54 protein-coding genes (1 of these 54 running past the window's edge) are annotated in these 57,671 nt (G+C 43.5%); 50 read left to right on the top strand and 4 right to left on the bottom strand.

Annotation, left to right across the window (positions count from 1 at the left end):
• The 13 genes from G596_RS0115040 to G596_RS0114980 form a co-directional block, all read left to right on the top strand.
• Positions 1–38, top strand: partial view of a DUF6465 family protein gene (locus G596_RS0115040; protein WP_022762652.1) — the end only. 217 nt of this gene lie to the left of the window's left edge; 38 of the gene's 255 nt are visible here — the last part of the coding sequence; its start codon lies beyond the left edge, outside the window; the stop codon is at positions 36–38.
• A 15-nt stretch (positions 39–53) separates the two neighbouring features.
• Complete coding sequence (locus G596_RS0115035) at positions 54–821, top strand: ParA family protein (RefSeq protein ID WP_022762651.1); 768 nt, start codon at positions 54–56, stop codon at positions 819–821.
• Between the two features lie 135 nt (positions 822–956).
• On the top strand, positions 957–2,459 hold the full coding sequence (locus G596_RS0115030) for a GH39 family glycosyl hydrolase (protein WP_022762650.1): 1,503 nt from the start codon (positions 957–959) through the stop codon (positions 2,457–2,459).
• Between the two features lie 125 nt (positions 2,460–2,584).
• Positions 2,585–2,800: a hypothetical protein gene (locus G596_RS0115025; protein WP_022762649.1), complete on the top strand. Its 216-nt coding sequence runs from the start codon at positions 2,585–2,587 to the stop codon at positions 2,798–2,800.
• On the top strand, positions 2,797–3,693 hold the full coding sequence (locus G596_RS0115020; protein ID WP_022762648.1) for a hypothetical protein: 897 nt from the start codon (positions 2,797–2,799) through the stop codon (positions 3,691–3,693). The genes G596_RS0115025 and G596_RS0115020 overlap by 4 nt, the downstream gene beginning before the upstream one ends.
• 49 nt (positions 3,694–3,742) lie before the next feature.
• Positions 3,743–3,895 carry a hypothetical protein gene (locus G596_RS25295; RefSeq protein WP_196805237.1) on the top strand — a complete coding sequence of 51 codons (153 nt, stop codon included), beginning with the start codon at positions 3,743–3,745 and terminating at the stop codon, positions 3,893–3,895.
• Positions 3,896–3,914: 19 nt separating this feature from the next.
• On the top strand, positions 3,915–4,307 hold the full coding sequence (locus G596_RS0115010) for a hypothetical protein (protein ID WP_022762646.1): 393 nt from the start codon (positions 3,915–3,917) through the stop codon (positions 4,305–4,307).
• Positions 4,308–4,375: 68 nt separating this feature from the next.
• On the top strand, positions 4,376–5,044 hold the full coding sequence (gene sdaAB / locus G596_RS0115005) for an L-serine ammonia-lyase, iron-sulfur-dependent subunit beta (protein ID WP_022762645.1): 669 nt from the start codon (positions 4,376–4,378) through the stop codon (positions 5,042–5,044).
• Between the two features lie 96 nt (positions 5,045–5,140).
• Positions 5,141–6,025, top strand: coding sequence for an L-serine ammonia-lyase, iron-sulfur-dependent, subunit alpha (gene sdaAA / locus G596_RS0115000; RefSeq protein WP_022762644.1), 885 nt, complete (start codon positions 5,141–5,143; stop codon positions 6,023–6,025).
• Positions 6,026–6,089: 64 nt separating this feature from the next.
• Positions 6,090–7,280, top strand: coding sequence for a nickel pincer cofactor biosynthesis protein LarC (gene larC, locus G596_RS0114995; RefSeq protein ID WP_022762643.1), 1,191 nt, complete (start codon positions 6,090–6,092; stop codon positions 7,278–7,280).
• A gap of 86 nt (positions 7,281–7,366) precedes the next feature.
• Entirely contained in the window at positions 7,367–8,797 is a 1,431-nt protein-coding gene (locus G596_RS0114990) for a TldD/PmbA family protein (protein ID WP_022762642.1), read from the top strand.
• 38 nt (positions 8,798–8,835) lie between these two features.
• Positions 8,836–10,143 carry a metallopeptidase TldD-related protein gene (locus G596_RS0114985; protein ID WP_022762641.1) on the top strand — a complete coding sequence of 436 codons (1,308 nt, stop codon included), beginning with the start codon at positions 8,836–8,838 and terminating at the stop codon, positions 10,141–10,143.
• A 99-nt stretch (positions 10,144–10,242) separates the two neighbouring features.
• A complete protein-coding gene (locus G596_RS0114980; protein ID WP_022762640.1) occupies positions 10,243–11,550 on the top strand; it encodes a GGDEF domain-containing protein in 1,308 nt (435 codons plus the stop codon).
• Positions 11,551–11,635: 85 nt separating this feature from the next.
• Here the strand turns inward: G596_RS0114980 and G596_RS0114975 are convergent, their stop codons facing one another.
• Entirely contained in the window at positions 11,636–13,429 is a 1,794-nt protein-coding gene (locus G596_RS0114975) for a methyl-accepting chemotaxis protein (RefSeq protein WP_022762639.1), read from the bottom strand.
• 286 nt (positions 13,430–13,715) lie between these two features.
• Between G596_RS0114975 and G596_RS0114970 the strand changes: the two genes are divergently transcribed.
• From G596_RS0114970 to G596_RS0114875, 20 genes are all read left to right on the top strand, one after another.
• On the top strand, positions 13,716–13,988 hold the full coding sequence (locus G596_RS0114970; protein WP_022762638.1) for a hypothetical protein: 273 nt from the start codon (positions 13,716–13,718) through the stop codon (positions 13,986–13,988).
• A gap of 29 nt (positions 13,989–14,017) precedes the next feature.
• Positions 14,018–15,286 (top strand): histidine--tRNA ligase, encoded by a 1,269-nt coding sequence (hisS, locus tag G596_RS0114965; protein WP_022762637.1) that lies wholly within the window; start codon positions 14,018–14,020, stop codon positions 15,284–15,286.
• A 2-nt stretch (positions 15,287–15,288) separates the two neighbouring features.
• Positions 15,289–16,680 carry an MATE family efflux transporter gene (locus G596_RS0114960; RefSeq protein WP_044928799.1) on the top strand — a complete coding sequence of 464 codons (1,392 nt, stop codon included), beginning with the start codon at positions 15,289–15,291 and terminating at the stop codon, positions 16,678–16,680.
• Between the two features lie 24 nt (positions 16,681–16,704).
• On the top strand, positions 16,705–18,015 hold the full coding sequence (locus tag G596_RS0114955) for an HlyC/CorC family transporter (RefSeq protein ID WP_022762635.1): 1,311 nt from the start codon (positions 16,705–16,707) through the stop codon (positions 18,013–18,015).
• 99 nt (positions 18,016–18,114) lie between these two features.
• Positions 18,115–18,264, top strand: coding sequence for a six-cysteine ranthipeptide SCIFF (gene scfA / locus G596_RS22410; protein ID WP_022762634.1), 150 nt, complete (start codon positions 18,115–18,117; stop codon positions 18,262–18,264).
• Positions 18,265–18,389: 125 nt separating this feature from the next.
• Complete coding sequence (gene scfB, locus G596_RS0114945) at positions 18,390–19,817, top strand: thioether cross-link-forming SCIFF peptide maturase (RefSeq protein ID WP_022762633.1); 1,428 nt, start codon at positions 18,390–18,392, stop codon at positions 19,815–19,817.
• Positions 19,818–19,837: 20 nt separating this feature from the next.
• Complete coding sequence (locus tag G596_RS0114940) at positions 19,838–22,117, top strand: protein translocase subunit SecDF (protein WP_022762632.1); 2,280 nt, start codon at positions 19,838–19,840, stop codon at positions 22,115–22,117.
• A 398-nt stretch (positions 22,118–22,515) separates the two neighbouring features.
• Complete coding sequence (gene recJ / locus G596_RS0114935) at positions 22,516–24,300, top strand: single-stranded-DNA-specific exonuclease RecJ (RefSeq protein WP_022762631.1); 1,785 nt, start codon at positions 22,516–22,518, stop codon at positions 24,298–24,300.
• A gap of 175 nt (positions 24,301–24,475) precedes the next feature.
• The gene (locus tag G596_RS0114930) at positions 24,476–25,972 is read left to right on the top strand and encodes a UDP-N-acetylmuramoyl-L-alanyl-D-glutamate--2,6-diaminopimelate ligase (RefSeq protein WP_022762630.1); all 1,497 of its coding nucleotides are present in this window, start codon (positions 24,476–24,478) and stop codon (positions 25,970–25,972) included.
• Complete coding sequence (gene priA, locus G596_RS0114925) at positions 25,972–28,236, top strand: replication restart helicase PriA (RefSeq protein WP_022762629.1); 2,265 nt, start codon at positions 25,972–25,974, stop codon at positions 28,234–28,236. The genes G596_RS0114930 and priA overlap by 1 nt, the downstream gene beginning before the upstream one ends.
• A gap of 151 nt (positions 28,237–28,387) precedes the next feature.
• Positions 28,388–28,876 carry a peptide deformylase gene (gene def / locus G596_RS0114920; protein WP_022762628.1) on the top strand — a complete coding sequence of 163 codons (489 nt, stop codon included), beginning with the start codon at positions 28,388–28,390 and terminating at the stop codon, positions 28,874–28,876.
• Positions 28,877–29,058: 182 nt separating this feature from the next.
• On the top strand, positions 29,059–31,113 hold the full coding sequence (locus G596_RS0114915) for a methyl-accepting chemotaxis protein (RefSeq protein ID WP_022762627.1): 2,055 nt from the start codon (positions 29,059–29,061) through the stop codon (positions 31,111–31,113).
• 110 nt (positions 31,114–31,223) lie between these two features.
• Positions 31,224–32,372, top strand: a complete 1,149-nt coding sequence (locus G596_RS0114910) for a GGDEF domain-containing protein (RefSeq protein ID WP_026671371.1) — start codon at positions 31,224–31,226, stop codon at positions 32,370–32,372.
• Positions 32,369–33,571 carry a pyridoxal-dependent decarboxylase gene (locus G596_RS22405; protein WP_022762625.1) on the top strand — a complete coding sequence of 401 codons (1,203 nt, stop codon included), beginning with the start codon at positions 32,369–32,371 and terminating at the stop codon, positions 33,569–33,571. Before G596_RS0114910 ends, G596_RS22405 begins: the two co-directional genes overlap by 4 nt.
• A gap of 11 nt (positions 33,572–33,582) precedes the next feature.
• On the top strand, positions 33,583–36,663 hold the full coding sequence (locus G596_RS22395) for a response regulator (RefSeq protein WP_022762624.1): 3,081 nt from the start codon (positions 33,583–33,585) through the stop codon (positions 36,661–36,663).
• A gap of 625 nt (positions 36,664–37,288) precedes the next feature.
• Positions 37,289–38,218 carry a methionyl-tRNA formyltransferase gene (gene fmt / locus G596_RS0114895; RefSeq protein ID WP_022762623.1) on the top strand — a complete coding sequence of 310 codons (930 nt, stop codon included), beginning with the start codon at positions 37,289–37,291 and terminating at the stop codon, positions 38,216–38,218.
• A gap of 77 nt (positions 38,219–38,295) precedes the next feature.
• A complete protein-coding gene (locus G596_RS0114890; protein WP_022762622.1) occupies positions 38,296–39,018 on the top strand; it encodes a zinc metallopeptidase in 723 nt (240 codons plus the stop codon).
• A gap of 1 nt (position 39,019) precedes the next feature.
• Positions 39,020–40,405 carry a 16S rRNA (cytosine(967)-C(5))-methyltransferase RsmB gene (gene rsmB / locus G596_RS0114885; protein WP_022762621.1) on the top strand — a complete coding sequence of 462 codons (1,386 nt, stop codon included), beginning with the start codon at positions 39,020–39,022 and terminating at the stop codon, positions 40,403–40,405.
• Between the two features lie 24 nt (positions 40,406–40,429).
• On the top strand, positions 40,430–41,476 hold the full coding sequence (gene rlmN, locus G596_RS0114880; RefSeq protein WP_022762620.1) for a 23S rRNA (adenine(2503)-C(2))-methyltransferase RlmN: 1,047 nt from the start codon (positions 40,430–40,432) through the stop codon (positions 41,474–41,476).
• Entirely contained in the window at positions 41,476–42,957 is a 1,482-nt protein-coding gene (locus G596_RS0114875) for a DUF1846 domain-containing protein (protein ID WP_334291021.1), read from the top strand. Before rlmN ends, G596_RS0114875 begins: the two co-directional genes overlap by 1 nt.
• Positions 42,958–43,314: 357 nt before the next feature.
• On the opposite strand, the gene G596_RS0114870 is transcribed toward G596_RS0114875, so the two are convergent.
• Entirely contained in the window at positions 43,315–43,872 is a 558-nt protein-coding gene (locus G596_RS0114870; protein WP_155829304.1) for a helix-turn-helix domain-containing protein, read from the bottom strand.
• 131 nt (positions 43,873–44,003) lie between these two features.
• Here G596_RS0114870 and G596_RS0114865 point away from each other — a divergent pair, with 131 nt between their 5' ends.
• The 5 genes from G596_RS0114865 (at position 44,004) to G596_RS0114845 (ending at position 46,603) form a co-directional block, all read left to right on the top strand.
• Positions 44,004–44,201 carry a helix-turn-helix transcriptional regulator gene (locus G596_RS0114865; protein WP_022762617.1) on the top strand — a complete coding sequence of 66 codons (198 nt, stop codon included), beginning with the start codon at positions 44,004–44,006 and terminating at the stop codon, positions 44,199–44,201.
• Complete coding sequence (locus G596_RS0114860) at positions 44,194–44,547, top strand: hypothetical protein (RefSeq protein ID WP_022762616.1); 354 nt, start codon at positions 44,194–44,196, stop codon at positions 44,545–44,547. The genes G596_RS0114865 and G596_RS0114860 overlap by 8 nt, the downstream gene beginning before the upstream one ends.
• A gap of 76 nt (positions 44,548–44,623) precedes the next feature.
• Complete coding sequence (locus tag G596_RS0114855) at positions 44,624–45,052, top strand: hypothetical protein (protein ID WP_022762615.1); 429 nt, start codon at positions 44,624–44,626, stop codon at positions 45,050–45,052.
• Positions 45,053–45,339: 287 nt separating this feature from the next.
• On the top strand, positions 45,340–45,933 hold the full coding sequence (locus tag G596_RS22390) for a hypothetical protein (RefSeq protein WP_022762614.1): 594 nt from the start codon (positions 45,340–45,342) through the stop codon (positions 45,931–45,933).
• Entirely contained in the window at positions 45,926–46,603 is a 678-nt protein-coding gene (locus G596_RS0114845; protein WP_022762613.1) for a hypothetical protein, read from the top strand. Before G596_RS22390 ends, G596_RS0114845 begins: the two co-directional genes overlap by 8 nt.
• A gap of 185 nt (positions 46,604–46,788) precedes the next feature.
• Here G596_RS0114845 and G596_RS0114840 read toward each other — a convergent pair whose 3' ends face one another.
• On the bottom strand, positions 46,789–46,986 hold the full coding sequence (locus G596_RS0114840) for a hypothetical protein (RefSeq protein ID WP_022762612.1): 198 nt from the start codon (positions 46,984–46,986) through the stop codon (positions 46,789–46,791).
• A gap of 94 nt (positions 46,987–47,080) precedes the next feature.
• Positions 47,081–47,260: a hypothetical protein gene (locus tag G596_RS0114835; protein WP_022762611.1), complete on the bottom strand. Its 180-nt coding sequence runs from the start codon at positions 47,258–47,260 to the stop codon at positions 47,081–47,083.
• A gap of 136 nt (positions 47,261–47,396) precedes the next feature.
• Between G596_RS0114835 and G596_RS0114830 the strand changes: the two genes are divergently transcribed.
• The 12 genes from G596_RS0114830 to G596_RS0114775 all read left to right on the top strand — a co-directional run bounded on the left by G596_RS0114830 (position 47,397) and on the right by G596_RS0114775 (position 57,203).
• A complete protein-coding gene (locus tag G596_RS0114830) occupies positions 47,397–47,603 on the top strand; it encodes a hypothetical protein (RefSeq protein ID WP_022762610.1) in 207 nt (68 codons plus the stop codon).
• Between the two features lie 117 nt (positions 47,604–47,720).
• A complete protein-coding gene (locus G596_RS23985; RefSeq protein WP_022762609.1) occupies positions 47,721–48,818 on the top strand; it encodes a tyrosine-type recombinase/integrase in 1,098 nt (365 codons plus the stop codon).
• Positions 48,819–49,002: 184 nt separating this feature from the next.
• The gene (locus tag G596_RS0114820) at positions 49,003–49,458 is read left to right on the top strand and encodes a hypothetical protein (protein WP_022762608.1); all 456 of its coding nucleotides are present in this window, start codon (positions 49,003–49,005) and stop codon (positions 49,456–49,458) included.
• A gap of 337 nt (positions 49,459–49,795) precedes the next feature.
• Positions 49,796–50,308, top strand: coding sequence for a CarD family transcriptional regulator (locus tag G596_RS0114815; RefSeq protein WP_022762607.1), 513 nt, complete (start codon positions 49,796–49,798; stop codon positions 50,306–50,308).
• An 83-nt stretch (positions 50,309–50,391) separates the two neighbouring features.
• Complete coding sequence (locus G596_RS0114810; RefSeq protein WP_022762606.1) at positions 50,392–51,654, top strand: serine-tRNA(Ala) deacylase AlaX; 1,263 nt, start codon at positions 50,392–50,394, stop codon at positions 51,652–51,654.
• 17 nt (positions 51,655–51,671) lie between these two features.
• Entirely contained in the window at positions 51,672–52,388 is a 717-nt protein-coding gene (locus G596_RS0114805; protein WP_022762605.1) for an AzlC family ABC transporter permease, read from the top strand.
• Positions 52,381–52,686 (top strand): AzlD domain-containing protein, encoded by a 306-nt coding sequence (locus G596_RS0114800; RefSeq protein WP_022762604.1) that lies wholly within the window; start codon positions 52,381–52,383, stop codon positions 52,684–52,686. The genes G596_RS0114805 and G596_RS0114800 overlap by 8 nt, the downstream gene beginning before the upstream one ends.
• Before the next feature lie 33 nt (positions 52,687–52,719).
• Positions 52,720–53,265: a 2-C-methyl-D-erythritol 2,4-cyclodiphosphate synthase gene (ispF, locus tag G596_RS0114795; protein WP_022762603.1), complete on the top strand. Its 546-nt coding sequence runs from the start codon at positions 52,720–52,722 to the stop codon at positions 53,263–53,265.
• On the top strand, positions 53,255–53,689 hold the full coding sequence (locus G596_RS0114790) for a Mini-ribonuclease 3 (protein WP_022762602.1): 435 nt from the start codon (positions 53,255–53,257) through the stop codon (positions 53,687–53,689). Before ispF ends, G596_RS0114790 begins: the two co-directional genes overlap by 11 nt.
• A gap of 544 nt (positions 53,690–54,233) precedes the next feature.
• Positions 54,234–55,049, top strand: a complete 816-nt coding sequence (gene rlmB / locus G596_RS0114785; RefSeq protein WP_022762601.1) for a 23S rRNA (guanosine(2251)-2'-O)-methyltransferase RlmB — start codon at positions 54,234–54,236, stop codon at positions 55,047–55,049.
• A gap of 58 nt (positions 55,050–55,107) precedes the next feature.
• A complete protein-coding gene (gene sigH / locus G596_RS0114780; protein WP_022762600.1) occupies positions 55,108–55,731 on the top strand; it encodes an RNA polymerase sporulation sigma factor SigH in 624 nt (207 codons plus the stop codon).
• A gap of 164 nt (positions 55,732–55,895) precedes the next feature.
• Entirely contained in the window at positions 55,896–57,203 is a 1,308-nt protein-coding gene (locus tag G596_RS0114775; RefSeq protein ID WP_022762599.1) for a leucine-rich repeat protein, read from the top strand.
• Positions 57,204–57,671 lie beyond the last annotated feature (468 nt).

Below are 57,671 nucleotides of genomic sequence, written 5' to 3'. Positions count from 1 at the left end.
TTGTTAACGGTAATGTAAACGGCTGCGTTGATTTCTGAGGGAGGGGATGAAAAATGTCTACTATATTCGTGGTTGCCAATCAGAAGGGCGGCATCGGTAAAAGTACTACTGCAACCAATCTTGCGGGAATTCTTGGAAGAAAAGCAAAGACACTTTTGATAGACGCTGATCCTCAGTGCAACAGTACAAGCACCTATGATGCCAAGATTGAGGACGTCGCTACGCTTTATGATGTAATAATCGATTCTGATAAATTGCCGATTGCGGAAGCTATCCAGCATACAGAGAACGGTGATATCGTTGCATCTGACCCTCTCCTTGTAAAAGCGGAGAAGATGCTTGACGGCGATCTTGAAGGCTTCTATCGCCTTAAGGATGCACTGGACGAACTCGAGGGATATGAGTACATCGTTATAGACACTGCGCCATCACTTAATATCATCCTTTACAACTGCCTTATTGCAGCTGATAAAGTGATAATTCCGGTAACTGCAGACTCCTATGCGATGCAGGGAATCAGTCAGTTATACGACACGATCATGTCTGTGAAAAAGAGACAGAACAGAAATCTTTCCATCGCCGGACTTCTTCTTGTCAGATATTCGGGGAGATCCAACCTTGAGAAGGAAACCCGTGACAATATAGAAAAGACAGCGAAGAAGATGGATACGAAGCTCTTTAAAACTGTTATTCGTGAATGTATAAAGACAAAGGAAGCTCAGGAAGCAAAGAAGCTTTTGATAGACTATGCTCCGAAGTGCAACACCTGCCTTGACTACATCGACTTTACCGCGGAGCTTCTGAAAAAATCACGGAAATAATCGCAATAATTGGCATGATAAAAACAATATTGTTTTAGAGTGCGGGAGCCTTATGTGCTACATTAAAAATGCAGCATATAAGGCTTTTTATCTTATAGAAAATTTTATTTTATAGGGAACAGGGAGAATCAGGGTATGAGCAGAGAAAAAATAATCGTAAAAAAAGATAACAGGATGGAATTCAATAATAACGTGGATTACTGCGTCGGCACGGGAAGGCTCGGACTGGCACTGACAGAGGAGTATTTGAAAGAGCTCGAATTTGTACAGAACATGATCGGCTTTTCCTACATAAGAGGGCACGGTCTTTTCTCTGATGATGTGGCTATCTACAACGAGTACGAAGAGGACGGCGAGACAAAAGTAGAGTACAACTATATTTATATAGACAGGATTTTTGACAGCTTTTTGCGACTTGGCATCAGGCCTTATCTTGAGCTTGGATTCATGCCCGGCCAGCTTGCCAGCGGAACCCAGACGATCTTTTACTGGAAGGGGAATACCACTCCACCCAAGGATTACAAAAAGTGGACAGATATGGTTATTGCTCTTCTGTCACACCTCAAAAAGCGCTACGGAGAAGAAACTGTGACATGGCCTATTGAGGTGTGGAATGAGCCCAATCTGCCGGGCTTTTGGTACAAGGCTGACATGCAGGAATATTTCAAATTATTCAAGGAGACGTTTCTTGCAATTAAGAACTATGACTCAAGATATAAGGTCGGAGGGCCTGCCATCTGCGGCGTAAGGGATGCGGAGTGGATAGAGGCTTTCCTTGAGTTTTGCAAAAAGGAGTGCATAAAACCCGACAGGATTACCAGACATCATTACACTGTGGAATTCCCGGAGCGCATCGGACATTATGATTATTCCAAACTGGAGGATCCAAAGATGCGTTTTGAGAATCTTCAGTCCACCAGGGATATTGTGGATTCTTATGATGAATTCAGAGGACTCCCCATACATCTGTCGGAATTTAGCACCTCGTATACTCCAAGGGGCGTAATCCATGATACAAATTTGAATGCCGCATATCTTGCCGGGCAGCTGGCGGGACTTGGGGATGTGAATGAAGCATATTCCTACTGGACCTTCGGAGATGTGTTCGAGGAGCAGGGAGTTCAGCATTCCCTATTCCATGGAGGCTTTGGAATGGTTGCGGATGGGAATATTCCCAAGCCGACCTTCTGGACTTTCTATTTTTATAAGCAGTTAAAAATGTTTGGCACAGATTGCGTATACCGTGAGGACAAGGCGGTGATTGTTAAAAATGATTCCGGCTATGCGGGAGTATTGTGGAATATAGGTGAGGAGGAGATTAGCGCTGATTTGGACTTTGAGCTTCCGGAAGCCGGTGAATATACACTTATCAAAAAGACTGTCGATGAGACCTGCTGTAATCCCTTGAAATTGTGGCACGACTTGGGAGAGCCGGCATACCCGTCGAAGGCGGAGAAGGAAATGATTAAGAGCGCCGCATGGCCTCTTACGACGAGCTCCATTGAAGTATCAAAGAACGGAACGGCGGATGTTTCATTTACATTGAAAAAGCATGGAGTATTATATTTTACTCTCACTAAGAGAGATTTCACTCCTGACCGAGGCTATGACTACGACAAGGTGATTTCGTTTCATTAACACAAAATGGAATATAATTCGCAGCGGATGCTTTTCGTATTTTTAATTTCAACTTTATCGGAGGTTTAGATTTCTGGAATATAATATAGAGAGGCTTTATAATTATTGAATGAAGGAAGTTCTGAATGGAAAGATATATAGCATCTAAACGAATCTGTGATAAAAATATTGATATACTCAAACTGGATGAAGAAACTTTGGCATATATGAGAGATAAAGATATCGAGACTATCAGAGATTTTATCGGTGTTCAGAATAAGTTAAAACCCAAATATGCAGACGTGGTAAAAAAGAAAATCAAGTATCTGATCCAGGCAATGGAGAGACGAGGGATAAAATGACAGCTTATTATCATCTCCCCGGTTTATTCGAATTTTATGACTTATACAAAATCTTCCTGCCGCTCTTTAGAGAGCGCAGGGAGTATTTTTATGATTGGTGTGAAATAGGCTCAATTTATGGCGCTCCCGGCGATTGCACATGGGGTGGCGGAAGAGTGGGTTTCGGAGATGCAGACCCGGAAGAGGTGGCCTTGCTGATGAAGCAGTACGGAATCTCTGCGCGGCTTACGTTCAGTAATTCTCTGCTTGAGGAGAAGCACCTTTCCGATAAGAAGTGCAATTACTTGTGTGCTTTGTTTGAGAAAAGCGGTGCAGAGGGGAGTAACGGAATAATACTTCACTCAGATATTCTTCTTAAATATCTAAAGGAAAACTATCCCGGTTTTTATTTTGTTTCAAGTACGACAAAGGTGTTGACTGAGTTTTCAGAGCTTGAAAAAGAGCTTGACCGCAGTGAATTCAGCTATGTTGTACCGGACTTCAGACTAAATAAGGAATTGGATAAACTATGCGCACTTTCACCTTTGCAGAAGCAGAAGGTGGAATTTTTGTGCAATGAATGCTGCTGGTTTGATTGTTATGACAGAAAGAATTGCTATGAAAATGTCAGCAGGAAAAGTCTCGGTGAAAACTGCGCCGATCATGCCTGCGTTTCTCCCGAAGCAGGCAGAGGCTACCGCTTTTCCGATGCAATGAAGAACCCAGGTTTTATCGGAATTGAAGATATTCAAGAAACATACATGCCTGCGGGCTTCTCCAATTTCAAAATCGAAGGGAGAAGCCTTGGAAGCGCCATTATTCTGGAATTCTTGCTCTATTACATGACAAAACCCGAATACCAACTAAAAGTCAGGGAAGAAGTATATCTGGACAGCATGCTGGATTTGTTTTAGGTCTATTGGGGGTAGACATGGGATATGGGGCATATCATACGGTGTAACTATGCCTATTTGTGGTATAATTTCTTTTAGGAAGAGTAAGATGCGCCTTGAAGAATCTGTGACCAGAATAGAAGTTATTCGCAAGATTGCTGAAAACTATGCCCCTAATTATGATGTGGATGCTATTCTTCAGGAATTAAGTAAAGAATCATGATGTGATATCGGGAGGAGATATGGAACAGGTAATAGCTCTTTTGGGAGAAAAGGTGGAGGAAGTTTTACCCATGGTAGGAGAGAATCTGGATGGACTTGTGTCGTTAGTAGTCTGGATTCTTGTGCTATCAGTATTTGGAAGAGTTTTAAGAAAAAAGGCCGGACAAACGGCAGCTAAGAGCGGAACGGCTGACAGCAGTAAACGTGAAGCTTCATCGATGCCGCACGCGCATAAGCCGGTCGGGGTATATAATACATACAATAGGAAAAATGCAAGAAACGACGCAGGTGCTATGCCTCACAGACATGAAAAAGGGCACAATACCTCCATGCCGGATGCGTCGAGGCTTCCAAAGGGTTACATCCTGTTAAACGGCGAACCCGTAAGAGTTGCAGACCTTGATGGAAAATAATAAGATGAGCAGATTCTAGCGCTTTTTGTGTGATGTGTCTGCTCCATTTTTTTAATGGAGGTAATTCCATGAATGTTTTCGATATTATAGGACCGGTGATGATAGGACCTTCGAGTTCTCACACTGCGGGTGCAGTGCGGCTCGGCAGAGTTGTCAACAAGCTTATAGATGACAGAAAACTAAAAAAGGTTGAGATTACCCTGTCCGGATCTTTTGCCCAGACTTACAGGGGACATGGAACGGACAGAGCACTTCTCGCAGGAATAATGGGATATAAAAGTTATTCTCCCGAGATCAGGGATGCGCATAAGATTGCAGCCGAGCGGGGAATAGAGTACACATTTATAAAAGAGAACATCAAGGGAGCACATCCGAATACCGCGCGCATTCATTACTTTCTTGAAGATGGTTCCGAAGGCGTGATGCAGGGTGCCAGCGTAGGCGGAGGCAATATTCTTGTAAAACAGATAAACGGGATGGACGTGGAATTTTCCGGAGACAACAATACAATCCTTGTGATGCACGAGGACAAACCCGGTGTTATTGCGAGCGTCACAAATATGATGCACTGGGAGCATGAGGACCTGAATATCTCTAAGTTCCATCTCTCGCGCCAGGAAAAGGGCGGAGAAGCTATCATGACTATCGAAATAGACAACAAGCCGCCGGAAACACTGGTAGATGAGATAAGAGGCATCGACCACGTCCTTAATGCAATTCTGATCAAAAGAGTTTAGCGAGCAACATTAAGCCTTCCCCTAGGGGGAAGGCATAACAATAAAGCCTTCCCCTAGGGGGGAAGGTGGCGCGAAGCGCCGGATGAGGGGAACAAAATGTTAAAATACGAATCCATCAGCGATCTCGTGACCGCTGCAAATGCCCGAAATATAAAGCTCAGTCAGCTTGCTCTTGAGGATCAGGCTGAAAGCATGGGAATAACAGAGCTTGAACTTTATGAAAAGATGGAAATCAATTTCGATGTTATGAAGAGATCCGTTCAAGAGGGCATGAAGAAGGATCTTAAGTCGACGTCCGGTCTTACCGGCGGTGAAGGCTATATCATGAACGAATACGCAGGAAAAAATGATGGCGGACTCTGCGGGACAAATATGTCAAAGGCGATAGCAAGAGCACTTTCGGTAGCTGGCTGTAATGCGTCAATGGGGCGAATAGTTGCGGCGCCCACAGCCGGGAGCTGCGGCATTTTGCCGGGAGCATTGGTTTCCCTATACGAGGACAGAGGCTTTGATGAAAAGGACATTGTGATGTCAATGTTCACCGCGGGAGCTATCGGAATGGTTGTGGCAAACAGAGCAAGTATCGCAGGCGCTGAGGGAGGGTGCCAGGCTGAGTGCGGAAGTGCGGCAGCTATGACGGCAGCAGCCCTTGTGGAGCTGATGGGAGGAACTCCTGCACAGTGCGCAGATGCATGCGCTATGGCAATCTCTAATCAAATGGGACTTGTGTGCGATCCTGTGGCAGGACTGGTGGAAATTCCCTGTATTAAGAGAAACGTATCGGGACTGATGATAGCTTTTTCCTGTGCTGACATGTCGCTTGCCGGAATTAAGGCTCACATTCCTGCCGATGAATGCCTGGATGCTATGAAAGAAGTCGGAGATGTGATGTCGACAACCCTAAAGGAAACTGCGGCCGGAGGACTGGCGACGACCCCTACGGGAATAAAATTAAAAGAAATGGTGTTTTTAGATAAATAAAATGTGATATAATTAAGTAGTATACAATTTAATTCTCGTAACCATCGAAAGGATAACAATTATCATGAAAACACTTTATATAGAATGTAAGATGGGAGCTGCGGGAGACATGCTCTCAGCAGCCCTTTTGGATATCTGTGAGAACAGAGATGAGATACTTGAAAAGCTTAATGAAGCCGGGATTCCCGGGGTAACTTATGAGCTTGTGACTTCAGAAAAATGCGGAATTACAGGAAAACATCTGGAAGTCAGGGTAAATGGAGAAGAAGAGACAAGTGAGGATGTGGGCCATCATCACCATGAGCATGGTCACAGCCATGATAACGAGCATCACCATAGCCACAGAAGCCTCCATGATATCGAGCATATAATTGAATCACTGAAAATAGAAGAATCCATTAAAAAGGACATCCTTAACGTATATAAACTGATTGCAGAGGCAGAGAGCACCGTTCACGGTGAGCCTGTATCCGAGATACATTTTCATGAAGTAGGCAGTATGGATGCCATTGCAGACATCACGGCGACCTGCTTAATTATGAATGAAATAGGTCCGGCCAGCGTGATCGCATCTCCCATCCATGTGGGAAGCGGTCATGTAAAATGTGCGCACGGAATTCTTCCGGTTCCCGCACCTGCCACCGCAATTCTTTTAAAAGGTATTCCGTCCTACAGCGCAGATATCGACGGAGAACTATGCACGCCCACAGGTGCTGCACTTATCAAATACTTTGCAAAAAGCTTTGGACCTCAGCCTATTATGAGTGTAGATAAAATCGGTTATGGTATGGGTAAAAAGGATTTCGCAAAGGCAAACTGCGTAAGGGTGATGCTTGGCAATGAAGATGATGAAGCTCTCACCGATACCATCACAGAACTCATCTGCAATCTCGACGACATGACTCCCGAGGCAATAGGCTTTGCAACTGAGCGTCTCATGGAAGAGGGTGCTTTGGACGTATTTACCACTTCTATTTTCATGAAGAAAAATCGGCCGGGAACCATGCTGACAGTCCTCTGCCGGGAAGATAAAAAAGAAGAATTGGTCAAAAAGATTTTCAAATATACAACAACCATCGGTATTCGTGAGCACATCAGCAATCGCTACGTGCTTCACCGTGAGGAGAAAACGATAACTACTCCCGATGGAGAAATACGTGTAAAGGAAGTCTCCGGGTACGGTGTAAAGCGTGAGAAGAAAGAGTACGAAGATCTTGCAAGGATAGCGAGAGATATGGATGCAGGATTGATGTGAGTCTGAAGAAAAATTAGTCTTTATCTTTCCCGAGAGTATATAATAGAGGAGTATTTGTGCAAAAAATATAATGTTAGGAGTATTTTATGAAAGCAAAGTTTTCTTTATACCTTACAGAGCTTGCACCCGGCCTTAAAATGCTGATCGATGAGCTCTCGGAGGAATATGATTACGTAAGCGTTCTTGCCAGCGATTCCAAGGGCTTTTCTATACAGGCATCGCAGAAGAGCAAGGCGATTACGAGCGAAAATATGACGACCGAAAGAGGCTGCGTTGTCAGAGTATATAAGGATGGCCTTTACAGCGAGTATTCGTTCAACAAACCTGATAAGGATGTGAGCGCTTTCGCCTCAAAACTAAAGAATATTCTGAATGACCAGTTTGAAATTATCAAAAAGACTTCCACAGAAGTTTTTGATACGGATAAGCTTGACGACGAGCCCTGCGAGCTTTTCACAGAGATGGAGACTGATATCATGCCTCAGGATGTGGATCTCGGGGCACTTATGGAAAAACTCCAGAGCTACAGCGACAGAGCCGTAAAGCTTAAGGATTTCATGATAGATGCACCCGCATCCGCAAAGTCCACCCACGTCTGCAAGATGTTCCTCACAAAGAACAGAGATATGCGCCAGAGCTATGTCTACACAGAAGGTTCTATTCTTGCAATAGGTGCTAAGAACGGCAGAAATACCATGTCAATCGAGGGTGTTTCGGGAAGAAGCGGTGCCGGAATTCTTGACGACCTTGAGGAGAAAATCGAGGTGGCTGTTAATTCTGTTGGCGATATGCTGGATGCCGATCCCGTGATTCCCGGGGAATATGAGATTATCACAAGTCCCGAAGTTACTGGACTTATCGCCCATGAGGCCTTCGGCCACGGCGTTGAGATGGATATGTTTGTAAAGGGCAGAGCTCTCGGTGCGGAGTATATTGATAAGCGTGTCGGTTCAGATCTTGTTTCGATGCACGAGGGTGCAAACTGCGTTGTTGACGTTGCAAGCTATGCCTTTGACGATGAGGGTACACTTGCAGGTGATGTTACAGAGATTGATCACGGCATTTTGAAAACAGGTGTCTGTGATGCTCTTGCTGCGCTCAGACTTGAAACAAAGCCCACCGGTAACGGTAAGCGCGAGAACTTCGAGCACAAGGTTTATACACGTATGACAAATACGATGTTCGACAGCGGAAGTGACTCCAAGGAGGATATGATCGCTTCAGTTAAGAAGGGCTACTATCTTGAGGGTATGTTCTCCGGCATGGAGGATCCGAAGCACTGGGGCATTCAGTGCATCGTTGCGAGAGGCCGTGAGATTATAGACGGCAAGTTCACGGGAAAAGTTGTTGCTCCTGTAGTTATGACCGGTTATGTGCCGGATCTTCTCGGCTCAATTTCAATGGTAAGTACAGACCGTGAATCCTTCGGTAACGGCGGCTGCGGTAAAGGACACAAGGAGTGGGTTAAAGTCTCCGACGGTGGCCCTTACCTGAAGGCGGTTGCTAGACTAGGTTAAGTACCTCGAAGCGCCTTCCCCTTGGGGGAAGCTGACGGATGAGGGGAAGACGAAAGGAAAAGAAAATGACAGACAAGATTATAGATATTCTCAAGGCCTCCGATGCGGACGGCTTTGAGATTACAGATACAACAACACTTGCGTATGAGTTTTATTTCATAAAGCACAGACTGGACCAGAACAGAGTAAGAGATGTAGAGCATATTAACGTCAAGGTTTACAAAAAGCTTGACGACGGCAAGATGCTCGGAAGTGCTTCGGGAGAGATATACCCGACACTTACGGATGAAGAGATAAAAGAAGAAATCGATAAGCTCATCTCAAGGGCTGAAAATGTAAAGAACCCTTTTTATGAGCTTAATAAGCCCGAAGATTATGAGGTATCAAAAAGTGAGGACGTGGATGTTTCCCAAATTGCGGAAAACTTCGTAAAGGCAATGAAGGAGCTTCCGGAGACGGATACAGAGTACATCAATTCCTATGAGATTTTTGCTGAAAAGAATAAGAGAAGATTCATCAACTCTGAGGGAATCGACATAAGCTTTGAATATCCCTCATCAATGGTTGAGGTTGTGGTAAATGCCAGGGATAAAGAGCATGAGATCGAGCTCTATCGCATGTATAAGGCAGGAAGCTGCGACAGTGAGAACCTGAAAAAGGACATTGCAGAGGTACTCAGATATGGTAAGGATAAGCTGATCGCGAAACCTACTCCGAAGCTTGGAAAGGCAGCAGTTGTTTTCCCGACAAGCGATGCGGTCCAGATATACAGCTGGTTTGTTGAAAAGTGCAATGCGGGTTTTATATACAGCAAGTATTCCGATTGGGAGATTGGCAAGGAAGTTGCGCCTAGGGCAAAGGGAGATAAAGTTACCCTGAAATCCGTAAAATACCTGCCGAACTCATCAAAAAACTTCGATGTGGATGATGAAGGTGCTGTAATAAGGGATATGACAGTTCTTGATAAAAATGTTCCCACCACCTTCTTTGGTGGAAGAAGATTCAGATATTACCTTGGAATCAAGGATTCATACCTTGCATGCAATTTTGATGTGGAAGGCGGTTCCAAGACTTCGGAAGAGATCAGAAGCGGAAAATACCTTGAGATAGTTGAATTTTCGGATTTTGCTGTTGATTCCATCTCGGGAGATATCGCGGGAGAGATAAGACTTGGTTATTACCACGACGGCGAAAAGGTTACCCCTGTAAGCGGAGGTTCGATTTCAGGCTGCATGACAGACTTTGTGAATGAGATGTATATGTCAAAGGAAAAGCGCCAGTATGACAACTTCAACATTCCTGCGCTCACAAGACTTGAGAATGTCAGCGTCACAGGCGTTGGATAAGCGTGCATACAGGCTGAATTTGATATATAATAAATAAGTTAATGGAATTCATTCTCAATAAAAAGAATGATTAGAGGACCCATTGCAGAGGGAAGGAAAATGTCAAGAAAGAGCCTGGAAAGCTATACGGAAAAGGAAGTACTTGAGCTTTTACATGAAAATGTCGACGCTGTTATTCTTGTGGATGCAACAACCAACAGATACAGGGCAATGACTCGCAGAAATATGTTCAAAGAGTTTATTGAGGAAACCGGTGATTATCATGACCTGATAGAGAAGCTCTGGTTTCATATTGAGGGTTCAAGTGAACTGATTACTGACGAGTACAAGGCATTTGTATCATACTATGCGGATTTTAAAGGAAAATTCAGCAGAAGACTGAAGGTTTTTCTCGAAGGCAGCAGTACACCTCGTTTTGTACAGATGCAGGTTTATCCGACAAGAAATGAGAAACAGTATATTTTTGTCATGGATGAACTTGACGACGATGAGTATGTTGAGGAATTCATGACCACCAAAAAGGTCAATACGATACAGAACACCTATCTGTTTTCAATGTACGTGGACCTTGTTCAGGATACGACCAGCAGTTTAAGCGTGACGGAGATATCCGATGAGACTGTGAATTCAAGCATAAAATATTCAGAGTGGCGCTTGATGACTGTAAATATGATCGCTCCGGAGGATAAGGATCAGTTTCTTAAGATCACGGATCCTGAATACCTGAAGGCCAATCTGGCACCGGGACGCACAATATCGCTTGACTGTATGATGATGAACCTTGAGGGTACATATATCTGGGTAAAACTCATTTTCAGCAGGACTGCAACAGCTAATGAGGATGACTTCAGATTTGTCTTCATGGTACAGGACATTCATGAGAACTTTGAAGATATCATGAGTACCTTAAGGCAATACGAGGAGCTTGCGATAGCCGATTCACTGACGGGACTTCTCAATCATGGCGGAATTAAGACGGAGATACTTAACGCTATCGATGCACATAAAAAGGAGGGAACGTCTGTATCCCTCATGATGATCGACATTGATTTCTTTAAGCAGGTTAATGATAACCACGGACATTCCACAGGTGATCGCACACTTAAGAAATTCGCGCACATCATTGAAGAGACGGTTGTCGATAAAGACGCCCATATTGGCAGATGGGGAGGTGAAGAATTTGTCATTGTCTACAGAGGGAAGACCGGAGATGAGCTTTATGAGGTATCTGAAACTTTGAGGAAAAATGTTGAAGCAGCAACTTTTCCGAAAATCGGTCAGCTGACCTGCTCTGTAGGTGTTACAGAGCTTCGCGATGAGGATTCCTTCGACGATGTATTCAATCGTGTGGATAAAGCACTTTATATGTCAAAGGAAAGTGGCAGAAATAAAGTGACTTTAAAATAATTGGTTTTCGAATTACTTCGAAATAATTAAAGGCTTGGGACCAAAGATTGATCCCAAGCCCTATTTATTGTTTCAAGAGATTTTTTTAGATATTTATGAACTGTCTTGTGCTCTCGCTCAGCTTTTCTGTAACATCGTTGTTGGTGTCCATAGCGGAACTGATGCCGCTGATCTCGTCGACGATGTCCTGAGAGTTCTCTGCGGACTGGTTGATCGCATCGGAAGCCTCGTTTACAGACTGTGAAATAGAGGTAACGGAATCACTCATTTCTTCCATAATAGTGTTGAGGTTCTGAGTCTGATCAGCTATGCCGTCAAGCATCTCATTGATGAGCTTTGCGGTTTCTTCGTATTTCTCACCTGTCTCTACGAAAGCATCGTAGTCACTAAGCACTGTGGTGTTGATGAAATCAAGAACCTGCATAGCGTTGTCGGCCAGTGTGGTAACCGCCTGGGTAACCTCATTACTGATATCCTGGATGTTGGCAGCTGTCTGGCGGGAGTTGTCGGCAAGGGAGCTGATCTCTTCAGCAACAACCGAGAATCCGCGTCCTGCTTCACCTGCTCTTGCCGCCTCGATTGAAGCATTGAGGGCAAGGAGGTTAGTCTGTGAAGCGATATCAAGGATGACATTGGTAAGCTCGTTGATCTGCTTAACCTTTTCACTATCCTTAACGGACTGCTCAAGCACTCCTGAGAGGTTCTCCATCTTGGCACCGGTATTCTCCTTCTTGTGGAGGGCGCCATCTTTTATCTCGATAGCTTCAGCTCTGATCTCCTCAGCCTTAGCAGTACCGTCTTCAACACCAAAGTTGATGTTGTCGGTAGCTTCCTTGACGTTGTCGAGCTTCTCGTTCATCACCTTGGAGGTATCTGATACGTTCTGCATGCTTGCTGCGAGCTCTTCAAGAGCTGCGGAAGTATTGGTTATATTATCGTTGGCTAAAACGATCTGGTTTGTCATACTCTCAGAGGATTCGGTAAGTGTAACCGTTCCGTTCTTAACCTCTCTAAGGATGTTCTGAAGGGTTTCCATAAAGTGGTTGAAGCCCTGCTTGATATGCACAAGCTCGGAAGAGGTCTTTGTCTCAAGTCTTACTGTCAGGTCGCCCTGATGGTTATTGATATTGGTGATGATATCATTGATCTCATCGGCAATGAGATTAACCTTTCGGCCCACCTTGCGATAGTTGAAGAAGCAGAATGCGATGATGCAGATGATATATACTGCCATATTCAAATTAACTACTCCGATTGCTCTCATGGCTTTTGCATAGACAGCTTCACTGGACTGCTGCTGAACGGCATCAATTTCTTTATCAAGAATTTCAAGTTGTTCCTTCATGGTTGTAAGCTGATTTGCACATTCGACATAAACGACCTGAATGATTGTGTCTACATCACCTGTCTGAGCAGCTGTTACAACTTTTTCATAACCTGTTTTGTAAGTGGCATAGTTTTCGGCTATAACTGCAGCAGCTTTTGAAGCTGTACTGTCTGCGCCGGTAAGTTCTGTAAATGTTGATGTTATTCCGGCGGATGCTTCGTCCATTTCTGCAAGACAGTTCTGAAGCTCCGGAACCTTAGTCTCAATCTGGCCCAGACCCTTTATTGTTTCATAGTTTGATGCAAGGGCAAAACCATCATTGTCCACAATACGCATGTCTACTTCAAATACACGCATATCATTCATAACACCCTGCACCTGCTCAGCTTGAGCTATGGAGTTCTTCGTGATATTCATCATTTCAGTAACAACTACTGCTATAGATATTGCGAACAAAATCAGCAGTGCAAGATAAGTCATAAGACTCATCCCGGCAACGGTCTTAATAAATGGGATTTTCTCGAATCCGCTGTTGTTTTCGTTGTTAGCCATTTGTACGATCTCCTTTACGAATACATGTACGTGAATACACTACACTATAATTTTACGATAAAACGCATGAAAATAAGCATGTTTACAGTAATTTAATAGATTTTATAATTCGTTAACTCAAACTTCGCACAGCCCCCAGAGCTCCGTCCGCCGGCCCCGGGGTGTGCGAAGTTTGAATTCCGACTTGTATTTTTAGCCGGTCACATATATCATATTTTGATGTATGCCTTTATATGGTATGATGATAAGGATTATTTAAGACTTTATCTTTGCTTATGGGGGAAATATGGCTAAGAATTTTGGTCAGGAACTGAAAATGACGCAGACAGGCTTTTTGACGTCAAAATCCGGAAAGACATTCATAAGGATTTATTTTTCGCGGCCCAGATCGCTGAGGGAGAACGATACTGCTGAGGGCATTATTCCGGGATATAAAATTCTCAAATCCGACGGATTTGAGGAAGAGGAGATTGCGGCCCTGGAGTTCTACATCAAGCATAACCGCGAGGAAATCGTAAAGCGTGCAAAAGTACTCAGCAACCCTTTGCGGTGGTTGTAAGGATAAATAAAGAAAGAAGAGGTTAACGAATGACACTTATAAAGAAACCCGTAACGGGAATGAAGGATATACTCCCTGAGGAGATGAAACTCAGAGATTATGTGATCGGTATTATTAAGGATACATATGCAGGATTTGGATTTACTTCCATAGATACACCCTGCGTAGAATCTCTTGCAAACCTTAACAGCAAGCAGGGCGGCGAGAACGAGAAGCTCATCTTTAAGGTAATGAAAAGAGGAGAGAAGCTCAATCTCGAGACCGCAAAGGAAGAAAACGATCTTACGGATTCGGGACTTCGTTATGACCTTACGGTTCCGCTTGTAAGATACTATTCCAACCACCAGAATGAACTGCCTTCACCTTTCAAGGCACTTCAGATGGGCTATGTATGGAGAGCAGACAGACCGCAGAAGGGACGTTATCGTCAGTTTATGCAGTGTGATATTGATATTCTCGGTGAGCCCACCAATCTTGCTGAGATAGAGCTTATCCTTGCTACGACAACAACTCTCGGAAGACTTGGTTTTAAGGGCTTCCAGATCAGAATAAATGAGAGACGTATGCTTAAGGCCATGGCTGCGTATGCTGGCTTTACAGAGGAATCCTATGATTCTGTTTTCATAACACTTGATAAGATGGATAAGATTGGTCTTGAGGGTGTTGCGGAAGAACTCCTTAAGGATGGTTTTGCCAAGGAGAGCATTGATAAGTACCTTGACCTCTTTAAAAATGTTGAAGGAAAGGGTGCTATTGAAGGAATAAGCTTCCTTGCTGATACTCTCGGCGACTTCCTTGACGCTGACGTTAAGAACAGCCTTCAGGAGATCATTTCAAGTGTTGATGCTACAAAGAGTGCGGAGTTCGAGCTTGTATTTGATCCCACACTTGTTCGCGGTATGAGTTACTACACAGGAACTATTTTTGAGGTAGCTATGCCTCAGTACGGTGGAAGCTGCGGTGGCGGCGGACGCTATGATAAGATGGTCGGCAAGTTTACGGGTCAGGACACACCTGCCTGCGGATTCTCAATCGGTTTTGAGCGTATTATCATGATCATGATGGATGAAGGCTTCAAGATTCCCGATGAGAAGGATAAAGTCGCTTTCCTTATTGAAAAGGGTATCGGCGGCGAGCAGCTTTCCGAAATTATCGCCGAGGCACAGAAGGAGAGAGCAAACGGACGCCAGGTCCTTGTTGTGCGCATGAACAAAAATAAAAAGTTCCAGAAGGAACAGCTTGGTGCTCAGGGCTACGCAGATTTCAAGGATTTCTACAAAACAGAATTTAAGCATTGATTATGAAAAACAGAAACAGAAAATACGAGATAGATATGACTAAGGGGGCTCTTCTTCCGAAGATTCTCCTTTTTTCCATACCTTTAATTATCTCGAGCGTACTGCAGCTTCTATTTAATGCTGCGGATATAGTAGTGGTAGGCCAGTTCGCGGGAGACGATACCCTGGGAGCCAACTGCGTTGCGGCAATAGGCTCAACGGGCTCTGTCATAAACATGCTCCTTAGTGTATTCATGGGTCTTTCCGTGGGTGTCAATGTGCTTGCTGCCAGATATTTTGCGGCAAGACAGAAGAAGGAGATGGAAGAGACAGTGCATACGACAGTTGCACTTGCTCTTATCGGCGGAATTATTATTGCCGTTATAGGTATCCTTGTTTCCAGACCAATTCTGGAGATGATGGGATCTCCGAAGGAAGTAATTGACCTTTCGACTTTGTATATGCGAATATATTTTATCGGAATGCCGGTAACAATGTTGTATAATTTCGGTGCGGCTATTTTGAGGGCGACCGGAGATACCAGAAGGCCTCTTTACTACCTTATGAATGCAGGCGTGATAAATGTAATTCTGAACCTGATTTTTGTAATAGGCTTTCATATGCATGTTGCGGGTGTTGCACTGGCAACAATCCTTGCGCAGGCCGTATCAGCAGGTCTTATAGTAAAGGCGCTGATAACAACGGATGAGATGTATAAACTGAGCATCAGAAAAATCAGAGTGGACATGGACAAGACAAAGAGGATAGTTCGTGTCGGGCTTCCTGCAGGACTTCAGGGTGCGATTTTTTCATTTTCAAATGTGCTGATCCAGTCCTCAATCAACGAATTTGGTTCCGTTGCTATGGCGGGAAGTGCGGCGGCAGCAAATATTGAAGGCTTTGTATATATGGCGATGAATTCCGTATACCAGGCCTGCGTATCCTTCACCAGCCAGAACGTCGGTGCAAACAAGCCGGAGAGAATCGGTAAGGTACTTAGAACCTGCCTTGCGGTTGTATTTGTGGTCGGAGCTGTGATGGGGAATGTTTTCTATTTCTTTGGTGCACAGCTTGTTAGCATATATACCAAGGAGCCTGCTACAATTCAGTACGGCGTTCAGCGTATGGCAGTTATCTGCACGGTTTATTTCCTCTGCGGATGCATGGATGTCATCTGCGGAAGCCTCCGAGGAATGGGATATTCCACTGTGCCAATGATAGTTTCGATCATTGGAGCCTGCGGACTTCGAATTGTATGGATACTTACTGCGTTCAGGATATATCACGACCTTACGGTACTTTATATATCCTATCCTGTGACCTGGACAATTACATCTACCGCACATCTTATCAGTTACTTTATAATTAAGAAAAAAGTGGTATCGAAGATGGATGGCGGTACTGTTACAGCATAACAACACCTAAAGGGGGACAAAGACTTGCAACAAAATATAATACAGTTGATCGTTCTGATTCTTCTTGTATTTTTATCGGCGTTTTTTTCATCTGCGGAGACGGCCATGAGCTGTGTCAGCAGAGTCAGGATTAAGACGCTTGTGGAGGAAAACAATAAGAGAGCTCTGGCGGTTCAGAAGATTCTCGATGATTATCAGAATATGCTCTCGGCGGTTCTTATCGGCAACAACATAGTCAATCTGTCTGCTTCCGCTCTTGCGACGATTTTTGTTCAGAGATTGTGGGGCGACTGGGCCATCAGTATCGGAACCGGTGTTTTGACTATCGTGGTTCTCATAATCGGTGAGATTATTCCCAAGACCATTGCGACTACTTATGCCGAAAACATGGCGCTCTTTTACGCGAGAATAATTCTTCTTATAATGACAATCCTCTCTCCGGTTATCTGGATTGTTAATGCGGTGGCGGATATTGTGCTTAAGATATTAAGAGTTGATAAGAATTCACATCAGCTTATGACGGAAAAAGAGCTCAAGACCTATGTCGATGTAAGCCATGAGGACGGAGTAATCGAAAGCGGTGAGAAGGAAATCATCTACAACGTGTTCGAATTTTCCGATGCGGTTGCAAAGGATGTCATGATTCCCAGAATAGACATGAGCTGTGTAAGCTCCGATGCTGAGTATCATGAGGTTATGCGTGTTTTTAAACAGGAGATGTATACCAGAATCCCTGTTTATGAGGACAATCAGGACAATATCATCGGTCTTATCAATATCAAGGACATGGTGCTGGTTTCAGATAAGGATAACTTCAAGATAAGCGACTATCTGAGAGAGGCTTATTACACCTACGAATATAAAAAGACGGCGGATCTTCTTATGGAAATGAGAAAAAATGCGCAGAATGTTGCTTTTGTCCTTAGTGAATACGGAGCAACCGTTGGTATGATCACTCTGGAGGATCTTCTGGAGGAAATCGTCGGAGAGATACGTGATGAGTATGACTCCGATGAAGAAGAGCAGATAAGAGAGCTCGGAGGCGGAAGATTCCTCGTAGAAGGTAATATGAAGCTTGATGATATCAATGATGCTCTGGGAACCGCTTTTGAGTCTGACGACTATGATTCCATCGGAGGCCTTATGATTGAGAGTCTCGACAGACTTCCGAGGGGAGGCGAGACCACAAAGCTTGAAAACGGTGTGGAGCTCACAGCGAGTGCCATAAAGAGAAACCGTATCACGGATGTTCTGGTTTATATTCCGGAGGGCGCTTTTGACACTAAGGATAGCGGCACTGAGAACGAGGATGAAAAAGGTAGTGCGACTGGGTGAAAAAGTGCTTTTCGCAGGGGACAAATTATGGTATACTACTGGAGCGTGGAAAACTGTGTTGTTTTTCAGTATTAATCCTGAATGAAAAGGAGAAGAGTTATGAAGCATGTAAAGACACTTGCAACAAGAAATCTTAAGGAGTCAATGAAGAAGGGCGGCTGCGGCGAATGCCAGACATCATGCCAGTCTGCATGCAAGACTTCCTGCACTGTTGGTAACCAGAGCTGCGAGCAGGTTGCTAACAAGTAATAGGTGTATTTAACTAAATAGTTATAACTAAACAGGCAGCGGCCATGCCGCTGCTTGCTTTATGAAAACTGTGAGGAATACATTTTTACAACATCACATATTAGAAAAGGTAGTGAGAATTTTATATGGTACATGCATACAAGAACAACGGCTATGATATTGTTCTGGATGTAAACAGTGGTTCTGTTCACGTAGTGGATGACATTGTTTTTGATCTTATCCACCCCGTGGAGGAGCAATTGATTAAGCGCTTTAAGTCAGCCGACATCACAGCAGAGGGTGCTTCTGATGCAGATGATGAGGCTCTTACTTCAGAGCTGGCGGCTGCCCTTTCAGGTGACTTTGACAATTACAGTGAAGAGGACCTGAAGGATGCGATTTCCGATATATTGGAGCTTCGAAGAGGTGAAGTCCTTTATACCGATGATGTCTATGAGAATTATGTTGAGGAGTTCAAGGAGAGAGATACCGTAGTCAAGGCGCTTTGCCTCAATATCGCGCATGACTGCAACCTCAGATGTAAGTACTGCTTTGCCGATGAGGGTGAATATCACGGCAGAAAAGCGCTTATGACCGAGGAAGTCGGTAAGGCTGCTCTTGATTTCCTTATAAAGAATTCCGGTGGCAGAAGGAATCTTGAAGTTGACTTCTTCGGAGGAGAGCCGCTTCTTAACTGGGATGTGGTTAAGAAGATAGTAGAGTACGGACGAGGCCTTGAGAAGGAACACGACAAGAACTTCCGTTTTACACTTACAACCAACGGAACTCTTTTAACAGATGAGATACTTGAATATGCCAATAAGGAGATGGGGAACATCGTCCTTTCAATAGACGGACGCAAGGAAGTAAATGATAAGATGCGTCCCATGCGCGGAGGTCAGGGAACCTATGATAACATCGTTCCCAAGTTTAAGAAGGTGGCGGAGAGCCGTCATCAGCTCAGATATTTCGTAAGAGGAACCTTTACGCACAACAATCTGGATTTCTGTGAGGATGTTAAGCATCTTGCGGATCTCGGATTTAAACAGATCTCGGTTGAGCCGGTTGTGGCTAAGCCTGAAGACTGGTACGCAATCAAGGATGAGGATATCCCTTATCTTTGCGAGCAGTATGATGAACTTGCCAAGTTTTATCTTCAGAGACATAAGGAAGGGAAGGGCTTTAATTTCTTCCACTTCAACATTGACTTAGAGGGCGGTCCCTGCGTAGCTAAGAGACTGTCGGGCTGCGGTTCGGGATGTGAGTATCTCGGAGTTACGCCCTGGGGTGACCTTTATCCTTGTCACCAGTTTGTCGGTAATGAAGATTTCATTATGGGTAATGTCTTTGACGGAATCACAAGAGATGATCTCCGCAGACAGTTTAAGGAGAGCAATGTGTACTCGAGACCGGAGTGTCAGAAGTGCTTTGCAAGATATTATTGCAGCGGAGGTTGTGCTGCAAACGCCTACAATTTTAACGGCGACATAAATACAACCTATCATACGGGATGCGAGCTTCAGAGAAAGCGTATAGAATGCGCAATCATGATTAAAGCCGCACTTGCCGAATGAGTATAACGGAGGGTTAAGAAATGAAAAGAGTAAAATCAGTAATCGCTTTGCTGGTAGCGCTGTTGCTACTTGGCGGACTTGGCTATACTTCATATTATGGCCTTGGAAGCGATAAGTCAGGTTCACTTAAGAGTATCAATCTCGGACTTGACCTGGCTGGTGGTGTCAGTATCACCTATGAAGTTGTAGGCGACGGAACACCCAGTGCCGAAGACATGTCAGATACTATATACAAGCTCCAGCAGCGTGTAGATCAGTACAGTACAGAGTCACAGGTTTATCAGGAGGGTTCCAACCGAATCAATATCGAGATTCCCGGTGTTACAGATGCCAACAAGATTCTTGAGGATCTAGGTCAGCCCGGTAATCTGTACTTTATTGCACAGACTGACAGCCAGGGTAATGAGAACTACACATACAATTCAGGTTTCACTGTAGATGAGGATGGCAACTACGTTCTTTCAGGCGATGGTGAGATCGGATACGTACTTAACAAGACTATCGAGGAACTCGAGGCTGAAGGTTCAATCGTCCTTAAGGGTGAGGATGTTGCGCAGGCTGAGGCAGGATATCAGAATTCCGGTACAGCCAACACTCAGGAAGTAGTTGTTTCTCTTGAGTTTACAGAGGCCGGAAGACAGGCATTCGCTGAGGCTACCAAGAAGGCTTATGCTAACGGCGAGTCAATCGGTATCTACTATGACGGTGAGTTCATTTCAGTTCCTACCGTTCAGGCAGAAATTACAGACGGAAGAGCTATCATCACTGGTGAGAAGACTTTCGAGGATGCTGCAAATCTTGCATCCATGATCCGTATCGGTGGACTTAAGCTTCAGCTTAACGAACTTCGTTCCAACGTAGTAGGAGCTCAGCTTGGTTCAAATGCTATTCATACAAGTATGATCGCTGCAATCGTAGGTTTCTGCGCAATCATCTTATTCATGATTGTTCTGTATAAACTGCTCGGTGTAGCTGCAAGTATTGCACTTATGTTCTACTGCGGACTGGAGATTCTTCTTCTTTCTGCATTTGAGATTACACTTACCCTTCCGGGTATCGCAGGTATCATCCTTTCAGTAGGTATGGCCGTTGATGCTAACGTGCTTGTATTTGCACGTATCAGAGAGGAAATTGCAGGTGGTAAGGATGTAAAGGGAGCTATCAAGGTCGGCTACAGCAAGGCTCTTTCAGCTATCCTTGACGGTAACATCACAACCCTTATTGCGGCAGCAATTCTCGGACTTCGCGGAACAGGTACTGTTAAGGGATTTGCTTCCACACTTGCACTTGGTATTGTTGTTTCAATGTTCACAGCTCTCTTTGTTACAAGAGCTATTACAAATATCTTCTACGGCCTTGGCTTTGAGGATAAGAAGTGGTATGGACAGGCAAAAGAACTCAAGCTTTTCGATTTCACTACAAAGAGAAAGATGTTCTACGGTATTTCTGCAGCAATCATCATTCTTGGATTTGTATTCATGGGTGTAAATGCAGGACGCGGACAGGGCGCATTCAACTACAGCCTCGACTTCGTAGGTGGTACATCCACAAGCGTAACCTTTAACGAGGAATGGACAACAGAGAAGCTTGACAGCGAGGTTGTTCCGAAGATCAAGGAGCTTACAGGTGTTGATTCCGTTCAGGTTCAGACTGTTGCAGGTTCCAACCAGGTTATCTTCAAGACTGTAACACTTACAGTAGATCAGAGAGAAGCAGTTGATAATATGTTCAAGACAGATTACTCTGTTCCTGCAGAGAATATCGCTGCTGAGAGTATCAGTTCCACAATCAGTAATGAGATGCGTACTGATGCGACAGTTGCTTTGATCATCGCACTTGTACTTATGCTTGCATATATCTGGATCAGATTCAGAGATATCAAGTTCGGTGCAGCAGCTATCATTGCCCTTGCACATGATGCACTTATCGTAATTACATGTTATGCACTTACAAGAATTCAGGTCGGTGGTACTTTCATCGCTGCAGTTCTTACAATTATCGGTTATTCAATCAACGATACTATCGTTACATTCGACCGTATCAGAGAGAACCATATTTTCATGAATCGTCAGGATCAGCTCGAGGAGCTTGTTAACAAGAGTGTAAGCCAGACAATTACACGAAGCTTGTTTACATCCATCACAACTTTCATCATGGTTCTTTCACTTGCTATTTTCGGTGTGCCGGATATCCGCTTCTTTGCACTGCCTCTTATGGTCGGTGTAGTAGCCGGAACATATTCATCAATCTTTATCGCATCACCGATATGGCTTGATCTTAAGAAATTCAAAAAGAACTAATAAAGAGGGCTGCCGCAGATAGCTACGGCAGCCCGTTTTATTTCAAGAGGAAATGGCTCGGGGATGACGGGGCTAAGTGTCTGCCCCTGGTGCGATTTGGCAATATATATAATATTTGCTCGCGGCGAACCGGACACTTCGATGAGCCCTAAGAAGCAATCCCTGCGTGCAATGGCACTTGGGATTGCCAGGTCTCATCTGCGTGGTTCGCAATCTCGCAAAGTATTATATATATTACCTAATCACCCGTGGCGCAGACACTTAGCCCTCGTCATCCCGGCGATCCATTTTATTTTGAAGGTTTTCCGGACTATATGTAGCTATCTGCGGCAGTATCAAGGTGAGCAGTAATATAATGGTTTGAGGAATAGTAATAACAAGGTTATATAGAGGAATTTATGGCAAAGTGGGTTGAAATTAGAAAAGGTGCGGATTTTAATATGATTGCACAGGAGAATGGGATATCTCCTATAACGGCGAGATTATTGAGAAATCGTGATATTACGAGCAATGAAGATATCAGCATGTACATGAACGCTGATGAGAGTAATCTTCATGATCCGCATCTTTTGAGAGATATAGATAAAGCGGCAGAGATTATGGCTGAGCGAATTCAGGCCGGGGATTCCATAAGGGTAATTGGAGATTATGATGTAGATGGCATATGCTCATCATATATTCTGATATCCGGAATAAAGCTCTGCGGCGGAGATGTGGATGCAAGGCTTCCGCACAGAATAGAGGATGGATACGGTCTTAGTGTAGGGCTTGTTGATAAGGCTTATGAGGAAGGCAAGAGGACTATCATCACCTGTGATAACGGAATAGCAGCCATAGAGCAGATTGCGCATGCAAAAGAGCTGGGAATGACTGTCATAGTCACTGATCACCATGAGGTTAGCTACTCAGAGGAGAATAGGGATGAGATGATTCTGCCTCCGGCTGATGCAGTGGTTGATCCGAAGAGACTAGATGATGAATATCCGTATCCTGAGATTTGCGGAGCAATGGTGGCATACAAATTCATTCAGGTGCTTACAGAGAAGATGGAAATGCCACAGGATGAAAGACTAAGTCATTTCTTTGATGAGATGTCAATCTTTGCAGGCTGGGCTACAGTATGTGATGTTATGCCCCTTAAAGATGAAAACAGAATAATTGTAAAGAAGTCATTTAAGTGCATTCCACAAACTGATAATATTGGGCTCCGTGCGCTTCTTCGTGCTACCGATATAGATCCTTACCGGGTTAGCTGTTATATATACGGCTTTGTCATCGGACCGTGTCTTAATGCAACGGGTAGACTTGATTCAGCTATGAGAGGCCTTGAGCTTCTGACGGAGACTAATTCAAATGCAGCTGCTGAGATAGCGCTGGAATTAAAGGAACTCAACGACAGTCGTAAGGATATGACCGCAGAGGGCAAGGAAGAGGCGATGGAAATCATTTCCGGTTATGGAGAGAATCTTCCGGATGTGCTTGTTATCTATATGCCTGGGCTCCATGAATCACTTGCGGGAATTATTGCCGGAAGAGTGAAAGAGGAAGTGAATCACCCTGTATTTGTGCTTACCGATACAGGGGATGACCTGGTAAAGGGATCAGGCCGCTCAATTGAGGGGTATCATATGTTTGAGGCCCTTAGTGAATGCAGGAACCTCCTTACGAAGTACGGCGGACACAAGATGGCAGCCGGATTCTCCCTAAAAAAGGAAAATGTGGAGGCCTTCAGGGAAGCGCTTAACGATAACAGTAAGCTCACAGAAGATGACTTTGAAGAGGTACTTCGCCTTGATATGGTACTTCCGCTACAGTATCTGTCCATGGGATTGTTAAAGGAGATAGATAAGCTTGCTCCTTTCGGACAGGGAAACCCTGAGCCGCTTTTTGCTTCGCGGGATGTAGAGCTTGTCAGAGGCCGTGTAATAGGTAAGAACGCCAATACTGTGAAGATGTCAGTCAGGGATGAAAAGGGCAATTTCTATGATATGATGGTCTTTGGAAGTGTTTTTGACAGATGGAATGAGTTCCTTGATATGAATTTTGGAAAAGAACAGCGGGAAAATTTATATAACGGTGCGAATCATGATAAAATGATTATTAAGATTGCATATCAGGCTAAAATTAATGAATACAGAGGCGAGGAAAGCATTCAGATCGTTTTGAAAGATTTTATCCCATAAACCACAAAACACACGCTAAAAGCGTGTGTCTGCGGTTTCTTATGAGGGGGAGATAGTTAGTTCATCAACTATCTTGTCTATAATATACAGTTAAATTGTGAACTGATTGTGTTCAAAACCTTAAGAAAAACAGTAGAAAAGTTTATGATTTTATTAAGAAACGAGGAGAGAAGCTATGAAACTGGAGAATCTGCTTAAAAATCTGTCTTATGAAGCTTATGTAGGGGGAAGCAAAGAAAAGGCGGATGTTTCATCTGTGGAGATCACTGAGGTAGTAAAGGATAATCGTAAGATCACGGAAGGATGCCTCTTTATATGTATCGAGGGCATGAACTTCGATGGTCACAGCGCTGCGACTGAAGCATCAGAGAAGGGAGCAGCAGCTATTGTTGTTCAGAAGGATGTTGAAATTCCTGAAAACTCATCGACCGTAGTGGTCAAAGTGGAAAGTACAAGATATGCTATGGCATTTATTTCCGCCGAGTGGTTCGGAAATCCTGCACAGAGCCTTAAGACTGTGGGAATTACTGGAACAAAGGGTAAGACTACAACAACTTATCTTATTAGAAATATGCTTGAAAACGCAGGTCACAAGTGTGGACTTATCGGTACCATCGAGGTAATCATCGGAGATGAGCATATTCATGCTGAAAATACCACACCTGAATCCTATGAGCTTCAGGAATACATGAGAAGAATGGTGGATGCAGGATGTGACACGGTTGTCATGGAGGTATCCTCCCAGGGACTTATGCTTCACAGAAGCCAGGGATTCATTTATGACATTGGTGTCTTTACTAATATTGAGCCTGATCACATCGGTCCGGGAGAGCATAAGGACTTTGAGGACTACATGCACTGTAAAGGACTTCTTTTCAAGCAGTGTAAGGTGGGAATTGCCAATGCGGACGATCCCAGAATGACGGAAGTTACTGAAGGTCACACCTGTGAGCTTACAACCTACGGCTTTGCCGGAGATGCAGATCTTCGTGCGATAAACCTTGCTTATCTTCATAAGCCAGGTGAACTTGGGGTTATGTTTGATACCACAGGTATAATCGAGATGCATGCACAGGTTCCCACACCGGGAAGATTCAGTGTTTATAACGCACTTTGCGCTATTGATGTTGCTAAGCACCTTGGCTGCGACGAGGAGCAGATAGCTTCTGCATTAAAGAAGGCTCATGTAAAGGGCAGAATCGAGATGGTTAAAGTATCAGATGAGTTTACTCTCATGATTGACTATGCGCACAACGCTATGGCACTTAAGAGTCTCCTTAGTACTCTCAGAGATTATCATCCGACTCGTCTTATCAGTGTGTTCGGATGTGGCGGAAACCGCTCAAAGCTTAGAAGATTTGAGATGGGTGAGGTCAGCGGAAAGCTCGCCGACTTTACTATCATAACTTCGGATAATCCGAGATTCGAGGATCCCATGGACATCATGAACGATATCGAGACCGGTATGAAGAAGACTGACGGTGAGTACATAAAGATTGCAGACAGAAAAGAGGCCATCCGCTATGCAATAGAGCACGGCGAGCAGGGCGACATCATTGTGCTTGCAGGAAAAGGACATGAGGACTATCAGGAAATCAAGGGTGTGAAGTACCCCATGGATGAGAGAGTCCTTATCAAAGAGATTTTAGAGGAGATGCAGGAAAAAGCCTGATGGAAAGAGGGAGTTTATCATTTGCCAACATAATAATCGATATCTCCCATGAAAAGGTGGACAGACCTTTTCAGTACAAAATTCCGGACAGACTTCTTGGCAAAATTGAGATAGGCTGTTGCGTCAGCGTACCTTTTGGACGGGGAAACACTAAAAGACAGGGATACGTCATAGGAATAACCGATGTTCCAGAGTTTGATCACGAAAAGACCAAGGAAATTCTTGATATTGAAGAAGGTGAGATGTCCGCGGAGGGTATTATGATTGCGCTGGCGGCCTGGATGAGGAAAACCTACGGCTCAACCATGATAAATGCGCTTCGGACAGTCATCCCCGTTAGGAAGAAGTCCAAGGCCCTTGTAAAGCGTTATGTAAGACTTGCCATGAGCGAAGCGGAGTCTCGGGATTTTTACGAAAACTGCGTCAAAAAGCATCAGGTGGCAAGAGCGCGCTTATTGGAAGCACTACTGGAGGATACCGGGGAGCGGATTCCCTATGAACTTGTGACAGGGAAGCTTAATGTTTCAGCGGCTGTGATAAGAGCTCTTTCCGAAAAGGGCGTCATAGCTACGGATAGCGAGGAATATTACAGAAATCCTGTGGGAGAAGTCAATCCGGCGAAGAAGGATATTACTCTCAGTCAGGAGCAGCAGGAGATTGTAGACACGGTCATTTCAAACTATGACAAGGGCATCAGGGAGACCTGCCTGATTCACGGCATCACCGGAAGCGGCAAGACGGAAGTCTACATCAAAATGATAGATGAGATAATCGCCAGGGAAAAACAGGCCATTGTACTGATTCCCGAGATTGCGCTTACTTATCAGACTCTCATGAGGTTCTACAGACATTTTGGCGAGAGAGTTTCGGTGATGAATTCCACATTGTCACCCGGAGAAAAATACGATCAGGCAAAAAGAGCCGCAGAAGGAGACATAGATATTATTATCGGTCCCAGATCAGCTCTTTTTACACCTTTTCCCAATGTGGGACTCATAATTATAGATGAGGAGCATGAATCCACCTACAAGAGCGAGACTATGCCTAAGTACCACGCAAGGGAGACAGCTATAGAGCTTGCAAAGCTTGTGCCGGGAGGCGCAGATGTGATCCTGGGCTCAGCCACACCTTCACTTGAGACCTATTACAGGGCGAAAAAGGGTGAATACCGGTTATTTGAGCTTAACAGAAGACTAACGGGCGGCACACTGCCGGATGTCGAGATTGCAGATTTACGAGAGGAACTTAGAAGCGGAAACCGATCAATCTTTAGCAGAAGCCTTCAGGAAAGACTACAGGAGACGCTTGATAACGGACATCAGGCAATGCTTTTCATAAACAGAAGGGGACTTGCCGGTTTTGTGTCCTGCAGATCCTGCGGCTATGTTTTTAAGTGTCCGCACTGCGATGTGTCGATGTCAGAGCACAGAGGCGGTATGCTTATGTGCCACTACTGCGGTCACACTCAGCCGATTCAGAAGATATGTCCGGAGTGCGGATCCAAGTACGTGTCAGCCTTCAGGGCAGGAACCCAGCAGATTGAGAAGGAAGTTCTTAAGTTTTTCCCGAGGGCCAGGGTTCTTCGAATGGATGCTGATACCACGAGGACAAAGGGCAGCTATGAGAAGATTCTGTCGGCCTTTGCCGCAGAAGAGGCAGATGTTCTAGTTGGTACGCAGATGATTGTTAAGGGGCACGATTTTCCTAATGTAACACTTGTTGGAATTCTCGCGGCGGATATGTCACTTAACGCCTCCGACTACAGGGCGGGGGAGCGAACCTTCCAGCTTCTTACGCAGGCAGCGGGGAGAGCGGGAAGAGGAAAAGTCCCGGGGAATGTTGTGATACAGTCGTATCAGCCGGATAACTATGCTATTGTCAGCGCATCGAAGCAGGACTATAAAGCCTTTTACGAGGAGGAGATTTCCTACAGAGAATTACTCAGATACCCTCCGGCAGCTCATATGCTTGCAATTCAGCTATGGGCTAAGGATGAGGATTTCGGAAAAGAGAAAGCAAATCAGCTTCGCGCCTTCATTGACAGGATGCGGATACAGAATGCAATAATAATCGGTCCCGCGCCGGCGACAATCGGCAAAATAAACGATATCTATCGCATGGTTATATACGTTAAGCATGAGGATTTCGGCAGACTTACTTTGATTAAGGACACTCTGGAGGAAGTTCTTTCAGAGTGGGAGAAGCTCGGATATTTAAGAAATCTCCAGGTTCAGTTCGACTTCGACCCCATGAATTTCATGTGATTACGATACTAAAAGCGAAAGAATTACATAAAGCATTGAAATATAATGCCGTTTATCATACACTTTATATTTGTAATAAAGCCTTCCCCTATGGGGAAGGTGGCGCGTAGCGCCGGATGAGGGGAAATAAAACAGACAGAAAGGCTAAATTATGGCACTTAGAGAGATCAGAGAATACGGTGATGATGTACTTGCGCGTCCCTGCAAGGAAGTAAAAGAGGTTACTCCCAGGATTCGCGAGCTTATTGAGGATATGTTTGAGACAATGTATGATGCTAACGGCGTGGGACTTGCAGCGCCTCAGGTTGGTATCCTGAAGAGAATTGTAGTAATTGACTGTTCTCCGGAGGGAGAAGAGCCGCATCTTCTTATCAACCCTGTAATACTTGAGACCAGCGGCGAGCAGACAGGATACGAGGGATGCTTATCACTTCCCGGAAAATCCGGAGTTGTTACACGTCCCAACTATGTTAAGGTAAAAGCTTTTGATATAGACATGAAGCCCTTCGAACTGGAGGGAACAGAGCTCCTTGCAAGAGCAATCTGCCATGAGCTTGATCATCTTGACGGACATATGTACGTTGAGAAGGTTGAGGGAGAACTCGTAAATAACGAGGACCTCCAGCAACCGGAAGAATAATTATACTTCGCCTTCCCCTTGGGGGGAAGGCGTTTTTTATGCCAATTTTCCCTAAATATAAAAGTATTCTAAACCCTCTAACATTTCTATAAAATCCATTTTAATTGATGTAATTCCGTATACAATTATAATATGTAATCCACATTATATTTTTGATGTTTTCTTAGGTGGAGGTTTTGAAAATGGCAGAGGATACTAATGTAAAGGGTAGTAAAAACGGAGCTAATCCTTCAAGACATAAGGTTAAGAAGAGCATTAGCAAAACTCTTTTGATGAGCCTTTTGCCGATTATCAGCATCGGAGTTGTTGCGATTATAATGGCGCTGAGTATTAACGCCAAGAATACGATCACCGAGATGGCTTTGATGGACATTCAGGCTGAGACCAGAGCTAATGCAAATGAACTTGGCACCAAATTCAGAATGCTGACCGCGAAGTTTGGTGAATACTGCGACACCCTTGAGCAGGTGGAATTTGCTGACCACGATGCAATGCTTAAGTACATCGAACCGTCGGCAAGCTACAGCGCAGTTAAAAATTCAGGTATCTATATTGGATTTTCGGATGATACCTATATATTTGCAAATCATTCCGAAGTGGATGATGATTGGAAACCTACACAGCGTGACTGGTATCAGGCCGGTCTTGGAAACGAGACATTCGTTGAAACCGAGCCATATGTGGATGCAACGACAGGAGACCTCTGCGTTACCTTTGTAAGGCAGAATGATTTTTATAACGGTGAATTCGGCGTTGCCGGTGTGGATGTTTACCTAAATGATTTGCAGGATATTGTAAATGACTTAAAGCCTCTGAAAGTCGGAGGTTCAATGGTACTTGATGGTGATTACATCATCACTTTCTTCGATCCGTCCCTTGTTGGTACCAAGGTTTCGGAATCGGGGAACAATTACCTCAATACGCTGAAGAAACATATTGAGAGCGGATCCGATGAGGTCATAACAATACAGCAGGATGGCTCTTCGGCCAAGATGTATATTGCAACCTATCCTATTCAGGGAACAAACTGGACGCTCATTTCTTCTGTCAGCGTAAGTGATGTTGAAGCAACAGCTAACAGATTCATGACAATAGCAATAATTGCAATGATTGTTCTTATTATCATCATAGCTGCTGTAATTCTTTTCACAATTAACAGAGTAATCACAAAGCCTGTAAAAGGACTTTCTGAGAGCATTATAAAGATTTCCGGTGGTGACTTCACAACCAAGATGCCTGCAGATAAGGGCGATGAGATTGGTCTTATCAGTAAGGAGATGGACAATTACGTTCAGATTATGAATAGCACCATCAATTCGATTCAGTCCAAGGCAGAGCAGCTGAAGGCAGACTCCACTTCATCAAGAGATGCATCTGGAAAGATGTCAGAGGGTGCGAGTGAGCAGTCGATTTCCATGGGACAGATTCAGACCACCATGGACGATATTTCGAATGCGGTTGGAGAGCTTGCAAACAATGCAACTCAGCTGGCAGGTGCGGTTGCTGATCTTACCGATAGCGGAAACAGAGCAAATGAGATCATGCTTGAACTTGTGGATCAGGCCGATGTCGGTCAGCACGACATGAACACTGTTCAGCAGAATATGGAGACTATCACAACATCCATGAGTGAGATGAATGATGTTGTTACAACGGTCGGTGAATCAGCTGATAAGATTACCGAAATCGTTGAGATGATCGACTCTATTTCACAGCAGACGAACCTCCTTTCACTTAATGCAAGTATTGAGGCTGCCCGTGCCGGTGAAGCAGGAAAAGGCTTTGCGGTTGTTGCAGATGAGATCGGAAAACTGGCGCAGAATTCACAGGATGCGACTAAGGAGATCAGCGACATCATAAGCGAGATAACTCAACTTATACGTAACCTTGCAGAAAAATCGCAGGCTAACATGGATGCCATCAATGAAAACAGCGAAGCGGTTTCAAAGGCAGGCGACAGCTTTAACAAGATCTATGATGAGCTTAATTCCACAGCAGCAACTATGAAGGAAATGATCGGAATGATGGGCGATGTAAACGACATTGCTTCCAGCGTGGCTGCTATTTCCGAGGAACAGTCGGCAAGCTCCGAGGAGGTTACCGCAACAGTAACTACCCTCGCTCAGAGCGCTCAGGATATTGCAAACGAATCCAAGGGTGTTGAAAGTGTTGCCAACTCCGTATCCGACTCCGCTGTATCGATTAACGACGAACTCAGCAAGTTCAAGATTCAGTAAAGAGTTCCCTTGGGGATCATAGCCATAAGCAAAAAAGATGTCTTCGGACATCTTTTTTGTTTATAGTTTCTTAATTTGCACACTGCTAACAGTAGATTTACAATCGAATTATGGATAAGAATAATCAAAATCTGAATAGCAGCCGGGTATACAACGATATAACCGAAGATGGTGATTACTTTACTCAAAAGCAGTATATGATGATAGCCATTTCGTTTCTGATTACTCACGTTTTCTTTGAAGGTTTTTACATTTGGCTATCCTGTACTCCGATGATTTATCTTAACATCGTAAGCATGCTTGTTTATGTAGTCAGCATATTTATTATTCGAAGCGGCAATACCCTGCGTTCTGTCTGGTTCATGGCATTGGAGGTCTATTTTCATATAATCCTTGCCACTGTTTTCGTTGGCATAAAATCCGGTTTTCAGCTCTGGCTATTTGGCACATTTGCCAGCATTTTCCTGCCATATTTCATGCCTTATATGTCTTCAAAACAAAGACGACAGATTGGAAATTTCAGCATTATCGTCGTATTAACTTTTTTGATGCTTCATGTCTGTGCGGATCTGAAAATGTTTCCTACAACTTATAATCCGGATGAAAGAATGGCGAGAGTTTTGTATTGTATAAATGCTTTGATAGGCTTTGGTGCAATTACGCTGTATACCGCCGTATACAATCAGAGCATGGCTCATAAAAATGAAGAACTAAGGCGCCTTGCGGATTACGATTTTTTGACAGAGATTTACAACAGACAGAGAGTACAGCGAATCCTTGATAAGGAATTGCAGAGGAAAAATGAGACGGATGAAAACGATCTTTTCGTAGCGATTCTGGATATCGATTTTTTCAAGAATATCAATGATACCTACGGACATATCGCCGGTGATAACATGCTAAAACAGCTGGCAGGAATCTTTAAGAAAAATTCAAGCAAAGGCTTTATCTACGGAAGATGGGGTGGAGAGGAGTTTTTGCTTATAGCACCGGAAGACATTTCTTATGAAGAATTTGGGAGTCTCCTGGAGGACATAAGAAGCCAGGTAGAGGAGACCTCATTCCGTGAAGATGGCAGAGACCTGAAGATTACTGTTTCTATCGGAGCGGCTGCTTATAGGGATGGGATGACTGCGGAGGAACTGGTAAATCTGGCTGATGAGAGATTATATATTGCAAAAGAAGGCGGCCGAAACAAGGTTGTAGTCAATAGCCGGGAAATTGAAACTAAAGTAAGGATGCAGGAGGGAGAACGATGACAAACAGTGAAAACAATAACGTATTAAACAATGCAGAAAATGAAGATCCGTGTGTTGCTCGATTGGATGAATATGCCGGTACTCTGTTTGCAAAGAAAAACAGAGCCTTTGGATACCCGATAAATCATAAGAGCCGTCTGGTGCAGTTTTATAAATGGCTTTCCGGAAGCGGACTCAATCTAGCAATGGCGAATAATGCGGGAGATCCGTTCAATATTCATGACGGATTACTCAATACTCTTGTATTCGAGAGAGAAGTAATTGAAATGATGGGACCGCTGTATGGCTTTGATCTCGGAGATACTTGGGGAATTGTCACTTTCAGTGGAACCGACGGTAACAATCACGGAATATACTTTGGCACGAATTATATTGTAAAAAAGACGAAGCAAAGACCGGTTCTGTATGTCTCTGATGCTGCTCATTATTCAAGTATGCGCCTTGCCAATCTTCAGAATCTTGAACTGAAGCTTATTCCGTCGGATATTCATGGCTGCATGATTCCCGAGGAATTTGAAAAGGCGTTGGTACCTGATAAGCCTGCGCTTGTTGTGTTTGCTATGGGCACTACCTTTAAGGGCGGAGTGGATGACCAGGCAGCTATAAATGCGATTCTTGCAAAGCATCCGGAAATACCTGTGTATCGCCATGTGGACGCGGCGCTTTTTGGCGGATACCTTCCCTACACACGTTTCAAGGATGTCGTATACCGCAAGGTGCAGCCGTTTGATTCTATAGCAATAAGCGGACATAAATTCTTTGGAATAGATGAACCCGCCGGAGTTTTCCTAACATCGATGGAAGTAAAGAACAATCAGATTCCGTTCGAAATCAGCTATCTGAATGCCAGCATGCCGATGATAAATTGCTCTCGTTCCGCAATGTCTCCGCTTAAGCTTTGGTGGATATTAAAGCATACGACAAAGGAAGACTTCACCGAGCAGTCGGAGGGAATGCTGGAAAGAGCGCAGTGGCTTAAAGGTGCGCTTGACGAGATAGGATGGCCGGCATGGCTTGAGCCTATGTCCAACACGGTATATTTCAAGCGGCCGGTAGAAGAAATTGCAGATAGATATGGACTTGCTCCCGACCACGATGACAGGCTGGGAGGCGATCTTTCTCATATCGTAGTTATGCAGCATGTAACTAAAGACAGACTTCAGGTATTTGTAGATGCAGTTAAAGATTCTATAGGGTGAAAAACAAGGCTATGAAACTTCACAGTAAGAGCGGGCTTACAAGAGTTGCAATTATCGGCGGTATTATAGTCGTTGCCATAATGATCATAGGAACATTATGGATGGGGCAGAGCGCGAGCAAAGACACGGAAAGTGCGGTCAAAACAGTCAGCCTCCTCTATCTTGATGAGCTGGCGGGCAGAAGGGAACAGGTTGTTGCGTCCACCCTTAGTAACTATGTCAGTGACCTTGATACTGCGATAGGACTTATTGAAAAAACTGATTTGGAAAGCGTGGAGAGTCTTCAGGCTTATCAGTTTAGAATGAAGCAGCTCTACAAACTTGAAAAATTCGCTTTTGTTGATGAAGAAGGAATTATTTATACCTCACGCGGCACCAGGACGGATATAGATCTGTATTCCTTCAACCATAAGACTCTTTCGGAGCCTGAGATTTCCATAAAAAATGCTGATGGAAACAATAAGAAAATCATCATCGCTGTTCCAATCGACAGACTGAAACTGGAAGATCACACTCTTATTGTCTGCTTCATGGAGATGGATATTAATAATTTCCTTGATGAGGTTTCACTTCAGTCCAATGACAGTACTACCACTTTTTGTAATCTGTATGCCGCTGACGGAAGCAGCCTCACAGGAGCGGTTCTAGGCGGCCTTGCAGCGGATAAGAATATTCTCACGGCGCTTGAATCAGCCAAGTTTGATGAGGGATATTCCATTGAGGAGATGCGCAGGTGCTTTGCTGAAAATACTGAGGGAATAGCTTCATTTACCTACAACGGAGTAAAAGAAACTATCGCTTTCGTACCGGTGCGCGGAACCGACTGGGTGCTTACGTACCTCATAAGAGAGAGCGTTATCACCGAGCAGATAAATACAATTTCTCAGGGCATAATCATCAGAAGCCTTATACAGTCTATTCTTACGGCAGCTGTAATGATTGCCCTTCTTGTAATAATGATCACCCAGACAAAAAAGACAGCGAAGCTCGCGGCAGAACAGGAGAGCTCTGAAATACTTCAGCAGGAACTTGAGGAGAGGATTGCTCTCCAGGATGAGCTCATAGCCCAGGAAAAAGTGCGTACGCAGCAGGATAAGATGATAAATGCACTGGCTTCGGATTACCGCAGTGTTTATTATGTTGATCTTGAGAATAACAATGCAATCTGCTACAGAGGAGATGAAAATCACGAAGATGACATCTGTGAAGGTGACCGGTTCAACTTTAGTGAAAAATTCACAGAGTATGCTGAGTCTTTTGTCGCAGAAGAATATCGCCAGGGCTTTATTGATTTCATAAAGCCTGAAAATATAAAGCAGGCGCTGGAAAAAGAGCCAATTATAGCCTACAGATATCTTGTAAAGAAAAACGGCGAAGAGACCTATGAGATGCTCCGTATGGCAGGTGTCGGACATCCGGGGGATGCTCAGGATAACAAGATTCATGCAGTGGGAGCAGGCTTCTCAGATATAGATGCACAGATGAGGGATTCCCTTGCAAAGAGCCAGGCACTCTCTGATGCCCTTAAAACCGCTGAGAAAGCAAGCAGAGCAAAGACTATTTTCCTGTCTAACATGAGCCATGAGATCAGAACACCTATGAATGCCATCATAGGGCTTGATTCCCTTGCGCTTCACGAACCTGATATATCAGATGCAACCAAGGATTATCTGGAGAAAATCGGATCATCTGCGCAGCACCTTCTCAGTCTTATTAATGACATCCTTGATATGTCCAGAATCGAGTCAGGTAAGATGGTCCTTCGAAATGAGGAATTTGCCTTCTCGAAGCTTTTAGAGCAGATAAATACCATTTTCAACGGACAGTGCATGGAAAAAGGCCTTGAATACAAATGCAATATTATAGGGGAGTTAAATGACTATTATATCGGCGACAGCACGAAGCTAAGGCAGGTGCTTATAAACATTCTGGGCAATGCGGTTAAGTTCACTCCCGAAGGCGGTGCGGTAACTCTGGATGTTGAGAAGGCTGCAGGTTACGGAGGAAACTCCACACTGCGCTTTAGAATTAAGGATACCGGCATAGGAATGAGCAAGGAATTCCTTCCTTCACTTTTTGAGACCTTCAGCCAGGAGGATACAACAGCAGCCAACAAATATGGCAGTTCCGGACTTGGAATGGCTATAACCAAGAGCATTGTGGAAATGATGAACGGCAAGATTGAGGTGCAGAGTGAAAAGGGTAAGGGTAGTATTTTTACCGTAACCGTTACCCTTCTGGATTCCGATAAAAAGCATTCCGAGGATAACAGTGATATAGAGATCAATCCCAAAGAGATGTGCGTTCTCGTAATTGACGATGACCCCGTTGCCTTAGATCACGCAAAGCTTGTGCTCGGCAACGAAGGTATTGCGGTGGAAACTGTGCGCTCAGGCCAGGAAGCCATCGACCTTGTTAAGGTGCATAAGGGCAGGATGGAGCCCTACAATCTGATAATCGTTGATTGGAAAATGCCCGATATGGACGGACTTGAGACAACCAGACAGATCAGAGAGATTATCGGGGATGACTCTGCAATCATCATGCTGACCGCCTACAGCTGGGATGAAATCCATGGTGAAGCTACTGATGCAGGTGTGGACAGCTTTATCTCAAAGCCTCTGTTCTCGGGAAGTCTTCTTGATGAATTTCGTAACGCTCTGAAAAAGAAGCGCCTTCAGATAATGGAAAAGCCCAAGAAAGCAGATCTTACGGGCCGCAGAATTCTTTTGGCGGAGGACGTGAATGTCAACGCACAGATAATGATAAAGGTTCTTAAAATGAAGGAGATGGAGACCGAGCTTGCCGTTAACGGAAAAATTGCGGTTGAAATGTTCGAATCACACCCTGAGAACTACTATGATGCTATTTTGATGGATATGCGCATGCCCGAGATGAACGGCCTCGAGGCAACCGCTGCAATAAGAGCCATGGGCAGAGCTGACTCGAAGAGCATCCCGATAATAGCCCTCACCGCCAACGCCTTCGACGAGGACGTTCAGCAAAGCCTCCAGGCAGGCCTCAACGCGCACCTGTCAAAACCGGTTCAACCGGAAGTGCTGTTCGATACACTTAGTGAGTTTATAAAGTGAGCAGAGCTTGAACGGATTCAGATACGAAAATTGATAAGTGCGATAACAAAACATGAGTGGTATGTGCACTTCGTAATCTCTATCATTTGGGATAGACATTCATATTTCGAATAATAGGAGAAGGAGTGCACTACTTACAGCACTTTGGGTGTTGTTGTATGTATGGTCTTTAGATTGCAATAATTCATGTGTTTTTCATCGTGTTTATTGTGTGGGAAATTTGAGAGTGCAACAATTCTTGATCTTCTAATTGCTTTTGTTGTACGCATAATTTGGGAGTGCAATAAATCTGAATCGTTTCATCATATTTGTTGTTCAGAAAATTCTGATAGACAACAAATATAGATAATACATTTATATTTATTGTTTGTACGAAAATGGATTACAACAAATCCGGGGAGCATCAATATTTTTATTGTATAAGCTTCAGTTTAGGTGCAACAAATTCCAATATTATTGGATTTTTTGTTGCATGTGATTATTTCCTTGCCCACGGATCAATCCTACAAAATTGTAAAAAGCTCTCCATTAGTTTAAAATAACGGATGGAGGGCTTTTCTTGTTTGTAGAAGTCATCTAACCTATAAGGATTATTATAGATGTATAAGGAGACAGAATAATTAGTATGAAAATAGTTTACATGGGGACACCGGATTTTTCCGTGCCACCGCTTGAAAAAATGATAGAGGCAGGTCATGAAATAGTTGCAGTTGTGACTCAGCCCGATAAACCAAAGGGCAGAAGTGATAAGCTTGTTCCTTCTCCGGTAAAAGAGTGTGCACTAAAGCACGGATTGAAGATCATGCAGCCTAAGAAAATCAGAGAGGCAGAGGTAGTCGAGGAACTCAAAAGTCTCGGAGCAGATATCTTTGTAGTTGCTGCTTTCGGTCAGATCCTTTCTCAGGAAGTTCTTGATATCCCGAAGTTTGGATGCGTCAATATCCACGCGTCACTTCTTCCGAAATACAGAGGCGCCGCGCCCATTCAAATGTGCATCTTAAACGGTGACAAAACAACAGGCGTTACCATCATGCAGATGAATGCAGGAATGGACACCGGCGATATGCTTATAACGAAGGAAATCCCGATTGAAGAGGATGACACCGCAGGTACGCTTTTTGACAAGCTCATGTACCTCGGAGCAGACCTTATAGTTGAAGCACTTCCGAAAATCGAAAAGGGAGAGCTCACACCGACTCCACAGAACGATGCCGAGGCTACAAAGTGCGGCAAGATCAGCAAGGATATGGGGCAGATCAACTGGAACGACGACGCTTCGAAGATTTCCTATCTTGTAAGAGGCATGAATCCCTGGCCCAGCGCTTATACTCATCTGAACGGCAAAATGCTTAAAATCTGGACAGCAAAAGTTCAGAATAATACATCAAATGGCAATCCCGGCACGATAGCAGCTGTCAATAAAGACAGCTTTACAGTAAACACCGGCGACGGCCTCCTTGAAATCACCGAGCTTCAGCTCGAAGGCAAAAAACGCATGGATGTAAAATCCTTCCTCCTTGGATACACCTTAAACACTGGAGATAACCTCGAGTAACTTTCTTATATTATATATATTACTGGGCGGCAAAGATTGAACCTTTGCCCGTATTATTACATTTTGGAGGAGTTTGTATGTATAGATATAGTTATGGATATGGTAGGGGAATGATGTTTGATGCTACGTATATATTGGTGCTGATTGGTGCGCTGCTGTGTATCATTGCCAGTGCCATGGTCAAGTCCACCTACAATAAGTATGCGAAAATAAGAAGCATGTCAGGCATGACAGGTGCGCAGGTTGCTACCGAGATTTTGAGAAGAAACGGCATAAATGACGTGGCGGTTGTCCATGTGCCGGGAAACCTCTCTGACCACTTTGATCCAAGAAATAACACCGTTAACCTCTCGGACAGCACCTATAATTCCACCAGCGTTGCGGCCATCGGAGTCGCCGCTCATGAGTGCGGACACGTTATGCAGCATCACACAGGATATGTGCCAATCAAGATCAGATCAGCGCTTGTTCCGGCTGCCAACATAGGTTCACACATCGGAATACCGATTATCATACTTGGACTTATTATCGGAATGACACCCCTTGCGAAGATCGGAATATGGGTATTTTCACTGGCAGTGGCATTCCAGCTTGTTACACTTCCGGTTGAGTTTGATGCTTCTCACAGAGCGCTCGTTATGCTCGGAGATTACGGCATTCTTGCGGATGACGAAGTGGACCAGTCCAGGAAAGTACTTAATGCGGCTGCCCTTACTTACGTTGCGGCTGCTGCATCATCAATACTTCAGCTTCTTCGTTTGGTTTTGATGGTAAACGGCGGAAACAGAAATCGGAGGTAAAATGGCAGGGAAGATTAATGAAAGGCGCATAGCCTACGACATTCTCGCTGAGATGGGAAAAAGCGACTCCTTTCAGAAGTCGGCGGTAAAGCTTGCGCTAAATAAATATGATTTTCTTGATGCTAATCAAAAATCCTTCATCAAGTATCTTGCGGAGGGAACAATTGAGAGACAGATAAGCCTGGACTATGTTATCGGCCTGTTTTCCAAGACACCCATATCAAAAATGGCAAAGCCCATCCTGTACATAATAAGAATGGGTACTTTTCAGATACTTTACATGGATTCCGTTCCGGATTCCGCTGCGGTTAACGAATCGGTGAAGCTTGCGGCAAAACTTCATTTCATGGGACTCAAGGGCTTTGTAAACGGAGTGCTTCGTAACATTGCAAGGAACAAGGCCAATATAAAGTGGCCGGATTACGATGAATCCAAGGCATCGCGAATTAAGTACCTTTCAGTAAAATATTCAGAGCCGGAGTGGCTTTCCGAAAAGTTTCTGGAAGATTTTGGCTTTAAAAAGACAGTTGAAATATTCAAGTTTTTCCTGGAACCAAGACCTGTAACGGTGCGGTTTTCCAATAGGTTCGAAACTGAAGAACTAAGAGGAATTCTTGCAAAAATGAAGGAGGCGAACAACGGCAATATAGTTATGAAACCAAGTCCGCTCCTTTCCTATGCGATGGACCTCTATCATACCGACAATATCAGATATCTTCCGGGCTTCGAAGAAGGCGCCTTCATGGTGCAGGATATCAGCTCCATGCTCGTTACCGAGGTTGCGGGACTTAGAAAAGGAGATACGGTCATTGATGTCTGCGCGGCACCCGGGGGCAAGAGCCTTCACGCTGCGGATGTTTTGAGAAATACAGGAAAAGTCATTTCCAGAGACATATCTCAAAATAAGTGTATTTTAATTCGTGAAAACGTTAACAGAATGAGATGCGATAACGTTGTTGTTGAAGAACATGATGCCGAAAAACATGATCAGACTTTAGAAAATGCTGCGGATGTGTTATACTGTGACCTTCCGTGCTCGGGACTTGGAGTTATCGCAAGAAAACCCGACATCAAGATGAACACCGACATGCATGCTATAGAGACGCTTCAGGCAAAACAGAGAAGTATTCTAAACAATGTGTGGAATTATGTTAAGCCCGGCGGTATACTTATTTACAGTACATGCACGCTCACAAAAGAGGAGAACCTCGAGAATTACAAATGGATTCTGGAAAATCTCCCCTTCGAGGCGGTAAGTATAGAGGACAGGCTTCCGGGACCGATGAAGGAAGTTCTTACGGCCGGAGCCGGTTATATCCAGATAATACCCGGGGAATTCGGCACTGACGGATTCTTTATTTCGAAGTTCAGACGCAAGGATGAATAACTTTTGTATCATTAAGGATTTTCAATGACAGATATCAAATCACTGACAAAGGAAGAATTAACAAGCTTTATTAAAGACATGGGGGAGCCCGGCTTTCGAGCCGGGCAAATCTATGACTGGATGCACAAGAAGCAGGCTCGAAGCTTTGAAGAGATGACCAATCTCGGGAAGAACCTTCGTGAAAAACTCTCCGGAGAATGCGATTTTGTGGCGCTTAAGGTAGTGAGGGTGCAGGAATCCAAAATCGACGGAACTAGGAAATATCTCTTTGAGCTTGGCGATGGCAACCTTATCGAGAGCGTTTTTATGAAGTACCGCTTCGGTAACAGTGTCTGCGTATCCTCACAGGTAGGCTGCCGAATGGGGTGCAGATTCTGTGCATCGACAATAGACGGCGTCGAGAGGAACCTTGAACCCTCTGAGATACTTGACCAGATATATTCCATAATGTGCGACACCGGCGAGAAGGTGTCGAGAGTGGTGGTCATGGGAAGTGGCGAACCGCTTGATAATTACGACAACATTCTGAAGTTTGTACGGCTTTTAACAGATGAAAACGGGCTTAACATGGGGCAGCGAAATCTCACGATATCGACCTGCGGAATTGTTCCGAACATGAAAAAGCTCGCGGATGAAAAATTACAGATAAATCTTGCCATATCGCTTCATGCTTCAAATCAGAAGAAGAGGCAGGAACTGATGCCGATAGCGAATCAGTATTCCATAGAGGAGCTTTTGGAAGCCTGTGAATACTATTTTGATAAAACCGGAAGACAGCTGACCTTCGAGTATTCGCTTGTGGGCGGCGTCAATGATACGGACGAGGATGCCGACGAGCTCGCGGATATCCTTAAGAATCTAAACTGTGTAGTCAACCTGATCCCGGTCAATCCCATAAAGGAGCGGGATTTCGTGGAGAGCACCGCGGAGCGGGTTCAGGCTTTTAAGAAGAAATTGGAAAAACGACGCATAAACGCCACAGTACGGCGTGAGATGGGTAGAGACATAGACGGAGCTTGTGGACAGCTTCGAAGAAGACACATAGAGAATAACCAGGAGGAAAACCAATGATGAAACAGGCTTTTGACAACGACAAGTATCTGCAGATGCAGTCAGAAAGGATCCGTGAGAGGATAGGACAGTTCGGAGGAAAACTGTACATGGAATTCGGCGGTAAGCTTTTCGATGATTACCACGCTTCCAGAGTTCTTCCGGGGTTTCAGCCCGACTCCAAGATCCGCATGCTTACTCAGCTTAAAGAGGATGTAGAGATTGTAATTGTTATTAACTCGGGTGATATTGAGAAAAACAAGGTCCGCGGAGACCTCGGAATAACCTACGATATGGACGTGCTTCGTCTTATCGATGCTTTCCACGGCTACGGACTCTATGTGGGATCTGTTGTCCTCACCAGATATGACGGCACAGAGCAGGTTATGGCTTATCAGAAGAAGCTTGAATCCCTTGGCCTCAAGGTTTACAGACACTATACAATCCCGGGATATCCTTCAAACATCCCGTTCATCATCAGCGAGGAGGGCTACGGAAAGAACGAGTACATTGAGACCAAGCATTCACTTGTAGTTGTGACTGCGCCCGGACCCGGCAGCGGGAAAATGGCTGTCTGCCTGTCTCAGCTTTATCATGAAAACAGACACGGAGTTAAGGCGGGTTATGCAAAATTCGAGACCTTCCCCATCTGGAACATTCCGCTTCAGCACCCGGTTAACCTTGCCTATGAGGCAGCAACCGTTGACCTTGCTGACATGAATATGATTGATCCGTACCATCTTGAAGCTTACGGACAGACCACTGTCAACTACAACAGAGATGTCGCTGTTTTCCCTGTACTCAACACAATGTTCAAGGAGATTTACGGCGATTCACCCTACAAGTCACCTACGGACATGGGTGTAAACATGGCAGGTAACTGCATTATCGATGACGAGGCCGCTCAGGCAGCAGGAAAACAGGAGATAATCAGACGTTACTACAAGGAACTCTGTGAAAAGAGAAAGGGTGACAGCTCACAGGAGCGAATCGACACTCTTGAAATCCTCATGCAGAAGGCCGGCTGCAGCATTCAGGACAGACCTGTGGTTGCTGCCGCTAACTTAAAGGCAGAGCTTACAGGCGCACCGGCAGCTGCTATTGAGCTTCCGGACGGCCAGGTTGTTACAGGTAAGACCAGTGCCCTCATGGGTGCAACCAGCGCTATGATGCTGAATGCCCTTAAGGTGATGGCAGGAGTGCCGGATGAAATTGATCTCATCTCACCTACAATTATCGAGCCTATTCAGAATCTCAAGACCCAGCAGCTTGGCGGACATAATCCGCACCTCCATGTTGGCGAAATACTGATAGCTCTTACAATCTGCGCTGCAACCGATAAGCAGGCAAAAGCAGCACTGGAGCAGGTTGACAAGCTTCGCGGCGCTGAGGTTCACTCAACGGTTATTCTTTCACCTGTTGATGAATCCACCTTCCACAAGCTGGGCGTTAACCTTACCTGCGAGCCGCAATACCAGACCAAGAAACTGTTCCACGGTTGATAATTTGCGTCTTCCCCCAAGGGGGAGCGCCAAAATATAAGCCTTCCCCTTGGGGGGGAGGTGGCGCGCAGCGCCGGATGAGGGGCTCTACCACAGGCCTCTTTTTTGTTACTTCAATTTCGTAACAAATTCTTAACGAAAAAACATTTAATTAATAATGATTTTATAGATTTATAAGAACTATAAAATTAGAATTATGGATGTGCGTGGAATGTTATGGAGTGGTAAAAAGTCCCATAAACACTGAATTCTAATCTATAAAGTGAGTGTTATGATTGTTTACTGAATATCGTCAAAATGCACTTAAAAATATGCTGATGTGGTCAAAAATGTGGTCAGCTTTGTGGTCGGGAATATTCAGTGTTTATGCGGGTTAACATGCTTTCCCTTATATCTTTTTCGCATTTCTTCCAGAAGCAAAGATAAAGAATCGTTTGCATAATATGCTGATATTGCTTTGTCATTATTTATTTTCACAAGAGATTCATCGAAAGACCAATCCTGTGAAAGCGAGTGTTTATAAGCATGCAATCTTTCAATAAGTAATTCAAATTGAGACATTTGCAGTAATTCATTCAAGAATGATATGTTTTCTCCAGATGATTTCCATATTTTGATCAATTCGATAGATTCTTCACTTAAACCAAGTTCATTTTGAATATCTGTATTTCTACCAGTTTTACAATCATGTTCGCATAGTATGTAACCGATTTCACAATTAAACAGTTCTGACAAAACACATAGAAAATTAAAGTCATAATTATAATATTTCCCTGTTTCAATTTGGGAATACTTGTTATAACCAATTACATATCCTTTTTCCCTTAACACATCTAAAATGGCGTGCTGGCTATAACCTAACAACTTCCTTTCTTTTCGGATTCTCTTACCTATCATTTCAAAATTGTATTCCATATAGTGATAAAAATTCCTTTCATTCATAAAAATATCCGTATTTATCATTTAGACAACTACATTCTATCACGCTACACTAAGTACTAACAAGAGCGCTCAAGTTATTCCAGAACATCAAGAAAGGAGATACGATGAAACATTACGAGACTGTAAAGGAAGCATGTAAGCGTACAGGACTTAGCAGGCAGACACTTAAGAAGTTCTATATGGATGGTGTTGTTTTCAAAATAGGTAGAAGTATACGGTTCGATTCTGATGCCTTGGATAAGGCTATTGAAGAAAAAAGCATATCAATAAATAACTTGGAAAGGAAAGCGGAACATGAATAAAGAAATAAAATCATTATTGCTCGCACTTCTGCCAAAAGGACATCAAAATCCCGTAGCAGGGAGAGTGATTGACGAAACCTTGGATTTAAAGGAGCGAGAACGGAAACTTGTTATTGAGCAACTACGAAACGACGGAATATTAGTGCTTGCTGATGAAAACGGATATTACTTGGCATCAAATATCGAAGAAATCAAAAAATTTGTTGCGAAAGTAAATAAGCGTGTTAAGAGCGAGATACGAACCATTCAGACGGCAAAAGCTGTTATCAAGGAAGCTGAAACTCGAGGTGCGGGGCAACTATCACTTCCACTTGATGATATGATGGATAAATTGTTTGGAGCGTGAGAATTGATGTTTGAACGATGGAACAATTTAGTAGATCAAGTGAAGAAACAGCAGAAAAGTAAGGAAGCACAAGAACATGGCAAAAAAGGAAAAATACAAGCCCCACTCATTCGAATGTCTGGGAACAAAGTTCAAGGGCTTAAACGGGGCAATGATGGCTGATACCAGCGCTTCTGTCTTTGAGAGTATGCTTCAATCTGATTCTTTCAAGAGATTAACCCCACGTCAAAAAATTCTCTACGTCTATTTGAAAGGTCAATTCTACGGGAAGCGTAAGCCCCGAATGGATTATCCGAACATTGAAGAATTGCAATCAGATGAATGCTTTTATTTCAATTTTTCTGTTGCACATCAATATGGATTGTACCCGCCAAGGAGTAGCAAGAATTTTTATGATGATATGCAAGCGCTGATTGATGCTGGTTTCATTGAACGAATTGTAAGCGGGAAAGCACATCGAAAGAAAAGTATCTATCGTTATTCGGATAGGTGGAAAGGAAGTTAATTTCTCGTATGGTTAATACACCATAGTGATAGCCTGTAACGTAAGGTCTATATACCATAGTGAGCTAAAAATCCATGATATGTACTGTGGTTTATAGACCATAGTACTTACAATATTATTACTTGCCCTACTGTGGTTCATAGACCATAGATATATATCATATACCATATCCTAAGGGATTCTTTGATGATATGTTTTAGGATTCAATAAGGGTGATTAAATGGGGCTAATCACTACGGGTGGTAAAAAAATGCTATATTTCGGCTTGTATTTAGGTAAAAAAAACAATGAGTTATAAGTATGGCAGATTTACGCCGAATAAAACGCATGGAACAGTGGAAAAAGTCCCGCGCTTCGATGCTTCTGATATTCGGTCTGGTGGCGGGAGCATTCTGTTACTGAATACAACACACATATATGAGTATTCGATTATTGATGATGATATTTATTTCTATGATACATCTGGATTATTAGCTAAAACATCGATAGAAAGTATGGTCAATGCTTCGGGGATACATCATTTCTTTGTGTGTTCCTGTTGCGGTAAGAGATTCAGATATTTATATCTTGTCGGCAAAAAACTTGTGTGTAGGAAGTGTGGACGCCTTAACTACCATTCGCAACAGAAATTTGATGATTATCTGGATTATTACAGACAGGGCATGCAATTCGCTTATGAGAGATTGAAATGGGAATGTGATTATCCTGTACCATTTGAGTTTCCAGAATATACCCCGCCAAGACCGAAAGGGATGCACCGAACAACATATATACGGCTGATGAAGAAATTTAGATGGTATCAGCAAAAATACAAAAATGGGATGCAGGAAGAATTCGAGAGAATTATGCAAGAAATATCGAAAGGAAAATATTATGAGTAGATCAAATTGTTTCTTTGAAACGGCAAAAGAGTTTCAAGATAAGCGGTCGGCGCTGGTTGCCGATTATGAAAGCAAAAAGGAAACCTTAGATAAATATCGGGATTCAGTTACTTCACAAGAGGAATTAGAAGCACTGAACAAAGAGCATGGTAAGGCGCTGAAAGAATTGCAGGATACTTACAGGAAGCGCTTAAACAATCAGCTTAATGCAATGTCTGGAAGAATAGACCGCATTCAGTGCAAAGCACCTACTACTGAACAGCTTAACACTATTGAGCTTTTAAAGGCTAGAAATCATGTTACCAAGGCTGAATTAGAACAGGCTTCGGAAAGTCTCAAGGATAGTGCTTTATGTATGAGTGCTTTGCAGGAAATAGCACTCGACCACAATATTATAGGCGGGTATGCTTCGCGGTCTACGGAAATAAATCCGAATGTTTACAGGAGCATTATTAGCAATGTGGGATATAGTCTGGACGATTGGATTAAGTTCGATACCGATATGGTAAGTAGAAAGGTGAACGATTTTCAATGTGAGCATTATGGAAGCCAACAGATGCCCCTAAGAAAGAGAAAAACATTCAATACAGTGAGAGAATGCTTTGCCGAATTTGCGGGGCTGGATGATGCCGAATTTGATGATTTCAGCGAGGTTATTGACAGTGAGTAAGGAGATAGCAACAGTATCATTTTTCACTTATGAAGCAATGAGCGCCCGTTATGAACGGCTTTTAGTTCGAATGGGAATACTATGTGCCGTTGATACTTTGGCTATGCTGGTAAGCGTTATATTGCTGAAAAAGAGATAAGAAAAGAATAACCGCCTTACAAAACTGTAAGGCGGTTAGGTCTTAGCTATTTGGTTACATCTTCCAGAAATGAAATAACATCATCTATGGTTAACTCAAATCTTGAACCAGCTACAACATAATTGCCATAAGTGTCAATAATCATGTAGCCCCCTAAATTATCAAGGTTAATATTATTAACCCTTGATTTTCTAAGCGAATAGCCAAGTTTATTTAACTTATGGCGTAATGTATTTTTGTTCATAATAAATTTCTCCTTTAATTTGATATTTAATCCAAACCATGCCTTAACAAACCAAAAGAAGCCTAACCACACCACGCCATAACTTAAAACTGATTCACGCGTTATCTAACTTTATTTGAGTATCAACGGATCGCTTGATAAAACCATTAACAGATTCATGCCTACTATCTGCATGAGCTTTTATGATAGCATACTGTTCATTTGGAATATCTAAGGAAATTCTTTTTAGTTTTTCTTTGCGATAGTTTCGCTGGTATTCTGTTTTGTTGAACATAACACACTCCTATAAATTTATATGCTTATTATAACAGAAATAGAGAAATTTACCCACGTAGATTGTCTACGTGGATAGACTATGCTATTATTTAGTTGACACCAATCATATTCACAATACAAGGAAAGGAGTAAAGATGGATAAATTATTGAATCCTACGGATGCAATAACTATCGTGTTCAATAATCCTGTACCGAATGAAGAAGTTACAGGATGCTTACACGAAATCTATAAGCATTGTGTAGAGTTTGCGGATAATGAGCATGATGCTATTGCGCTGGCGCTGGTAGCTTCATACATTTATGGCTTCTGTATGAGGAAACACATTGATAGAAGAAAATAAGGCTTATCCATACCGCATATATGAATAAGCCCTATAAGGAAGCCCCGTAACTATCGCAAGAAACAAGGCACACTGATATTATCGCATTGTACCTTGTTTCATACAAGGAGAATGCTTATGAAACAGAAAAAAAGAAAAGATGGCAGGCTTTGCCGTACATTCACATTTGGCAACAAGCGTTATTATATTTATGGTTACGATACACAAGAACTGAATCAAAAAGAGTTTGAAAAAAGGCAACAGCTAACAGAAAACAAAATCGAGCATGATAATCCCACGATAGACACTTTCTTTGATAGGTGGCAAGAAAACAGAATGGGAAGTGTCAAAGAATCAACAATTTACAATGAAGATAACAGATATATGTGTTGTTCTACAATAATGGTAGGTGATAAAAGATTCGGGGAGTATCGGCTGGACGAAGTTAGGACAGATGACGTTAGAAAGCTACAGAAATACTTTATTAAGAACGGGATTAAGCCCCAGACAATTAACAACAGAATTTCTCTTATATCCCGCTTATTTAAGGATGCTGTTCTGGAGAACTATATTTCCTATAATCCGTGTCTGACGATTAAGCCATTAAAGAAAACTGATGAACAGGCGCGGGACAATATTCATAGAGCACTCACACAAGCTGAAACGGAAGCATTTTTCAAAGAAGCAGAAAACAGTTTCTACTACGACCTTTTCAGAATGGCAATTTTTACAGGAATGCGATTTGGAGAGTTAACAGCGCTATATAATTCGGACATACGAAATGATCTAATTCATGTTGAGCGTACAACTACAGTAGTGGATGGAAACAGAATACTAGGTAGCTCAACAAAAACATCCAAGAAAAGGGTTATCCCTGTTAATGCTGATATTAGAGAAGCAATTGAACACCAGCGCACGATTAACTCTATTCTGGATGGTGACAAGGTTATAAATATTAAAGATGTATTGTTTAAATCATCTAGACGCGGGTTAATGAGTAGTTCAGCCGTAAATGGAGAGATATTAAGAATATGCAAAAAGACGGGAATTGAGAAATTTACGTTCCATTGTTTCCGAGATACTTTTGCGACAAGGGCGCTAGAAAACGGCATGAATCCTAAAACATTACAAGAAATCTTAGGACATTCCAGCTTTGCGATGACGATGGATACCTACGCACACTGTTTGACAGAAACCAAGGTGAAAGCTATGGAACAATTGAAGATAGTTCTTTGATGGATGATGAAAAGATGGGTACAAAAAGTATCCATCTTTTTTGATAAGTGGTCAAAAATGTGGTCAATACGATTAAACACTAGATTTTTAGCGATATTTTATAGATTTATAAGATTTGTTTATAAGAAGGCGTGCTATAATTACCATATGGAAGTTCACTCCCCGTGATGACAGGAGGCTCAGTATGAATCAAAGCTTATACGATGCGGTGTTCTGTGTGGATGTCGGTGGGCAGAAGATTGATCCTTTTGCAGCCGCAACTATAGATTTCGGAAAAGTTATCAGCGACATGAAACTTGGCGGGTATGAGATCACTTCTCTCCATGTTGCAGAGTTTATGGTTCTCCATTTTCTGGATGACCTCAGAAAAATCAAGAACCAGATTATCACTGAGACCATGGATCTGCCCAATAAAGAAGAAGTGTGCAGAGAAAATTACGGAATGTCGTTTAAAGACATACATGCTCTTGAACCCACCAAGGATATTGAGTTTGACCTAAAGAGCGGACAGGTGCTGTTGTTCCTGTCGAATGATGCTCAGTACATGGAAGATGCATATATGAAACTGTTTGGACAGCAACTTAACGAGTTCTGTCAGAATACAGGTTTTATATACACAAAGCTCGGTGAAGCTTTATAACACCCGGCTTTATAGTAATTCCTCCTTTCCTTTCTTATATTGTTATTGTTGCGAAGATGGCCTGGCGCGAGTATACCTCCGTCGGGTCTTCTTTATTGGCTAGAAATGCTACATTGGCGCGGCTTTTTGCCGGTTAAAACAGGCCCTATTAGCATATACTAACAATATTCTGATAGTTTCTTAAGATTTTCTTAAAAAAGAGCCCGATATATTACATTAATCGTAAAAAATTGCTATGATTGTTCTAGTGTCGCCCTTGTTTTTTAGAAGTAGTCATCGGATGGGGTTCTGCCGTCCGAAAAGGCTTTTTCTTGTTTTATTTTTAGGAGGAAAAAATATGCTGAGTAGAGGAGATTGCGTCGTTTATGGTAACCATGGACTTTGTGAAGTAAAAGACATTTTGGTTCCGTCTTTTCTTGAGAGAGGCAATGAAACCTTATACTACAGCATGGTGTCAAGCATAGACACCAAGGGGGTTCTGTATGTTCCCGTTGACGGAGCAGAGGCTAAGATGCGTGATGCTATTGATGCAGACGAAGCCGAGGAACTTATCGATGAGATCGACGAGCTTGAAGTATACGATATTCCCCAGGGAAAGAAGGCTGAGGCTGTTATCGTAGAAGTTATCAAGAGAAATAAGGCTCCCGAGATGATGTGCCTTGTTAAGTCTCTTCGCAAGATTAAGGCTACAAGAGCTGCCGAGGGCAAGAAGTTCGCATCAATGGATGAGAAGTACCTCGGAATCGCTGAGAAGCTCCTTTATTCTGAGATGGCTTATTCAATGGAGTCCAAGCTCGACGCAGTAAAAGAGCGCGTTACCAGCGAGCTTTCACAGCTTACACTTGCATAATAATTGATTATTTCAGGGATGCCGATGAGGCATCCCTTTTTTAAATTTCTGAATAACCTCAAAGTGTGGTAAAATAAAGCATTATGAACGAAAATACAATAAAACTTTATGATGAAAATGCATATTCAACAGAGTTCACAGCAAGAGTAATAAGCTGTGAGAAGATAGAAGGCGAGAACGGACAGTATAAAGCTGTATTTGACCGGACTCTGTTTTTCCCTGAAGAGGGCGGACAGACTCCCGACAGAGGCGTGGTTTATCTCCTTAGTGAACAGGATATTGAGCTATTAAAAACAGCAGGAACATCTGAAAGTGCCGATGCCTTTACGCAAGGGGAAAATGATATCAACGTCCTCGACGTCCAGATCAAATCCGATATAATCTATCATTATCTTGATAAGGAGCTCGAGGAAGGCTCCACGATTCTCGGGAAAATCGATTTTAGTCACCGTTTTTCAAACATGCAGCAGCACTCCGGAGAGCACATTTTTTCCGGAATAGTGAATTCTAAATTCGGCTATGATAACGTGGGATTCCACCTCAGCGATTCTATTGTGACAATGGACTATAGCGGTCAGCTTTTACCCGAACAGCTTGCGGACGTAGAACTGCAGGTGAACAGGGCGATTTATGAAAATCGCGAGATCAGGGCATATTACCCGTCACCTGAGGAACTTGCGGATATCGACTATCGAAGTAAGAAGGAACTGACCGGGGCGGTTAGAATAGTCGAGGTTGACGGCTATGATGTCTGCGCTTGCTGCGCGCCTCATGTTAAGAGAACCGGCGAGATCGGAATACTGAAAATTGTTGGTTTTCAGAATTATAAGGGCGGAACAAGAGTCAGCATTTTGTGCGGGAAAAGAGCGCTCGAGTTTTTGTCGGGTGAGCATAATATGATCCAGGAACTTGCCGGAGAACTATCTACTTCCGGTGACAATATTCCAAACATTGTGCATAAGCAGCAGGAAGAAATAGCCACTCTGAAAAGAAGTCTTTCCGAGGCAGGCGAGAAGCTTCTGAATATAGAAGCTGACAAGGTACCTGAAGACGTACGAAATGTCTGTCTTTTAGCGGACAAGGATTCGGATCCTAATGTCATCAGACGTGTTGTGAACAGACTTGTCAGCGAGAGAGAAGGGTACTGCGGTATCTTTTTCGGAGACGATGAGAGCGGTTACAGATTTATAATCGGATGCCCGGATGGACTTAACAGCAACGATGTTCTGACGCAGCTCAGGAAAAGCTTTCAGGTTCGCGGCGGCGGAAAACCCGCCATGGTCCAGGGCAGCATAGAAGGCGCAACATCCGACAACATTATGGAGACATTCGGACAGCTTGGCTGACGGATGAGGGGAGAATTATGGAAAAAGAAAACGAATTTATAGAAGGCTTAAGGGATGCAATTCCTGTCTGCCTCGGATACCTTGCGGTATCCTTTGCCTTCGGCATTCAGGCGGCGGAAGCAGGTTTGACCGTTTTTCAGGCATCTCTTATGTCACTTACAAATGTAACGAGCGCGGGGCAGTTTTCATCCCTCGACCTCATAGCTACTAATGCAACCTACGCCGAGATGGCGCTGTTGCAGTTGGTGGTCAATATCAGATACATGCTGATGAGTACGGCGCTGTCGCAGAAGTTTTCATCAAAAGTCGGTACACTATCAAGATGCCTTGTAGCGTACGGCGTTACGGATGAGATTTTCGGACTTAGTGTCACCAGAAAAGGGCGCCTGAAACCCGCCTATTCCTACGGACTTATTATTTGCTCGGTTTTTGGATGGGTACTAGGAACCTTCCTTGGAGCATTCGCGGGACAGATTATGCCCCAGAGGCTTATCAGTGCGCTGGGACTTGCAATATATGGAATGTTTCTTGCGATTATAATCCCGGAAGCCAGTGAAAACGGTGCGGTTATGGCGGTTGTCATAGGAGCCATGGTTATGAGTACGGTTTTCACATATGCTCCGGTACTAAGTTCTATTTCATCGGGTTTCAGAATTATTATAGTAACGGTCGTGATCGCAGCAGCTGCCGCAATTTTCGCACCAAGAACAGAGGAGGACACGGCAGATGCATAACATATTCGGCTATATTTTTGTGATGGCACTGGTTACATATCTTGTCAGAATGTTGCCGCTCACACTTATAAGAAGAGATATCAACTCACGCTTTGTAAAGTCATTCTTGTACTACGTACCCTATGCGACGCTGGCAGCTATGACTTTTCCCGCTATCATCCATGCGTCAGATTCCATGCGCGCATCGGTGATAGGTTTTGCGGTGGCGCTTGGATTATCCTTTAGGAAGCGAAGCCTTCTTACGGTAGCAGTTGCAGCCTGTGCTGCGGTTTTTGTGGCGGAGTGGTTTTTAATCTAATTAGAAAAGTTGCATTAACGGAGGTTAATAAACATGCATATAGGAACAGGTTATGATGTACATAGATTGGTTGAGGGAAGGAAGCTCATCCTTGGCGGCGTGGAGATACCTTATGAAAAGGGGCTCCTTGGTCATTCCGATGCGGATGTTCTGCTTCATGCCATAAGTGATGCGCTTCTTGGCGCCTGTGCGCTCGGAGATATCGGCAAGCATTTTCCTGATTCGGACCCTAAGTATAAAGGCGCCGATTCATTAAAACTGCTCTCGGAGGTCGGCAGAATGCTGGAGGATAATCACTATCTTATAGAGAACATCGACTCCACCATTTTATGTCAGGCACCAAAGCTTCGTCCTTACATCGACACCATGCGCCAGAACATCGCTGATGCGCTTGAAATCAATATTGCGCAGGTCAGCGTCAAGGCTACAACTGAGGAAGGTCTTGGATTTACCGGTGCCGGAGAGGGAATAGCAGCTCAGGCCATTTGCCTTCTTGCAAGCCCCATCGAATTTACAACAAGAAACGTGACTTTCCAGACCGGCGAAGCACCTGAAGGAGGATGCTGCTGTGGACAATAATATTGACCTTGCGGCTATAATCCGTGAGAATTTTGCTGTGCCGGGCGAACCCATGAATAGATATAGCCCGTTGGCTCTTGCCTTTATGGGAGACAGCGTCTACGAGATAATCATTCGCAGCATTGTTGTTCAGGAGGCCAACAGACCCGCCGGCCAGCTCAACAAGATAAAAGTGAAATATGTCAATGCCGCAGCCCAGGCTAAAATCATTGAATTTTTAGAGCCCGACCTCACCGAGGAGGAGCTTGACGCCTACAAGCGCGGTCGCAACGCCAAGTCCTACACGAGTGCCAAGAACCAGAGTGTTACGGACTATCGCAAGGCCACCGGCCTCGAGGCTCTTTGCGGATACCTGTATTTGAAAGGTGACCTGGACAGACTGATAGAGCTTCTGAAAAAGGGTATTGAAGTTATCGATAGATAATTATTGTGGCGGGATAGGCTGGAGTGGCATTACATCAGCATAGGTTATAGGCTGGAGTGGTATTACATTGTCATAGGTTATAGGCATAAGCTTAGCTTTTTAGCGACAATTACCTTGAAAACATGAAAAGATGGAAAATCATGGTAGGGAGTAGGCAGTTAATTACCAAGATAATAGGGAAAAGCGATAAATTAGGGTAGAGAGAAGGCAGGCGATTACCAAGATAATATGAAAAACGGATAAATCAAGGTAAAGAGCAGACATAGCAATACCTAGAAAAAGGTAAAAATGTAAAAATCTTGGTACAGCATAGTCTAAGGTTTACCAAGAAAAATAGAAAAATAGGAAAATCTTGGTAACAATTAGTTTTTCCCGGACCAAGATAATCAAGAAAACAAACTAATCTTGGTAATTAGTAGAAGAATTCATACCAAGAAAGTATCAAATTCAAAACAATATGGGTAAGAATAGACTAAAACAAGAAATAATAGCAAGATACAGAGCCTAAGCAACTAAACAGAGAAACGGCTCAATAGGTGAAAATATGAGAGATAATCAGAGAAACGACTACAAACATTCAAGAAACGACAAGCATACCAGAAGAGAGGAAAATGACATTGAAAGCCTCACCATCGAGGGCAGAAATGCTGTAATAGAGGCGCTTCGAAGCGGCAGGACAATAGATAAGATATTGATTCTTGACGGATGCCAGGACGGTCCGATCGCGACTATAAGAAAAGAAGCCAAAAAAGCCGGAATCATGATGAAGTTTGTTTCAAGGGACAGACTTGATCAGATTTCGGAGACAGGTGCGCATCAGGGAGTCATTGCCTATGCGGCAGCTTATTCATACTCAGAGATTGATGATATATTCAATCTTGCTGAAGAAAAAGGTGAATCACCTTTTGTATTCCTACTGGATAACATTGAGGATCCGCATAATCTCGGTGCCATAATAAGAACAGCCAATATCGCCGGAGCTCACGGAGTAATTATCCCGAAGAACCGTGCGGTCGGACTTACTGCAACTGTTGCCAAGACCAGCGCCGGTGCACTCAATTACACACCGGTAGTCAAGGTGACCAATATGGCGAGAACAATCGAGGAGCTTAAAAAACGCGGTATGTGGTTTGTCTGCGCAGATATGGATGGTCAGCCTATGTACAACCTCGATCTTAAGGGCTCCATCGGACTTGTAATCGGCAATGAGGGCTCCGGAGTCAGCAAGCTTGTACGTGAAAAATGCGACATGATCGCTGCCATACCCATGAAGGGCGAGATTAATTCTCTCAATGCTTCGGTGGCTGCGGGAGTTCTCGGGTTTGAAATCGCAAGACAGCGCGGTGGATACGGAAAGTAAAACGTATCAGCGCCTTTTGATAATGAATAGAGTTCGCAAGTTTTTATGAGGGATTTACATGTCAAAAATAACCGGCGATGAGACCGATGAGGAGCTTATCACAAGGCTTCGGGACGGGGAATCGGACGTAACAGACTACATAATGAATAAGTATAAGAATCTGGTCAGGACCAAGGCTGCATCCATGTATATTCTCGGGGCAGACAAGGATGACCTCATTCAGGAGGGTATGATAGGCCTGTTTAAGGCTGTCCGCGACTACGATGCAGGACGTGATGCCAGCTTCAAGACCTTTGCGGATCTGTGCATATCAAGGCAGATGTACACCGCAATTCAGGCGTCCAACAGAAAAAAGCACGCTCCGCTTAACGGCTACATCTCGCTTTACTCCAAACTCGGAGATTCCGAGGAGGACAAGGAGTTTTCGCTGGATCAGGTTCTGGAAAATATAAACGACAACGATCCGGAATCTATGATGATCGATCGCGAGAACACCAGAGATATCGAAAAATTCATTGAAAACGGCCTGAGCGATTTTGAACAGGCAGTCCTGGAACTCCATCTCACCGGCATGAGCTATGTTGAGATAGCAAGAGTCATTGGGCGTGATGAAAAGTCCACTGATAATGCACTTCAGAGGCTCAAAAACAAGATCAGGAAATATGTTAAAGACATAAAATAGGTATAAAAATACGTTGAAGATTAGAGAAAATCGGCATTCTGAAAAAAGTTTGCCGATTTTTTTATTTTTTTTATTTTGACTGCAACTTTTTAAAAATCCTCTCACTCTATATAAATGTAAGGCCTACAAAACATATATAAAAGAGTTAAAAGGAGAGAATTACTATGAAGAAAAGAGTCAATTATGTTTTATGTTTATTTGCAGTTGCAGTTTTGTTATTGGTTCCTAAACAGGTAAAGGCGGCCTATTACAAATCCGGTTCTGATATTCAGATGAATGCACCTGAAATATCACTTGGGAATGTCTATTATAGAGAGACTTATACAGATGATATGAAAAAATTCTATAGATTTAAAACCGGTAATCTGGATGGCGTTTATCTGATAAGCTTCAGGACGGCTATCGAAGGCGGACAGGGTGGATCGGCCCGGGCAGCAGCATACTCCACATTAACGGTGATGGATGGATATACAAATAAAGTTGCGGGAATTGACGGTAAGAACGGACGCATGTCTATATTTGAAGAATACTCACTAAATGATAAAAAGGCGTTGATGCTCGATGCGGTTATTGTTGCTTCAAATCTTAATAAAAATGCTGATTATTATATTCAATTTGGCGCATATGACGGACTTAAATCATGGAATTACAACAAGGTATCAAGTATTTGTGTTGAATTTGTGCCTTTTAGGGTTGCCTCCGGATTTGCTATGGCTGAGAACTCCAATGGGGATTTGACCTTTACATGGAATAATATCGAAAAGTATAACTCATACAATTCACTTGCATCATTTGATAAATTCATTATAAAAGCATATGCAAACGGCAATGAGAAAAATATTGCTGAAGGAAATGGCGGAGTGAACTGTCTTATTGTGAAAGGTAATAATTCTACACTGAGAGGCTTTGGTTACCCGGAAAATACTGTCAATTTTGAGCTGTTCTGCGGACAGACATATTACTCGTATTTTAACAGCAGAGCATCATTTACCAAAATGTATAGTACCGGAAACATCCTGTTCACATCTCCTCTTACACATTCTTCCGAACATGTTGTGAATGGCATTAAATACAGAATAAGAAAAAATGGTTCTAATGGTTGCGGTGAGGTTGAAGCAGTCGGAACTGATCAGACATTTAATTCGGGGAATCTTCATATCCCTGAAAGCGTAGTAATCAAGGGCTACATTTTTTCAGTTACATCTATAGCTGATGATGCATTTGCAGGCAATAAATCAATTACAACGGCTACGATTGGGAAAAATGTTAAAAAAATAGGCAGCCGGGCATTTTCAGGATGCTCAAGTCTTAAAAAGGTAAGCATAAAGTCTAAAAATCTAAAAAAGGTCGGAAAGAAAGCCTTTTTCACAACTAATAAAAAAGGAAAGGTAAAGGTACCTTCATCTAAACTGACTGGTTACAAAAGACTTTTAAAAGGGAAGATTACAAAAGGAATTAAGATTATGAAATAGTAATCGGTTCATGAAAAGTTTATTAAGAATTGTATATTCTGGAGAATATAGGTGGATAGTGTCAAATGATCTATGAAAAAACTGGGTCAAAAAATAGGCTCAGATGAACCTCGAAAATTGCAGATATATAGGTTGAGGTAGCCGGACGCCACCCTTGACAGCACAAAAAATAACTGCTGACGGTTAATCACCGACGGCGAAGAACTCAAGAACAATCAGATTTTCTCCGTCGTTTGCAGCAGTGTAGCAGTTATTTTTTGTGCCATCAAGGGCAAGCCGCTAAAGCGGTGGCTAGGTTAATACCTCGGGCTCAGAATCTAAGAACAATCAGCTGGCAGCCTGAAGTTCAAGTATCTTCTTCTGACCGAAGTAGATCATCAGCTGCCACCTAGCGGGCATGTTTTCAGCCTTTGACAGAATCTCATCTACAACTGGAGGCCTGTAACCATTGTACTTATGCGGCCTCAG

Origin of the sequence: Butyrivibrio sp. AD3002 (assembly GCF_000420905.1) — a bacterium.
GTDB lineage: Bacteria > Bacillota > Clostridia > Lachnospirales > Lachnospiraceae > Butyrivibrio.
This window is presented reverse-complemented; position numbering and strand designations above follow the sequence as displayed.

What these genes read in the sequence shown, in the direction of transcription:
- scfA (WP_022762634.1), top strand. Translation starts at nt 18,115, where the DNA reads ATGAAGCATGTAAAGACACTTGCAACAAGAAATCTTAAGGAGTCAATG.
- G596_RS0114830 (WP_022762610.1), top strand. Translation starts at nt 47,397, where the DNA reads ATGGATAAATTATTGAATCCTACGGATGCAATAACTATCGTGTTCAAT.
- ispF (WP_022762603.1), top strand. Translation starts at nt 52,720, where the DNA reads ATGCATATAGGAACAGGTTATGATGTACATAGATTGGTTGAGGGAAGG.
- G596_RS0115010 (WP_022762646.1), top strand. Translation starts at nt 3,915, where the DNA reads ATGGAACAGGTAATAGCTCTTTTGGGAGAAAAGGTGGAGGAAGTTTTA.
- G596_RS0114890 (WP_022762622.1), top strand. Translation starts at nt 38,296, where the DNA reads ATGTATAGATATAGTTATGGATATGGTAGGGGAATGATGTTTGATGCT.
- G596_RS0114800 (WP_022762604.1), top strand. Translation starts at nt 52,381, where the DNA reads ATGCATAACATATTCGGCTATATTTTTGTGATGGCACTGGTTACATAT.
- G596_RS0114845 (WP_022762613.1), top strand. Translation starts at nt 45,926, where the DNA reads ATGAGTAGATCAAATTGTTTCTTTGAAACGGCAAAAGAGTTTCAAGAT.
- G596_RS0114915 (WP_022762627.1), top strand. Translation starts at nt 29,059, where the DNA reads ATGGCAGAGGATACTAATGTAAAGGGTAGTAAAAACGGAGCTAATCCT.
- G596_RS0114775 (WP_022762599.1), top strand. Translation starts at nt 55,896, where the DNA reads ATGAAGAAAAGAGTCAATTATGTTTTATGTTTATTTGCAGTTGCAGTT.
- G596_RS0114940 (WP_022762632.1), top strand. Translation starts at nt 19,838, where the DNA reads ATGAAAAGAGTAAAATCAGTAATCGCTTTGCTGGTAGCGCTGTTGCTA.
- G596_RS22395 (WP_022762624.1), top strand. Translation starts at nt 33,583, where the DNA reads ATGAAACTTCACAGTAAGAGCGGGCTTACAAGAGTTGCAATTATCGGC.
- sdaAA (WP_022762644.1), top strand. Translation starts at nt 5,141, where the DNA reads ATGTTAAAATACGAATCCATCAGCGATCTCGTGACCGCTGCAAATGCC.
- G596_RS22390 (WP_022762614.1), top strand. Translation starts at nt 45,340, where the DNA reads ATGAGTTATAAGTATGGCAGATTTACGCCGAATAAAACGCATGGAACA.
- scfB (WP_022762633.1), top strand. Translation starts at nt 18,390, where the DNA reads ATGGTACATGCATACAAGAACAACGGCTATGATATTGTTCTGGATGTA.
- G596_RS0114870 (WP_155829304.1), bottom strand. Translation starts at nt 43,872, where the DNA reads ATGGAATACAATTTTGAAATGATAGGTAAGAGAATCCGAAAAGAAAGG.
- G596_RS0114865 (WP_022762617.1), top strand. Translation starts at nt 44,004, where the DNA reads ATGAAACATTACGAGACTGTAAAGGAAGCATGTAAGCGTACAGGACTT.
- G596_RS0114840 (WP_022762612.1), bottom strand. Translation starts at nt 46,986, where the DNA reads ATGAACAAAAATACATTACGCCATAAGTTAAATAAACTTGGCTATTCG.
- G596_RS0115025 (WP_022762649.1), top strand. Translation starts at nt 2,585, where the DNA reads ATGGAAAGATATATAGCATCTAAACGAATCTGTGATAAAAATATTGAT.
- G596_RS23985 (WP_022762609.1), top strand. Translation starts at nt 47,721, where the DNA reads ATGAAACAGAAAAAAAGAAAAGATGGCAGGCTTTGCCGTACATTCACA.
- G596_RS0114960 (WP_044928799.1), top strand. Translation starts at nt 15,289, where the DNA reads ATGAAAAACAGAAACAGAAAATACGAGATAGATATGACTAAGGGGGCT.
- priA (WP_022762629.1), top strand. Translation starts at nt 25,972, where the DNA reads ATGGAAAGAGGGAGTTTATCATTTGCCAACATAATAATCGATATCTCC.
- rsmB (WP_022762621.1), top strand. Translation starts at nt 39,020, where the DNA reads ATGGCAGGGAAGATTAATGAAAGGCGCATAGCCTACGACATTCTCGCT.
- sigH (WP_022762600.1), top strand. Translation starts at nt 55,108, where the DNA reads ATGTCAAAAATAACCGGCGATGAGACCGATGAGGAGCTTATCACAAGG.
- G596_RS0115035 (WP_022762651.1), top strand. Translation starts at nt 54, where the DNA reads ATGTCTACTATATTCGTGGTTGCCAATCAGAAGGGCGGCATCGGTAAA.
- G596_RS0114980 (WP_022762640.1), top strand. Translation starts at nt 10,243, where the DNA reads ATGTCAAGAAAGAGCCTGGAAAGCTATACGGAAAAGGAAGTACTTGAG.
- G596_RS0114860 (WP_022762616.1), top strand. Translation starts at nt 44,194, where the DNA reads ATGAATAAAGAAATAAAATCATTATTGCTCGCACTTCTGCCAAAAGGA.
- G596_RS0115030 (WP_022762650.1), top strand. Translation starts at nt 957, where the DNA reads ATGAGCAGAGAAAAAATAATCGTAAAAAAAGATAACAGGATGGAATTC.
- G596_RS22405 (WP_022762625.1), top strand. Translation starts at nt 32,369, where the DNA reads ATGACAAACAGTGAAAACAATAACGTATTAAACAATGCAGAAAATGAA.
- G596_RS0114805 (WP_022762605.1), top strand. Translation starts at nt 51,672, where the DNA reads ATGGAAAAAGAAAACGAATTTATAGAAGGCTTAAGGGATGCAATTCCT.
- G596_RS0114820 (WP_022762608.1), top strand. Translation starts at nt 49,003, where the DNA reads ATGAATCAAAGCTTATACGATGCGGTGTTCTGTGTGGATGTCGGTGGG.
- G596_RS0114815 (WP_022762607.1), top strand. Translation starts at nt 49,796, where the DNA reads ATGCTGAGTAGAGGAGATTGCGTCGTTTATGGTAACCATGGACTTTGT.
- hisS (WP_022762637.1), top strand. Translation starts at nt 14,018, where the DNA reads ATGACACTTATAAAGAAACCCGTAACGGGAATGAAGGATATACTCCCT.
- larC (WP_022762643.1), top strand. Translation starts at nt 6,090, where the DNA reads ATGAAAACACTTTATATAGAATGTAAGATGGGAGCTGCGGGAGACATG.
- G596_RS0114970 (WP_022762638.1), top strand. Translation starts at nt 13,716, where the DNA reads ATGGCTAAGAATTTTGGTCAGGAACTGAAAATGACGCAGACAGGCTTT.
- G596_RS25295 (WP_196805237.1), top strand. Translation starts at nt 3,743, where the DNA reads ATGCCTATTTGTGGTATAATTTCTTTTAGGAAGAGTAAGATGCGCCTT.
- recJ (WP_022762631.1), top strand. Translation starts at nt 22,516, where the DNA reads ATGGCAAAGTGGGTTGAAATTAGAAAAGGTGCGGATTTTAATATGATT.
- G596_RS0114810 (WP_022762606.1), top strand. Translation starts at nt 50,392, where the DNA reads ATGAACGAAAATACAATAAAACTTTATGATGAAAATGCATATTCAACA.
- G596_RS0114835 (WP_022762611.1), bottom strand. Translation starts at nt 47,260, where the DNA reads ATGTTCAACAAAACAGAATACCAGCGAAACTATCGCAAAGAAAAACTA.
- G596_RS0114855 (WP_022762615.1), top strand. Translation starts at nt 44,624, where the DNA reads ATGGCAAAAAAGGAAAAATACAAGCCCCACTCATTCGAATGTCTGGGA.
- fmt (WP_022762623.1), top strand. Translation starts at nt 37,289, where the DNA reads ATGAAAATAGTTTACATGGGGACACCGGATTTTTCCGTGCCACCGCTT.
- G596_RS0114875 (WP_334291021.1), top strand. Translation starts at nt 41,476, where the DNA reads ATGAAACAGGCTTTTGACAACGACAAGTATCTGCAGATGCAGTCAGAA.
- G596_RS0114975 (WP_022762639.1), bottom strand. Translation starts at nt 13,429, where the DNA reads ATGGCTAACAACGAAAACAACAGCGGATTCGAGAAAATCCCATTTATT.
- rlmB (WP_022762601.1), top strand. Translation starts at nt 54,234, where the DNA reads ATGAGAGATAATCAGAGAAACGACTACAAACATTCAAGAAACGACAAG.
- G596_RS0115020 (WP_022762648.1), top strand. Translation starts at nt 2,797, where the DNA reads ATGACAGCTTATTATCATCTCCCCGGTTTATTCGAATTTTATGACTTA.
- G596_RS0114985 (WP_022762641.1), top strand. Translation starts at nt 8,836, where the DNA reads ATGAGGGGAAGACGAAAGGAAAAGAAAATGACAGACAAGATTATAGAT.
- def (WP_022762628.1), top strand. Translation starts at nt 28,388, where the DNA reads ATGGCACTTAGAGAGATCAGAGAATACGGTGATGATGTACTTGCGCGT.
- G596_RS0114990 (WP_022762642.1), top strand. Translation starts at nt 7,367, where the DNA reads ATGAAAGCAAAGTTTTCTTTATACCTTACAGAGCTTGCACCCGGCCTT.
- G596_RS0114930 (WP_022762630.1), top strand. Translation starts at nt 24,476, where the DNA reads ATGAAACTGGAGAATCTGCTTAAAAATCTGTCTTATGAAGCTTATGTA.
- G596_RS0114910 (WP_026671371.1), top strand. Translation starts at nt 31,224, where the DNA reads ATGGATAAGAATAATCAAAATCTGAATAGCAGCCGGGTATACAACGAT.
- sdaAB (WP_022762645.1), top strand. Translation starts at nt 4,376, where the DNA reads ATGAATGTTTTCGATATTATAGGACCGGTGATGATAGGACCTTCGAGT.
- rlmN (WP_022762620.1), top strand. Translation starts at nt 40,430, where the DNA reads ATGACAGATATCAAATCACTGACAAAGGAAGAATTAACAAGCTTTATT.